The organism is Cryobacterium sp. TMT2-18-2 (assembly GCF_004402245.1).
Taxonomy (GTDB): Bacteria; Actinomycetota; Actinomycetes; order Actinomycetales; family Microbacteriaceae; genus Cryobacterium; species Cryobacterium sandaracinum.
Map to the genome: position 1 here is coordinate 1 of NZ_SOFU01000004.1, position 56007 is coordinate 56007.

At 67.6% G+C, this 56007-nt stretch carries 56 protein-coding genes, 2 tRNA genes, 1 other RNA gene and 1 pseudogene (1 of these 60 only partly in view); 27 read left to right on the plus strand and 33 right to left on the minus strand.

What is annotated here, in order from left to right:
• Positions 1–514 (minus strand): annotated as a pseudogene (locus E3O22_RS00355) (hypothetical protein); the annotation flags it as partial.
• A gap of 305 nt (positions 515–819) precedes the next feature.
• Positions 820–895, minus strand: a tRNA-Lys gene (locus E3O22_RS00360).
• 123 nt (positions 896–1018) lie between these two features.
• On the opposite strand from E3O22_RS00360, the gene E3O22_RS00365 reads away from it, so the two are divergent.
• The 4 genes from E3O22_RS00365 (at position 1019) to E3O22_RS00380 (ending at position 4150) form a co-directional block, all read left to right on the plus strand.
• Positions 1019–1873 (plus strand): inositol monophosphatase family protein, encoded by an 855-nt coding sequence (locus tag E3O22_RS00365; RefSeq protein ID WP_104171599.1) that lies wholly within the window; start codon positions 1019–1021, stop codon positions 1871–1873.
• A 3-nt stretch (positions 1874–1876) separates the two neighbouring features.
• Entirely contained in the window at positions 1877–2428 is a 552-nt protein-coding gene (locus tag E3O22_RS00370; RefSeq protein ID WP_134394250.1) for a hypothetical protein, read from the plus strand.
• A 22-nt stretch (positions 2429–2450) separates the two neighbouring features.
• Complete coding sequence (locus E3O22_RS00375) at positions 2451–2915, plus strand: Rrf2 family transcriptional regulator (RefSeq protein WP_134394251.1); 465 nt, start codon at positions 2451–2453, stop codon at positions 2913–2915.
• A 71-nt stretch (positions 2916–2986) separates the two neighbouring features.
• Positions 2987–4150 (plus strand): globin domain-containing protein, encoded by a 1164-nt coding sequence (locus tag E3O22_RS00380; RefSeq protein WP_134394252.1) that lies wholly within the window; start codon positions 2987–2989, stop codon positions 4148–4150.
• Between the two features lie 24 nt (positions 4151–4174).
• Here E3O22_RS00380 and E3O22_RS00385 read toward each other — a convergent pair whose 3' ends face one another.
• The 6 genes from E3O22_RS00385 to prfB form a co-directional block, all read right to left on the minus strand.
• Positions 4175–5899 carry a SulP family inorganic anion transporter gene (locus E3O22_RS00385; protein WP_134394253.1) on the minus strand — a complete coding sequence of 575 codons (1725 nt, stop codon included), beginning with the start codon at positions 5897–5899 and terminating at the stop codon, positions 4175–4177.
• Between the two features lie 103 nt (positions 5900–6002).
• Positions 6003–6377: a transfer-messenger RNA gene (ssrA, locus tag E3O22_RS00390) on the minus strand.
• Positions 6378–6517: 140 nt separating this feature from the next.
• A complete protein-coding gene (gene smpB / locus E3O22_RS00395; protein ID WP_104193627.1) occupies positions 6518–6994 on the minus strand; it encodes an SsrA-binding protein SmpB in 477 nt (158 codons plus the stop codon).
• A gap of 90 nt (positions 6995–7084) precedes the next feature.
• Positions 7085–7999 (minus strand): permease-like cell division protein FtsX, encoded by a 915-nt coding sequence (gene ftsX, locus E3O22_RS00400; RefSeq protein ID WP_134394254.1) that lies wholly within the window; start codon positions 7997–7999, stop codon positions 7085–7087.
• Positions 7996–9210 (minus strand): cell division ATP-binding protein FtsE, encoded by a 1215-nt coding sequence (ftsE, locus tag E3O22_RS00405; RefSeq protein ID WP_134394255.1) that lies wholly within the window; start codon positions 9208–9210, stop codon positions 7996–7998. Before ftsE ends, ftsX begins: the two co-directional genes overlap by 4 nt.
• A gap of 80 nt (positions 9211–9290) precedes the next feature.
• Positions 9291–10400, minus strand: a complete 1110-nt coding sequence (gene prfB, locus E3O22_RS00410; protein WP_134394256.1) for a peptide chain release factor 2 — start codon at positions 10398–10400, stop codon at positions 9291–9293.
• Positions 10401–10710: 310 nt separating this feature from the next.
• Here prfB and E3O22_RS00415 point away from each other — a divergent pair, with 310 nt between their 5' ends.
• The 3 genes from E3O22_RS00415 to E3O22_RS00425 all read left to right on the plus strand — a co-directional run bounded on the left by E3O22_RS00415 (position 10711) and on the right by E3O22_RS00425 (position 13164).
• Positions 10711–11982 (plus strand): MFS transporter, encoded by a 1272-nt coding sequence (locus E3O22_RS00415; RefSeq protein WP_134394257.1) that lies wholly within the window; start codon positions 10711–10713, stop codon positions 11980–11982.
• Positions 11983–12049: 67 nt separating this feature from the next.
• Entirely contained in the window at positions 12050–12505 is a 456-nt protein-coding gene (locus E3O22_RS00420; protein WP_134394258.1) for a nitroreductase family deazaflavin-dependent oxidoreductase, read from the plus strand.
• Between the two features lie 2 nt (positions 12506–12507).
• Positions 12508–13164 carry a pentapeptide repeat-containing protein gene (locus E3O22_RS00425; protein ID WP_134394259.1) on the plus strand — a complete coding sequence of 219 codons (657 nt, stop codon included), beginning with the start codon at positions 12508–12510 and terminating at the stop codon, positions 13162–13164.
• A 191-nt stretch (positions 13165–13355) separates the two neighbouring features.
• On the opposite strand, the gene E3O22_RS00430 is transcribed toward E3O22_RS00425, so the two are convergent.
• The 8 genes from E3O22_RS00430 to E3O22_RS00465 form a co-directional block, all read right to left on the minus strand.
• A complete protein-coding gene (locus tag E3O22_RS00430) occupies positions 13356–14240 on the minus strand; it encodes a DMT family transporter (protein WP_241973475.1) in 885 nt (294 codons plus the stop codon).
• A gap of 42 nt (positions 14241–14282) precedes the next feature.
• Positions 14283–14822: a pilus assembly protein TadG-related protein gene (locus E3O22_RS00435; protein ID WP_134394261.1), complete on the minus strand. Its 540-nt coding sequence runs from the start codon at positions 14820–14822 to the stop codon at positions 14283–14285.
• Complete coding sequence (locus tag E3O22_RS00440) at positions 14819–15262, minus strand: hypothetical protein (protein WP_134394262.1); 444 nt, start codon at positions 15260–15262, stop codon at positions 14819–14821. The genes E3O22_RS00435 and E3O22_RS00440 overlap by 4 nt, the downstream gene beginning before the upstream one ends.
• Positions 15263–15287: 25 nt before the next feature.
• The gene (locus tag E3O22_RS00445; protein ID WP_233191293.1) at positions 15288–15698 is read right to left on the minus strand and encodes a TadE family protein; all 411 of its coding nucleotides are present in this window, start codon (positions 15696–15698) and stop codon (positions 15288–15290) included.
• Between the two features lie 6 nt (positions 15699–15704).
• Positions 15705–15893 carry a hypothetical protein gene (locus E3O22_RS00450; protein WP_104100207.1) on the minus strand — a complete coding sequence of 63 codons (189 nt, stop codon included), beginning with the start codon at positions 15891–15893 and terminating at the stop codon, positions 15705–15707.
• An 84-nt stretch (positions 15894–15977) separates the two neighbouring features.
• The gene (locus tag E3O22_RS00455) at positions 15978–16916 is read right to left on the minus strand and encodes a type II secretion system F family protein (protein WP_134394295.1); all 939 of its coding nucleotides are present in this window, start codon (positions 16914–16916) and stop codon (positions 15978–15980) included.
• Positions 16913–17770 carry a type II secretion system F family protein gene (locus E3O22_RS00460; protein WP_134394263.1) on the minus strand — a complete coding sequence of 286 codons (858 nt, stop codon included), beginning with the start codon at positions 17768–17770 and terminating at the stop codon, positions 16913–16915. The genes E3O22_RS00455 and E3O22_RS00460 overlap by 4 nt, the downstream gene beginning before the upstream one ends.
• Complete coding sequence (locus tag E3O22_RS00465) at positions 17767–18999, minus strand: CpaF family protein (protein WP_134394264.1); 1233 nt, start codon at positions 18997–18999, stop codon at positions 17767–17769. Before E3O22_RS00465 ends, E3O22_RS00460 begins: the two co-directional genes overlap by 4 nt.
• 185 nt (positions 19000–19184) lie before the next feature.
• Here E3O22_RS00465 and E3O22_RS00470 point away from each other — a divergent pair.
• The 3 genes from E3O22_RS00470 to E3O22_RS00480 all read left to right on the plus strand — a co-directional run bounded on the left by E3O22_RS00470 (position 19185) and on the right by E3O22_RS00480 (position 20837).
• A tRNA-Leu gene (locus E3O22_RS00470) sits at positions 19185–19266 on the plus strand.
• 1 nt (position 19267) lies between these two features.
• Positions 19268–19948 carry a DedA family protein gene (locus E3O22_RS00475; RefSeq protein ID WP_134394265.1) on the plus strand — a complete coding sequence of 227 codons (681 nt, stop codon included), beginning with the start codon at positions 19268–19270 and terminating at the stop codon, positions 19946–19948.
• A gap of 124 nt (positions 19949–20072) precedes the next feature.
• Positions 20073–20837: a DedA family protein gene (locus E3O22_RS00480; RefSeq protein ID WP_134394296.1), complete on the plus strand. Its 765-nt coding sequence runs from the start codon at positions 20073–20075 to the stop codon at positions 20835–20837.
• A gap of 78 nt (positions 20838–20915) precedes the next feature.
• On the opposite strand, the gene E3O22_RS00485 is transcribed toward E3O22_RS00480, so the two are convergent.
• The 4 genes from E3O22_RS00485 to murI form a co-directional block, all read right to left on the minus strand.
• Complete coding sequence (locus tag E3O22_RS00485; RefSeq protein ID WP_134394266.1) at positions 20916–21827, minus strand: cation diffusion facilitator family transporter; 912 nt, start codon at positions 21825–21827, stop codon at positions 20916–20918.
• A gap of 92 nt (positions 21828–21919) precedes the next feature.
• A complete protein-coding gene (gene rdgB / locus E3O22_RS00490) occupies positions 21920–22510 on the minus strand; it encodes an RdgB/HAM1 family non-canonical purine NTP pyrophosphatase (RefSeq protein ID WP_134394267.1) in 591 nt (196 codons plus the stop codon).
• 4 nt (positions 22511–22514) lie between these two features.
• Entirely contained in the window at positions 22515–23249 is a 735-nt protein-coding gene (gene rph / locus E3O22_RS00495; RefSeq protein WP_134394268.1) for a ribonuclease PH, read from the minus strand.
• Complete coding sequence (gene murI / locus E3O22_RS00500) at positions 23246–24109, minus strand: glutamate racemase (RefSeq protein WP_134394269.1); 864 nt, start codon at positions 24107–24109, stop codon at positions 23246–23248. Before murI ends, rph begins: the two co-directional genes overlap by 4 nt.
• 243 nt (positions 24110–24352) lie before the next feature.
• Here murI and E3O22_RS00505 point away from each other — a divergent pair, with 243 nt between their 5' ends.
• Together E3O22_RS00505 and E3O22_RS00510 are read left to right on the plus strand one after the other, a co-directional pair.
• The gene (locus tag E3O22_RS00505) at positions 24353–25585 is read left to right on the plus strand and encodes a beta-ketoacyl synthase (RefSeq protein WP_198410542.1); all 1233 of its coding nucleotides are present in this window, start codon (positions 24353–24355) and stop codon (positions 25583–25585) included.
• A 62-nt stretch (positions 25586–25647) separates the two neighbouring features.
• On the plus strand, positions 25648–26970 hold the full coding sequence (locus E3O22_RS00510) for a nicotinate phosphoribosyltransferase (protein WP_134394271.1): 1323 nt from the start codon (positions 25648–25650) through the stop codon (positions 26968–26970).
• A 15-nt stretch (positions 26971–26985) separates the two neighbouring features.
• Here the strand turns inward: E3O22_RS00510 and E3O22_RS00515 are convergent, their stop codons facing one another.
• From E3O22_RS00515 to E3O22_RS16205, 3 genes are all read right to left on the minus strand, one after another.
• Positions 26986–27276: a DUF3039 domain-containing protein gene (locus E3O22_RS00515; protein WP_104171578.1), complete on the minus strand. Its 291-nt coding sequence runs from the start codon at positions 27274–27276 to the stop codon at positions 26986–26988.
• A gap of 170 nt (positions 27277–27446) precedes the next feature.
• Positions 27447–29021, minus strand: a complete 1575-nt coding sequence (locus tag E3O22_RS00520; RefSeq protein WP_241976454.1) for a PAM68 family protein — start codon at positions 29019–29021, stop codon at positions 27447–27449.
• Positions 28997–30163 carry an ABC transporter ATP-binding protein gene (locus tag E3O22_RS16205; protein ID WP_241976455.1) on the minus strand — a complete coding sequence of 389 codons (1167 nt, stop codon included), beginning with the start codon at positions 30161–30163 and terminating at the stop codon, positions 28997–28999. The genes E3O22_RS00520 and E3O22_RS16205 overlap by 25 nt, the downstream gene beginning before the upstream one ends.
• A gap of 789 nt (positions 30164–30952) precedes the next feature.
• On the opposite strand from E3O22_RS16205, the gene E3O22_RS00530 reads away from it, so the two are divergent.
• The 3 genes from E3O22_RS00530 to E3O22_RS00540 are packed head-to-tail and all read left to right on the plus strand — an operon-like array spanning position 30953 to position 33240.
• A complete protein-coding gene (locus E3O22_RS00530) occupies positions 30953–31645 on the plus strand; it encodes an NTP transferase domain-containing protein (protein WP_134394272.1) in 693 nt (230 codons plus the stop codon).
• A 48-nt stretch (positions 31646–31693) separates the two neighbouring features.
• Positions 31694–32494, plus strand: a complete 801-nt coding sequence (locus E3O22_RS00535) for an ABC transporter permease (RefSeq protein ID WP_241976456.1) — start codon at positions 31694–31696, stop codon at positions 32492–32494.
• Positions 32494–33240 (plus strand): ABC transporter ATP-binding protein, encoded by a 747-nt coding sequence (locus tag E3O22_RS00540; RefSeq protein ID WP_134394273.1) that lies wholly within the window; start codon positions 32494–32496, stop codon positions 33238–33240. Before E3O22_RS00535 ends, E3O22_RS00540 begins: the two co-directional genes overlap by 1 nt.
• Here the strand turns inward: E3O22_RS00540 and E3O22_RS00545 are convergent.
• On the minus strand, positions 33237–33530 hold the full coding sequence (locus E3O22_RS00545; protein WP_134394274.1) for a helix-turn-helix domain-containing protein: 294 nt from the start codon (positions 33528–33530) through the stop codon (positions 33237–33239). The genes E3O22_RS00540 and E3O22_RS00545 overlap by 4 nt on opposite strands.
• A gap of 90 nt (positions 33531–33620) precedes the next feature.
• Between E3O22_RS00545 and E3O22_RS00550 the strand changes: the two genes are divergently transcribed.
• On the plus strand, positions 33621–34508 hold the full coding sequence (locus E3O22_RS00550; protein WP_174722027.1) for a hypothetical protein: 888 nt from the start codon (positions 33621–33623) through the stop codon (positions 34506–34508).
• On the opposite strand, the gene E3O22_RS00555 is transcribed toward E3O22_RS00550, so the two are convergent.
• The 7 genes from E3O22_RS00555 to E3O22_RS00585 all read right to left on the minus strand — a co-directional run bounded on the left by E3O22_RS00555 (position 34505) and on the right by E3O22_RS00585 (position 41870).
• Complete coding sequence (locus tag E3O22_RS00555; protein WP_134394275.1) at positions 34505–35806, minus strand: hypothetical protein; 1302 nt, start codon at positions 35804–35806, stop codon at positions 34505–34507. The two genes, E3O22_RS00550 and E3O22_RS00555, sit on opposite strands and share 4 nt — an antisense overlap.
• A gap of 73 nt (positions 35807–35879) precedes the next feature.
• Positions 35880–36779: a glycosyltransferase family 2 protein gene (locus tag E3O22_RS00560; RefSeq protein ID WP_134394276.1), complete on the minus strand. Its 900-nt coding sequence runs from the start codon at positions 36777–36779 to the stop codon at positions 35880–35882.
• Positions 36766–37578, minus strand: a complete 813-nt coding sequence (locus E3O22_RS00565; RefSeq protein ID WP_134394277.1) for a CDP-alcohol phosphatidyltransferase family protein — start codon at positions 37576–37578, stop codon at positions 36766–36768. The genes E3O22_RS00560 and E3O22_RS00565 overlap by 14 nt, the downstream gene beginning before the upstream one ends.
• Positions 37575–38636 carry a glycosyltransferase family 2 protein gene (locus E3O22_RS00570; RefSeq protein ID WP_241976457.1) on the minus strand — a complete coding sequence of 354 codons (1062 nt, stop codon included), beginning with the start codon at positions 38634–38636 and terminating at the stop codon, positions 37575–37577. Before E3O22_RS00570 ends, E3O22_RS00565 begins: the two co-directional genes overlap by 4 nt.
• Positions 38637–38770: 134 nt before the next feature.
• Positions 38771–40336, minus strand: a complete 1566-nt coding sequence (locus E3O22_RS00575; RefSeq protein ID WP_134394278.1) for a S1C family serine protease — start codon at positions 40334–40336, stop codon at positions 38771–38773.
• A gap of 119 nt (positions 40337–40455) precedes the next feature.
• The gene (locus E3O22_RS00580) at positions 40456–41157 is read right to left on the minus strand and encodes a hypothetical protein (protein WP_134394279.1); all 702 of its coding nucleotides are present in this window, start codon (positions 41155–41157) and stop codon (positions 40456–40458) included.
• 131 nt (positions 41158–41288) lie between these two features.
• Entirely contained in the window at positions 41289–41870 is a 582-nt protein-coding gene (locus E3O22_RS00585) for a hypothetical protein (protein WP_134394280.1), read from the minus strand.
• Positions 41871–41948: 78 nt separating this feature from the next.
• Between E3O22_RS00585 and E3O22_RS00590 the strand changes: the two genes are divergently transcribed.
• A complete protein-coding gene (locus E3O22_RS00590; RefSeq protein ID WP_134394281.1) occupies positions 41949–43148 on the plus strand; it encodes an aminotransferase class I/II-fold pyridoxal phosphate-dependent enzyme in 1200 nt (399 codons plus the stop codon).
• A 41-nt stretch (positions 43149–43189) separates the two neighbouring features.
• Here the strand turns inward: E3O22_RS00590 and E3O22_RS00595 are convergent, their stop codons facing one another.
• Positions 43190–44263 carry an alkene reductase gene (locus E3O22_RS00595; protein ID WP_134394282.1) on the minus strand — a complete coding sequence of 358 codons (1074 nt, stop codon included), beginning with the start codon at positions 44261–44263 and terminating at the stop codon, positions 43190–43192.
• A gap of 163 nt (positions 44264–44426) precedes the next feature.
• Between E3O22_RS00595 and E3O22_RS00600 the strand changes: the two genes are divergently transcribed.
• Positions 44427–45473, plus strand: a complete 1047-nt coding sequence (locus tag E3O22_RS00600) for an alpha/beta fold hydrolase (RefSeq protein ID WP_134394283.1) — start codon at positions 44427–44429, stop codon at positions 45471–45473.
• A 148-nt stretch (positions 45474–45621) separates the two neighbouring features.
• A complete protein-coding gene (locus tag E3O22_RS00605; RefSeq protein ID WP_233191304.1) occupies positions 45622–46026 on the plus strand; it encodes an ATP-dependent DNA ligase in 405 nt (134 codons plus the stop codon).
• A 13-nt stretch (positions 46027–46039) separates the two neighbouring features.
• Here E3O22_RS00605 and E3O22_RS00610 read toward each other — a convergent pair whose 3' ends face one another.
• The gene (locus E3O22_RS00610; RefSeq protein ID WP_134394284.1) at positions 46040–46894 is read right to left on the minus strand and encodes a carbon-nitrogen hydrolase family protein; all 855 of its coding nucleotides are present in this window, start codon (positions 46892–46894) and stop codon (positions 46040–46042) included.
• A 111-nt stretch (positions 46895–47005) separates the two neighbouring features.
• On the opposite strand from E3O22_RS00610, the gene E3O22_RS00615 reads away from it, so the two are divergent.
• The 8 genes from E3O22_RS00615 to adhE all read left to right on the plus strand — a co-directional run.
• Positions 47006–48541 carry a glycosyltransferase family 39 protein gene (locus E3O22_RS00615; protein WP_134394285.1) on the plus strand — a complete coding sequence of 512 codons (1536 nt, stop codon included), beginning with the start codon at positions 47006–47008 and terminating at the stop codon, positions 48539–48541.
• A gap of 4 nt (positions 48542–48545) precedes the next feature.
• Entirely contained in the window at positions 48546–49301 is a 756-nt protein-coding gene (locus E3O22_RS00620; RefSeq protein WP_134394286.1) for a polyprenol monophosphomannose synthase, read from the plus strand.
• 115 nt (positions 49302–49416) lie between these two features.
• Complete coding sequence (locus tag E3O22_RS00625; protein WP_134394287.1) at positions 49417–50109, plus strand: NUDIX domain-containing protein; 693 nt, start codon at positions 49417–49419, stop codon at positions 50107–50109.
• An 82-nt stretch (positions 50110–50191) separates the two neighbouring features.
• Positions 50192–51502 (plus strand): quinolinate synthase NadA, encoded by a 1311-nt coding sequence (gene nadA / locus E3O22_RS00630; protein WP_134394288.1) that lies wholly within the window; start codon positions 50192–50194, stop codon positions 51500–51502.
• A gap of 2 nt (positions 51503–51504) precedes the next feature.
• Complete coding sequence (nadB, locus tag E3O22_RS00635) at positions 51505–53145, plus strand: L-aspartate oxidase (RefSeq protein WP_134394289.1); 1641 nt, start codon at positions 51505–51507, stop codon at positions 53143–53145.
• Positions 53139–53999, plus strand: coding sequence for a carboxylating nicotinate-nucleotide diphosphorylase (gene nadC / locus E3O22_RS00640; RefSeq protein ID WP_134394290.1), 861 nt, complete (start codon positions 53139–53141; stop codon positions 53997–53999). The genes nadB and nadC overlap by 7 nt, the downstream gene beginning before the upstream one ends.
• Before the next feature lie 11 nt (positions 54000–54010).
• On the plus strand, positions 54011–55156 hold the full coding sequence (locus E3O22_RS00645; RefSeq protein ID WP_134394291.1) for a cysteine desulfurase family protein: 1146 nt from the start codon (positions 54011–54013) through the stop codon (positions 55154–55156).
• 264 nt (positions 55157–55420) lie between these two features.
• Positions 55421–56007, plus strand: partial view of a bifunctional acetaldehyde-CoA/alcohol dehydrogenase gene (gene adhE / locus E3O22_RS00650; protein WP_134394292.1) — the beginning only. 2137 nt of this gene lie beyond the right edge of the window; only the first 587 of its 2724 coding nucleotides appear in the window; it begins with the start codon at positions 55421–55423; its stop codon lies beyond the right edge, outside the window.

The following is a 56007-nucleotide window of genomic DNA, read 5'->3' on the forward strand; positions in this document are numbered from 1 at the left end:
ATTCACCGTTGACGCCTCGGTGAGGAGCGCCGCGAGGGCCGCCGCGAGCTTCTCCGCGGTGACCGAGGCGTCGATCTGGCCGAGTCCGGCCCGGATCGACTCGGCCGCGCCGGCGGTCACGGCCCGGGCGATCGGCGTCGGGCGTCGAGAGCGTCGAGAGCGCCTCGTCGACCAGCTTGTCGGCCGCCTCGGTGTCGGCCATCATCGTGCCGACCGCGACGAGCTTGTACGCATCGCCCTTCGAGGAGCCGGTCCAGTTCTGGATGAGGGCCTCCGGAGACAGGAACCCCTGCTGCGCGGCCAGCCCCGAGTGGCCGAGCTCCGGGCGGGACCGGCGGGCGATGGTTGCGGCCATCAACGCGGCGCGGGTGTCAAGCAGCCTGCGGGCCGCTGCGATCTTCTTCTGACCGGCCAGCACGGCGGCGTCGGGCAGGGCCTCATAGTCGGCGCTCGAGGAGCCCAGCAGGGCCACGGCATCGGCCGCCTGCCAGAGGTCTTCCGCGAGGTTCCTCATGNTCCTCGTTGGGTACATATAGTTGAGACTTATTCACTTAGTGCTGTAATCTTTTCAGATCTTTGTTCTAGTACCTTAGCGCGGAGGTCGCGCTGGCATGCCGCCATGGTCTGGGGTCGCGGCGCAGGTTATGGACCGTGGCGGACGTTCTAACGTGCGCCTGCTTCCGCGCCGTGCGCCGGGAGAGGGGAGGTCAGACGGGAGCCTTCAGGGATCACCTGACCGGGTCTCGACGGGCTCGAGCACCTGGGGAGGGCACAAAAAAGCCCCTTCCATTCGGTAAAAACCTGATGAAAGGGGCCTGGTGGTGCACCCCCCCGGACTTGAACCGGGAACCCACTGATTAAGAGTCAGTTGCTCTGCCAATTGAGCTAGAGGTGCGTGTTTCTCTACTCTCCGACCCAGGGTGACCCGAACCGACTCTAGATACTAACAGCACGATTGCCTTCGGCGCCAATCGAGGTAGAAACGGGAGAGTCGCGCCAAAATTACTAGTCTTGGTCTGTGACCCAGCCCCAGAAGTACTCCCTCGACGACGACCTCCAGCTCGCGACCGAACTCGCAGATCTGGCCGACGCGATCTCGCGCGACCGGTTCACCGCGATGGACCTCGTCGTGACGACCAAACCCGACCGCACCCCGGTGACGGATGCCGACCAGGCCGTGGAGCGCGCGATCCGGACCGCCCTGGCCGAGCGGCGCCCGGCCGACGGCATCCTCGGTGAGGAATTCGGCACCGAGGGCACCAGCGTGCGGCAATGGATCATCGATCCGATCGACGGCACGGCCGGTTTCCTGCGCGGCATCCCGATCTGGGGCACCCTGATCGCTCTCGCCGTCGATGGCGATCCGGTGGTGGGGATGGCGAGCTCCCCAGCCCTCGGCAAGCGTTGGTGGGCGCGCACCGGCGGCGGCGCCTGGATGACCGACGAGCGCACGCCCGGCGCCGACCCCGTGCGCCTGGCCGTGTCCGGCGTGGCCGAGCTCGCCGACGCCTCGCTCAGCTACAACAGCATCCAGCAGTGGGACCAGACCGGGCACCTCGACGAGCTGATCACACTGTCCCGCCAGGTCTGGCGCACCCGCGCCTACGGCGACATGTGGTCGTACATGCTCCTCGCCGAGGGTCTGCTCGACATCGTCGCGGAATACGACCTGCAGCCTTACGATCTCGCGGCCCTGGCCCCGATCGTGCAGGAGGCCGGCGGCCGGTTCTCCTCCGCCGACGGCCGGCCCGGCCCCTGGCACGGCAGCGCTCTGGCCACCAACGGGCTGCTGCACGAGCCGGCTCTGCGGGCCCTCGGCACCGCGACCACCACCACGGATGCCCCCGCGTCCCCGAGCGCGCCGACCCGCTAACCGATGATCCCGCCCCGCACGCACCCCGGCACCCTGACCCTGCTGATTGCGGCGGCCAGCGTCCTGACCGGCAGCCTCACGGGCTGCAGCGTGATCGGCGACATGCTGCCGACGCCGGTCCGCAGCGTGGCTGCCGTGCCGGCATCCGCTCTCGGAGAGGTCACCGCTGTGGCGGACCTTCTCGTCGGAGACTGCCTGCGTGAGGTTTCGGAGGGACTGGACGTGAACGCAACGACCGTTCCGCGGGTTTCATGCGACGAGAGCCACGAGTTCGAGGTATTCGCCCGGTTCCCGGTGCCGGGCGACGCCTTCCCCGGCGACAACGCCGTGACCGCAGGGGCGGAAACCGGCTGCGGTTCCCTGTTCGAGGACTTCGTGCTGCTCGAGTACCGGGCATCGAGTCTGGATTTCGCCTACCTCACCCCCACGGCGCAGAGCTGGGCCGTCGCCGACGTCCTGGCCAGCCCGAACGATCCGGGCAGCCGCGCTGTGTCGTGCCTGATCACCGACCCGGCCGGCGCCGTGACCGGCACTCTGGCCGGCGCATCGCGCTGACCCGCGGCCATACTGTTGACCCATGAGGATCAATGCCTTCTCGGATGTCTCCCTGCGAGCGCTCATGTTCCTGGCGACGCTCCCCGACGGCGAGCTTCAGACCTCGCGGGTCATCGCCGAGGCGGTGGCCACCCCGTACAGCCATGTCAGCAAGGCCGTCATGCGACTCCGCGAGCTGGGACTCGTGGAGTCACTGCGCGGCCGTACCGGCGGAGTGCGGATCAGCCCGGTCGGGCGCACGGCCACTGTGGGCTGGCTGCTGCGTCAACTCGACGCCCGCGACGATGTCGCCGACTGCGAGACGCCCCACGGTGACTGTCCGCTCAGTGGCGGCTGTGGACTCCGCGGTGGGCTCCGACGAGCACGGGAGGCGTTCTACGCCGAACTCGACGACCTTGTGATCGCGGCGCTCCCCCATATCGGCTTCCCTGCTCCCGTTGTCCTCACGCTGGCACCCCCGCCACCGCGCCGCGCCGATCAGGGGTAATGGGATACACCCAGTTATTAAGCATTTGAAATGATACTTTTGGGTACGTCCCTCAATTGCTTGGAGTTTGCATGCTATCCACCCAGTCACTGCCCCTCATCAAAGCGACTCTGCCCCTGGTGGGCGAGCGCATGCCCGAGATCGCGAAGAACTTCTACGGCCGGATGCTGACCGCTCACCCCGATCTCTTCGACGGCCTCTTCAGCCGCTCCAACCAGCAAAACGGCTCGCAGCAGCAGGCCCTGGCCGGAAGTATCGCCGTCTTCGCGACCTACCTGGTGCAGAACCCCGACACCACGCCGGAGGCCATGCTCTCCCGCATCGCCCACAAGCACATCTCCCTCGCCATTGAGCCCGAGCAGTACGACATCGTCTACAAGTACCTCTTCGAGGCCATCGCCGAAGAACTCAGCGACGTCATCACGGCCGAGATCGCCGGCGCCTGGACCGAGGTCTACTGGCTGATGGCCCACGCCCTGATCAAGATGGAGAAGGGCCTTTACGCCGGTCTCGCTAGCGACAAGCCGCTCGCCCCCTGGATCGTGGTGAAGAAGGAAGCGGCCGGCACCGATGCCGTCACATTCACCCTGGAGCCGGCCGACGACACGCCTGTGACGCCTGCCCTGCCGGGCCAGTACGTCAGCGTCACGGCCACCATGCCCGACGGCATCCGGCAGGTGCGCCAGTACTCGCTGTCGGCCGGTACGTCCACGACCCGCGTCTTCACCACCAAGCTCGACGCGGACGGCGAGGTCTCCCCCGTGCTACACCGTGATGTGCAGGTCGGCGACACGCTCATCCTCTCCGTGCCGTGCGGCGACATCACCCTCGATCAGGGCACCGGCCCGCTGATCCTGGCCTCGGCCGGAATCGGCTGCACGCCTAGCGCATCGATCCTGCGCTCCCTGGTGGACACCGGCTCGAAGCGCGAAGTGCTCGTGCTGCACGCCGAGAGCAACCTCGAACGCTGGGCGCTGCGCGACCAGATGAGCGAAGACATCGCACTGCTAGAAGCAGCCGAGCTGGAACTCTGGCTCGAGATCCCGAGCGAGGGCCACCACGAGGGCTTCATGTCCCTGGAGAACGTGACGATCCCGACGGATGCCTCGGTTTACCTGTGCGGTCCGCTCCCCTTCATGCGCAGCCTGCGCTCACAGGCACTGGAGTCCGGTGTGCCGGCCGACCGCATCCACTACGAGATCTTCGGCCCTGACCTCTGGCTTGCCGGCGTCTGATTCGCGCAGAATCTCAGCGCAGCCTCAGTGCTCGTCGCCCCATTCGGTGCCCTCGAGGTCGCCGCGCAATGTGCCGGTGACCTCGTCGACCGCCTCGCCCACGGTGCCCGCGAACCGCTCCGGTGGGAACCGTCGACTGAGACCGTAGTCGCGCAGGTGGTCCTTCACCGGACCCTTCATCTCGGCGAAGATCAGCGTGATCCCGCGTGAGGCGAGGAAATCGTCGAGTTCCAGAAGTTCTTCCACGGCGGTCGTGTCGATGTCTGTGATCGGCTCGGCCGCCAGGATGACCGTGCGCACATCACTCCCGGCCTCGGTGACGACGCGACGCACGAAGTCGTCGAAAATGCCGCCGTTGGCGAAGAACAGCGGCGCGTCGAAGCGCACGATGACGATGCCGGGCATCCGCTCGCCCTCCGGATGACGGGACAGGTCGTGGTACCCGCGCAGCCCACGGATGAGCCCGAGCTCAGCCCGGTAGGGTCGCCAGGCGTGGCTCACGAATGCGCCGAGCGACAGCACGATCGCCACGCCGATGCCCTCGATCACGCCCACGACCACAACACCGAGGAACGACGCGATGGACAGCCCGGCATCCACTTTGTTCATCCGCACGAGGGCGAGGAACCCCTTCACGTCGATCAGACCGGCGGCGGCGACGATCACGACGGCAGCGATGGTCGCCGAGGGCAGGTAGTCGGTGAGTCCGGGCGCCAACAACATGAACACCACGATGAGTGCGGCGCCGACCACGCCCGTGAGCTGGGTTTGTGCGCCCGCGCCCTCGGCAACGGGGGTGCGCGAGGACGACGCCGAAATGGGGAAGCCGCCGAGCAGACCACCCGCGATGTTCGAGGCGCCGATCGCCGCCATCTCCTGACTCCCGTCGACACTCTCGCCTCGGCGCGCGGCAAACGTGCGCGACAGCACGGCCGTATCGGCGAAGGCGATCAGGGCGACGCCGAGGGCGGGAAGGGCGAGCGCGGCGACATCCGCCCAGACCAGACCGCCGAGCGCCGGAGCGGGCAGGCCCTGCGGCATCGCCCCGACGACGGGTATGGTGCTGTGTAGCCCGAGTACGGCAGTCAGCAGTGTCGCCAGTACGACGGCCACGAGCACGCCGGGGATCCGAGATCTGCCCCAGGACAGACCCACGATGGTGAGCAGCGACCCGAGTCCGAAGAGCAACGCGGTGAGGTGGACTTCGCCCCCGGCAACACCCGCTCCGATTGCGATCACGTCGGCAATCGGCGGACCCGACTCGATCGCAAGCCCCAGCAGCGCCGGCAGTTGGGAGATGATCACCAGGAGGCCGAGGGCATTCAGGTAGCCGACCCGGATGGGCTTGGAGAGCAGGTCGGTCACGAATCCGAGGCGGATCAGTCCGCCCAGCAGGAGGATCAGGCCGACCATGATCGCGAGTAGTCCCGCCAGGGCCACCGCTCGGTCGTCGTCGCCGAGGGCAAGCGGCAGGATCACGGCCGCGATGATCGGCGCCAGGGCCGAGTCGGGGCCGAGCACCAGCACGCGAGAGGGGCCGAACAAGGCATATGCCGCCAACGGTATGATCGTGGCGTACAGGCCGGTCTCTGGCGGCAGGCCGGCCACCTCGGCGTAGCCGATGCCCACCGGAATCAGCAGGGCGGTGAGCACAAGCCCCGCCCTCAGGTCGGGGAGCAGCCAGGCGCGCCGGTAGGTGAGCGCGGTATCGACACCCGGCACCCACTTCTTCACCCACGCAGCCGCCATTGAGTTCCTCCCGGCCCATCTTCCCCCATAATCACGACGCAAAAAGGCCCGAACCCCATAAGGGGTCGGGCCTTTCGGCTTAACGACGTGTGACAGCAACCGGTGGTGGAGATGGGGGGAATTGAACCCCCGTCCACTGCTGTGGTCATATGCCTTCTACGGGTGTATCCAGTGAAATCGTTCTACTCGGCTCCGGAATTTGCCGCTGGCATCTAATCCGACGAGCCCAGCCCTCGTTTAAGTCCCCCTACACCCCGCGGCTCAGAGTAGGAGCAATCTCTCTAAATGACGTCAGGGTCCGGGTAGAGAGCATTCCCGGCCTGGCGGACTTCTTAGTGCGCTCGCTTAGGCAGCGAGGGCGAAGTCAGTGCGGTTTGATTTGGCACTTATTGTTTTGCAGAGATCGTTTACGAGATAACCCTGCATCCTCGACCCGCTTCTCATAATTGCGCAGGCAATGTCGAAACCGATCATCCCCCTGTGCACTCATTGCCACCATGGCGGCATTCGAGTGGGTCACCATCACACGCTGTTGAGTTTTCAATCTGCTGAGTGTCAATCCGCACGGCCCGAATGGATCGTGCAGCCCCTCAGCTTACAATACGACGAGGTGGAAGGCTAGTCGCCGAGGTTCTTTCGGGCGGAGATGGCCCGGTCGGACTCGCGCTTGTCCTGGCGCTCGCGCAGTGTCTGGCGCTTGTCGTACTCTTTCTTGCCCTTGGCGACCGCGATCTCGACCTTGGCCTTGCCGTTCTTGAAGTAGAGCCGCAGCGGGACGAGCGTGTAGCCGCCCTCCTTGGTTTTGTGGCTGATCTTGATGATCTCCTGCTTGTGCATCAGGAGTTTGCGCTTGCGCCGCGGCGGGTGGTTGGTCCACGTGCCGGCGACGTACTCCTGGATGTGCACGGCGTCCAGCCAGATCTCGCCATTCTCGATGAAGGCGTAGCCGTCGACGAGCGAGGCCCGACCGGCCCTGAGAGACTTGACCTCCGTGCCGCTGAGCACCATTCCGGCCTCGTAGGTCTCCTCAATGAGGTAATCGTGGCGTGCCTTGCGATTGGTCGAGACGACCTTCTCGCCTATTTCCCTGGGCACGGCATACTCCTCGAATCGGTGGGTGTGTTCGGGCGCGATGCCGACCAGCCCACTAGTCTAGCGCTCTGGGGGCGGGTCGCGCGGAGTAGGTCAGACCTTCAGATAGCGCGTGATGGCGAATTGCGCGGAGAAGGCCGCCAGCACCGCGCCGACCACCAACAGGATCGGCACCACCACGAGGGCGTCTTGCATGCCGACGAGGGAGAAGTTGGTCAGACGTTCGCCCAGATAGCCCTGCACGAACCAGTACACGAGACCGAGTACGGCACCTCCCGCCAGCAGCGATCCCAGCAGAGCCGCGAACACACCCTCCAGGATGAAGGGCGTTTGAATGAACCGGTTGGATGCCCCGACCAGCCTCATGATGCCCAGCTCGCGCCGCCTGGAGAACGCGGAGAGACGGATGGTGGTGGCGATCAGCAGGGCCGCCGCCACAAGCATCAGCGCGGCGATGCCGATCGCGGTGTAACTGGCGACGTTCAGCACGGAGAAGATCTGGTCCAGGTACTTTCGTTGGTCCGCGACGTTCTCAACACCGGCGACGCCGGACAGCGCCTCTACGAGCACATCCGATTGCGAGGGATCGCCGAGGTTGACCCAGAAGGTTTCGTTCAGCTGGTCAGCGGTGACGTAGTCGACCACCGGATTGTCGGCGAACTGCTTCTTGAAGTTCTCGAAGGCCTGGTCGTGAGTCTCGAAGTAGTACTTGTCGATGAACGGTGACAGGGTAGGCGATTCGAGCTGCGCCTTGACCGTGTCGATCTGTTCGGGCGTGGCCCCCCCGGCCGTGCACGTCTCACCCGACGAAATGGCGGTGCACATATAGATGCCCACCTGGGCGCGGTCGTACCAGAAGTTCTTCATCTGGCCGATCTGCATCTGCATCAGGATCGCGGCACCGACGAAGGTCAGCGAGATGAAGGTCACGAGCACCACGGAAACGACCATGGAGGCGTTGCGGCGCAGGCCGTTGGCTGCTTCGGAGAGCACGAGTCCGAGTCTCATCGGGTGGGCCCTACATTCTGTTCGCCGGTCTGGTCCGGTTTTTCGCCCGGCGCGCGCAGCCCGAGCTTCTCGGCCAGAGTCAACTGCTCCGGCACGTCGTGCTGGGTGATCGGAAGAACCGGCCGGGTCATGGCCCGGCTCAGGTCGGTCATCGCAGCGTCGGCGTCTGCTTCTGCTTCTGCGTCCGTTTCTGTTTCTGTTTCTGTTTCAACTTCTGCTTCTGCTTCTGCTTCTGCTTCCACTTCTGCGTCCTTGGACGATCCGTCGTCGAGGGGCGCCGGATCGGCCGGACCCTTCGCGACTGAGAACGGGGCCGCGGCAGGCTCGGCGACCGGCGCCGGCACGGGAACCGGTGGAAAGGTGAGGGGAGGGTGCGACGCAGGCACGACCTCGTCAGTGGGCACGGCGGCGGCGGCGGGCGCGAACATGGATGACGGTGCCGCAGCCGCAGGTGCCACACCCGACGAGCCGCTGGGAACCTCTCGGGCGGAACGGCGCCCGGTGCCGGCGGTGGTGGTGGGGATGGCTGCAGTGGCGTAGCCACCCTGGCGCTCGTCGCGCACGATGCGTCCGCCGACGAGTTCGATCACGCGGCGCTGCATCTGGTCGACGATGCCGGCCTCATGGGTGGCCATGATCACGGTCGTGCCGGCGGCGTTGATACGTTCGAGCAGGGCCATGATGCCGGCGCTGGTGGTGGGGTCGAGGTTTCCGGTGGGCTCGTCGGCCAGCAGGATCTGCGGCTTGTTCACGATGGCGCGCGCGATGGCAACACGCTGCTGCTCACCACCGGAGAGTTCGTGGGGCAGGCGCAGCGCCTTTTCGGCCAGTCCGACCATCTCGAGGGTGTCGGGCACGGCTTCCTGGATGAAGCCGCGCGACTTGCCGATCACCTGCAGACTGAACGCCACGTTGTCGAAAACGCTCTTGTTCGGCAGCAGGCGGAAGTCCTGGAAGACGACGCCCATGTTGCGGCGGAAATAGGGCACCTTGCGGTTGGAGATCGACCGCAGGTCCTGTCCGAGCACGTGAATGCTGCCGCTGGTGGGCCGGTCTTCCTTCAGCACAAGGCGGAGGCAGGTCGATTTCCCCGAACCGGAAGCACCGACGAGAAAGACGAACTCTCCGCGCAGCACCTCGACGCTGATGGCGTCTAGTGCCGGTCGGTTCGTTCCCGGATACTTCTTGGTGATGGTGTCAAAACGAATCATGGCCCCTTGAGCCTAGGCAGGCATCCTGATAATTCCTACTCCGACATACCTAACCGGTGACAGACCCGCAGATCGAGGCTCTAACCCTCCGGCGCCTGCTTGCGCCAACGGATGCCTGCGGCGATGAAACCGTCAAGGTCGCCGTCGAACACCTGGCTGGGATTGTTGACCTCGTAGTTGGTGCGCAGGTCCTTGACCATTTGATACGGCGCGAGCACGTAGCTGCGCATCTGGTCGCCCCAGCTGGCCGTGATCACCCCGGCCAGCTCCTTCTTGGTGGCGGCTTCCTGCTCGCGCTGCAGCACCAGCAGCCGGGACTGAAGCACGCGCATGGCGGCGGCCCGGTTCTGGATCTGGCTCTTCTCGTTCTGGCAGCTCACCACCGTGCCCGTGGGCAGGTGGGTGATGCGCACGGCGGAGTCGGTGGTGTTCACGGACTGGCCGCCGGGGCCGCTGGAGCGGAAGACGTCGACCCGGATGTCGTTCTCGGGCACCTCGATCGACTCGGTCTGCTCGATCAGCGGCACCACCTCCACAGCGGCGAAGGAGGTCTGGCGTTTACCGGCGGAGTTGAACGGGCTCATCCGCACGAGACGGTGCGTGCCGGCTTCGACGCTCAGCGTGCCGAAGGCGTAGGGCGCATCCACCTGGATGGTTGCGCTCTTGATGCCGGCCTCCTCGGCGTAGCCCACGTCGAGCACCTGCACGGGGTAGTTGTGCTGCTCGGCCCAGCGCAGGTACATACGCAGCAGCATCTCGGCGAAGTCGGCCGCGTCGACGCCGCCGGCGCCGGAACGGATGGTGATGACCGCCGGACGCACGTCGAATTCGCCGTTGAGCAGCGTGTGCACCTCGAGATCGCCGAGCACCTTCGTGATGCTCGCGAGTTCCGCGGTGGCCTCGTCAGCCGATTCCTGGTCACCCTCGGCGTTGGCGAGTTCCACCAGCACCTCAAGGTCGTCGAGGCGCGACTCGATGCTCACAATGCGGGCCAGCTCCGACTGGCGATGGCTCAGCTGGCTGGTCACCTTCTGCGCTCGCACGGAATCGTCCCACAGGTCGGGCGCACCGGCCTGTTCATTCAGGTCGGCGATATCGGTGCGGAGTCGATCGATATCGACCACCGACCGGATGTCGTCGAACGTGGCCCGCAGTGCGGCGATCTGCTCCGAGAATTCCAGCTCAATCATGTCGGACCCCAGCCTACCGGGCCACCCGGTCACGGCATCCGCTCGTGGAGTCCGCTTTCAGCGCCGGAGACGGCTGGTCCGAACCCTGGAAAGGTCCATGCTGACCATTCCGTGTGGCCGCGGTTCGTGCACGGCGGAATGCCCTGCCCGGCGTCAACCAATTCGACGGAAATTCTCGTGTGAAAGCGCTCTTTCGGCCCGCTCAGTGCTGATCTAGGCAGAATCTCCGTCGAATTCGTTCGGGTCGAAGCTGCCGCAAGGGCGCGGACTCGAAACACCAACACCCGCCCGGGGATAACATCGAGAGGCCATGAGTAACGCCGATCGCCCCTTCCAGATGCGTTCCGTCGCACTCGCCGCGTTCCTGCCGACCCTCCTGTTCTCCATCGGCGAGGGCGCGATCATCCCGCTGATCCCGATAGTGGCCAAGGACCTGGGTGCCACACTCGCGATCGCCGGGTTCATCGCCGCCATGATCATGGTGGGTGAACTGGCCGGGGACATCCCGAGCGGCTGGGTGGTCTCCCTTATCGGGGAGCGCAACGCCATGATCTGGGCATCCTTGCTCGCGATCATCGCCGTGCTGATCTGCATCGTCGCTCCCAACCCGCTCGTGCTGGGCATCGGCATTTTCTTGATCGGCCTGGCCACCGCGGTGTTCGCCCTGGCTCGCCACGCGTTCATGACCAGCTACGTGCCTCTGGCCTACCGGGCCCGGGCGCTGTCGACTCTCGGCGGCATCTTCCGCGCTGGCTGGTTCATCGGCCCGTTCATCGCCGCCGCCCTGCTCAGCCTCACCGACAGCACCGAGTCGGTGTTCTGGGTGTTCGTGGTCTGTTGCCTCGGCGCGGCCGCGATGCTGCTCCTGCTGCCCGATCCCGAGAGCACCTTCGGTGGCCCGCAACTGGTGAAGGCGCCCGACGGATCTGTCGTGCCGGCCGGGCGGGAGCTCGCGGCCGAGGAATCCCAGGGGCTGTTCCGCACCATCTGGAGCTACCGAGCGGTGCTCCTGCGCCTTGGCACGGGCGCGGGCCTGATCGGGGCGATGCGCGCCTCCCGCACGGTGCTGCTCCCGCTTTGGGCGGTCAGCATCGGCATCAGCGTCCCCGACATCGCCCTGATCATCGGCATCGCCGGCGCGGTCGACTTCGCCCTCTTCTACGCCAGCGGCCAGATCATGGACCGCTTCGGTCGCCTGTGGACCGCCATCCCGTCGATGATCGGTCTGGGTACCGGGCACCTCATCCTCGCGTTCACGCACGACCTGCCCACCAACGTGGAGTGGTTCATCGCCGTGGCCATGATCCTGTCGCTTGCCAACGGCATCGGCAGCGGTCTGCTGATGACCCTCGGCGCCGACCTGGCGCCGAAGAACACCAGTCCGGCGCCGTTCCTGGGCGCGTGGCGTTTCACCGCCGACCTGGGCGGCGCGGTCGCCCCCCTGGCCGTGGCCGGCCTGACCGCGGTCGCCACCATCTCGATCGCCAGCGGGGTGATGGGAGTGTTCGGACTGTTCGGCGCCGTGATTCTGGGCCGTTACATCCCCCGCTACGCGCCTCGCCGGCCGCGCATGCGTCCCTGACGCTACCTCGGCCCGACCGCGCTGAACCCGGGGAATAGGAGTCCGACCGTGGGCGTTTAGTGGTCGTATGCCCCTCATCGGAGAATACGAGCCCGGCACCCAGCAGTGGGTGCGCGACCAGGTCGACCTGTACGAAAGCTCCGGAGGCACGGAGGGCACCACCCTGCGCGGGATGCCCGTCATCGTGCTCACCACCCTCGGGGCCAAGTCGGGCAAGCTGCGCAAGACCCCGCTGATGCGCGTGGAGCACGACGGTGCCTACGCCGCCATCGCCTCCCTCGGCGGCAGCCCGAAGAACCCCGTCTGGTACGGCAATGTGGTGGCCCACCCGCTTGTGGAACTGCAGGATGGCCCCAGCCGTCAGGACATGCTGGCCCGCGAGGTCACCGGCACCGAACGCGCTGCGTGGTGGGAGCGGGCCGTGGCCGCGTTCCCCGACTACGCCGACTACGAAAAAAAGACCGACCGGGTCATCCCGGTGTTCGTGCTGGAGGCCGTGCCTGCCGCCACCCCTGATTCCTAGCGGTGGCACGCGCGAAAACCCGCGGCCCGCAGCTCGACCGCATCGTACTCACCGGTCTGACGGATGCCGACGGCAGCGACCTCCGCGCCGGTGACAGCCGGGAAGCCGAGCGTTTCGTCGGCTGCGACCTGTCAAGCCGGGACCTGACCGGCATCGGCTTCCAGGAGTGCGAGCTGCGGGGAGTGTCTCTCAGCGATACCCAGCTGCGCGGGGCATCCGTCGCCGACTGCGTGGCCGGCGAGCTGCACGCGTCGGTCTTCTCGGCGCCGCGCTCGAGCTGGCGGGACGTTTCGATCGAGCACTCCCGGCTCGGGTCGGTCGAGCTCTACGAGGCCACCTTGCGTTCGGTGCACATCGACGGATCCAAGCTCGATTTCGTGAACCTGCGCGGCGCCACGCTCACCGACGTGCTGCTCTCCAATTGCATCATCGAAGAGCTCGACCTGGGCGGCGCCACCGTGCACCGCATGGAGCTGCGCTCCTGCCGCATCGGCACCCTCGACGTAACCCGTTCCACCCTCAAGGACGCCGACCTGCGCTCCAGTGATTTCAGCGCCATCCACGGCCTCGAGGGTCTGCGCGGCGCCACCATCGACGACGCCCAGCTCAGCCTGCTCGCGCCCGTTCTCGCCGCACACCTCGGCATCATCGTCACCTAGCCGAGTCAGTCCCCTAACCCTGGGCGCTGCGCAGATAGCCCGTCCCTAACGAATTCGACGGAGATTTTGCCGAAATCAGCCCCAGACCCGCTGAAAACAGGCCTTTGAGACAATATCTCCGTCGAATTGGTTCAACGCCGGGCAGCCGGCGACGGATACCCGCACGCGCCCGATCGGAGAATCGCGCCCGATCAGGGCGTCGCGCCCGCGATGATCTCGAGTTCGGATTTCGGCGTTTCACGCTGGCTGGCGATGGCCGCGCCGGCCGCCACGCACACCACAAGGATGGCGATCTGCTGCTGCACCAGGAAGGTCTCCCCCAGCACCAGCGCGCCGAACAGCGCCGCGATCACGGGGCCGAAGCTGGTGATGATTGCGTAGAGGCGCGGGGTGATGCGGCGCAGGATGAAGGTGTCCAGCGTGTACGGGAACGCCGACGAGAGCACGCCGATGGCGAGCAGCAGCCCGATCACGCCCCAATTGAGGCTCGACCAGTCGACCGTGAGCAGCGCGAACGGCACCAGCAAGGTCAGGCTCACGACGCTGGCCACGGAAATGCCCTCAAGTCCGGGGAAGGTCACGGCCACCTTGCGGGTCAGCAGAATGTAGGCCGCCCATGACGCCGCCGCGGTCAGGGCGAAGAGGATGCCGACCAGATTGAGTGCCCCGTCAGACCAGGTGAGCAGGAACACCCCGCCCGCCGCAGCGGTGGCATAGACGAAGTCGAGCAGGCGTCGCGACGAGGCCAGCGCGAGTGCGAACGGGCCGAGGAACTCGATTGTGGCGGCGATGCCGAGTCCGAGCAGGTCGACGGCCTCGTAGAAGGTGAGGTTCATCACCGCGAGCACGACGCCGAGCGCCAGCGCGGGCCACAGCCGCCGCCAGGTCAGGCCGGCGAGCTTGGGCCGGTAGAACGGCAGCACCGTGGCGGCCATCACCAGCTGGCGCACTGCGACGACGACGGGTGAGCCGACGAGCGGAATGGCCAGACCGGCGAGGGACGACCCGAAGTTGATGCTCACCTCGGTCACGACCTGGGCGCCGGCACCGGTCAGGCGGTCGCGCTCGGCCGTCACGATGCTCCTCCCCTGCGCCGGGGCAGGCGCGTTTTGCTAACGCTAGCGGAACACCGAGCGCGCCACCGCCGTGACCTCCAGCGGCACCCCGGCCGGCAGCAGCACGGCCAGCACCGGCGGACGCCAATAGGCACTCAGTGAAACCGTGGCGCTTTGCCCGTCGACGGATGCCGCACCGCTCACCCTCAGCCCCTCCATTCGGCCATTCGGGGTGGCTGCGAGAAACTCTTCCGCGGCCGTCCGCACTTCAGCAGACGACAGAGAGGGTCGCAGCTCCGCGCCCGAGCCGTCGACCGTGACGGCCATCGCGCCCAAGTCGAACGCTTCGGCCCCGGCGAGCGCAGCGCCGTCCGCGAGGGTCAGCAGGCGTTTGCGCTCCAGGTACAGAGAGGTTGCGGCCACGACGACGAGGATCAGCAGCAGGGCGAGGAAGCCGTAGAAGATCGTGAGGATGAGCGTCGATCCCTTCTCGCCTCCGGGCCGGATCGGCAGCCGGCGCCGCCACCCCACTGCCCGAGATCCCGATGGCGTGCCGGCGAGAGCGGCCACGCAGGCGACCGCCGAGCCTCCGCCGCCGCTCATCCGGCCCGCCAGAAGCGGGACACCGTCTGCGTGGCCTGGGCCTCCAGGGGAACACTGGCCGATTCGCGCAGTGAGAGGAGGTCCGGCAGCAGCGGCAAGGCCACCCGGATGCGCACGGTGACCGTGACCGTGCTCTGCCGGGTCAGGCATCCGTTCACACCGGCCTCGCAGGCCACGTTGACCTCGGCACCCGCGGGGTCGATGCCGTAGTCCGTCAGCCCGAACTGCACGGCCCGCTCGGCACGGGCGTTCGCCGCGGCCTCATCGGGCGCCTGGACGTAGACGCGTGCTGCCTGGCGGGCTGCTCCCTCCACGGCGAGGGCGCCGGCCTGCAGCGCCGCCATCGCCAGCACCAGGTAGACCAGCGGCACCAGCAGGATCAGGCCGGCCGTGATGAACTCCAGCGAGGCCGAACCCTGCTCTCCGTTCGCCGACCACACACGCCAACGGCTGGCTCGGCCCCCACTACCGCAGGGTCTCGACCGCCGCATGTCCGACCACCTCCAGCCCGCGATCGACGCCGAACAGGGCCAGCAGCGGCAGCGGCGCCACGACACGCACCTGCACGCTCGGGAACCCGCCGTAGTCGCCATAGCTGGCCTCCACATCGGTCGCATACGCGGGCCCGATCGATGTCGTGATCAGCTCGCGGGTGCGTGCCGCACCTTCACCCAGCCCGCTGTCGGCGAGCGCGGCGTACCGGGCTCCCTCGGCGGCGGCGTCAAGTACGGTGTTGCGCACGAGCAGGGTCAGCCCCAGCTGCATGACGCCGAGCGTCAGCGCGGTCAGCAGTGCCCCGACCATCACGAATTCGGCGGCCGCCGAACCCTCCTCACCACCGAGCGATCGGGTTCGGTTCCCCCGCGTGCGCGTCACGGCCGGTCACATTCCGCTGACCCGGTCGATCGCCTGTTGGAACACGCCGCTCAACGCCGGACCGGCCAGACCCCAGATGATCATGACCAGCCCGGCCGTCATCAGGGTGATGAGCACCCATCCCGGAACGTCGCCTCGTTCGTCCCCGCCGGCGTCGCTCCACCGGTCGCGCACACGTCGCTGCAGTGTCTTCATGATTGACTCACTTTCTCTCGTGGGGACAGTGGTTCTCTCGTGCGGCAGTGGCTCAGTGGTTCAGTGGTTCAGTGGCTCAGTGGTTCAGAACCCGCTCTGCAGGATGAACAGGCCGGGGAAGATCGCGAACAGGATCGTCATGGGCAGAATCAGGAAAACCAGCGGCACGAGCATGGCAACCTCTTTCTTTCCGGCCACCTCGATCAGACCGCGTTTGGCCTCTTCCCGGGCATCCTGCGCCTGGGCGCGCAACACCTCCGCGAGCGGGGTTCCCCGGTCGAGCGCACCCGTGACCTGATCGACCAGCCGGGTCACCGCAGGCAGCGCGATCCGGCGTGACAACGCGTGCAGGGCGCTGGCGAGCGGAACCCCGGTGCGCACATCCGCCACCACCCCCGCCAGCTCCCGCGACAATTCGCCCGTGCTCGTGCGCGAGACCCGGGCGAGCGCATCCAGGATGCCCTCCCCCGCCGACAGCGACAGCGTCATGAACTCGAGGACGGTCGGAAACTCGCTCTGCATGCGCGCGAGGCGGGCGGTGGCGGCGCGGCCGAGCATCCAATCGCGGGCCAGCGCGCCGCCCGCCGCGGCGACCACCGGCAGAACGACCTGCACCAGCACCGGCATCGACCGAAACGCCGGTAGGGCAACCACCGCACCTGCCCCGACGAAGAGTCCAGCGAGCGCCCACACCACCTGCTCCGATCGGAACTCGTCGGCGCCGCGGACCGACCCCGACTGACTGAGCCGTCGGGCGATCGTCTCCGAGCCGCCGAGAACGGCGCCGAACGCTCGTTTGAGGGCACCGAACACGGGCGCGAACAGGGTGCCGAGCACCGGCAACGGATGCACCGTCGTACGCCCCACGAATAGCCGCGCCTCCGCCGACACGTCGAGGATGTACGGCGCCAGCCTCTGCGCGAGGCGCGGCCGACTCAGCCGAGGCACCAAGCTGGCGAGCGACCAGAGCCCCACACCCAACGCGGTGCCACAGAACAGCGCCCAGGCCTGCGCGGCGCTCATTTGAACCACCGGCGTTCCTCGGGCAGCCGTCCCAGCGCCACCATCAGGCGGTAGGCAACCACGGAGACGCCGAGGCCGCCGACGATCACGACGACACCGGCGGAGGTGTTGTAGGCAACCGCAGCCTCCGGCCGGGAGGCAAGGAGCAGCAGCACGATCCAGGGCGCGGCCACGCCCAGCCGCGCCGCGTTGACGATCCAGGACTGGCGCGCCTCGACCTCCGAGCGGATGGCGGCATCCTGCCGGAGCCAGGCCGCGAGGCTGCGCAGCACGACCGTGAGATCGCTGCCGCCTACCTCCCGGGCCATGCGCAGCGTCTCCAGGATGCGGTCGGCCACCGGGTCGGCCAGGGAGATCTTGAGCCCGTCGACGGCGGAACCGAAGTTGCCGGTCGCCTGGTACTCCCGGGCGAACTCGGCGAAGGCGGGCCGCGTCGACACCGGGCCGGCCCCTGCCAGGCTGCCGACGCTGTCCGGCAGTGCCAGGCCTGACCGGACCGCTGACACCAGGTGGTCAACGACGTCGGGCCAGACGGCGCGGTTCGCCCGGCGCCGGGCGCGCACCCGCCAGACGACCATCAGCGTCGGCAGCGACAGCCCGGCGAGCGCGGTGACGATCGACAGGGCAGCGATGCCCAGGAGAGCCTGGCTCAGTGCCGACACCGCCAGCCCCAGCACCACAGAGAGGGCGACGAAGGCCGGCAGCGGCAGGCTGCCTAGTCCGGCCTGGGAGAGGTTCGCCCGCAGCCGTCCCTGCGTGCGGGACCGGGCCTTGCCCTTGGTTCGCGGCCAGAGGAACGGCGTGGCGACCAGGAGCAGCCCGGTGCCGAGCAGAGCCCCGAGTGCGAGCGTCATACGGCCCCGGCCCGCAGCACGATGGCCGGGTCGAGTCCGGCCGCGTGGAACTTGGCCAGCTTTGTCGGATACCCCCCGGTCGGCTCGAGGGCGCCCCGCTGGGCCAGGAAGATCGGGCTGGCCTCGATCATCGCCCCTGACAGTTGGCCGCTCGGCGCAAGGATCTCCGTCACCCGGCGCCGTCCGTGCCGGTCGATCTCGCAGTGCACGACGATGTCGATGCAGCCGGCCACGGTCGGCAGCACGAACGAGGAGTCGATGTTGCGGCCCGCCAGAAGCGGCAGCGTGGACAGTTTGCCGAGGGCATCCCGGGCACTGTTGGCGTGGATCGAACACATGCCCGGTAGCCCGCTGTTCAGGGCGATGAGCAGGTCGAGGCTCTCGGCTTCGCGCACCTCGCCGACGATCAGCCGATCGGGGCGCATCCGCAGCGACTCCTTGATCAAGCGGCGCAGGGTGATCTCCCCGGTTCCCTCGAGGCTCGGCTGGCGGCACTGCATCGCTACGACGTCGCGCGCGGCCAGGTCGAGTTCGAACGTCTCCTCCACCGTCACGATGCGCTCGTTCTTGCGCGTGGCCGAGAGCAGTGCGTTGAGCATGGTGGTCTTGCCGGTCTGGGTGGCACCGGAGACGAGGATGTTCTGCCCGGCCAGCACGCACATGCGCAGAAACTCGGACGACTGCTGCGTAAGCGACCCGAGCCCGACCAGCTGGTTCAGGTCGCGAATGCGCCGGGTAAACTTGCGAATATTGACCGCCCAGTGCTGGCGGGTGATATCCGGGATGACCACGTGTAACCGCGACCCGTCGGGCAGAGAGGCATCGACGAACGGGGAGGAGAGGTCGACGCGGCGGCCGGAGGCCTGCAGCATCCGCTCGACCAGGTCGCGTACCTCCCGCGCGGTGAGCACCATGGTGGTCAGCTCGGGCACCCCATCGCGGGCCACGAACACCCGGCTGGGCGCGTTTATCCAGATTTCCTCGATGCCGGGATCATCGAGGAACGGTTGCAGCGACCCGAACCCGGTCAGTGAGGCCACGACTTCGCGCGCCGCCTGGCGCTCGTCGGCGATCAGCGGCAGGGAGTTGCCGAGCGCCCGCTCGGCGTAGCGCTGCACCTCGTCGCGCACGTACTGTTCGGCGAGCCCGGAGTTCGACGCCAGGTCAACGCCATCGCGACGCACGCGAGTGCGAACCTGCTCGGTGATGATGCGCACGGCTTCGCTCATTCCTGCATGATCGCCCATCCCGCGCCGACCACGCCCGACTTATCCACAGCCACGAGCCCGGAGACGTGCCGATCTGGCCGACCCTGGCGGCGATGAGGCAGCGCGGTGACCCGGTGTCCGGTCCACGGAGGTGGCCAACGCTCACGGGCAGGGCACTCCCGCGAAGTACACTGGAAGCGCACTTCGCGGGAGTGGTGAAATTGGCAGACACGCAGGATTTAGGTTCCTGTGCTTTCGAGCGTGGGGGTTCAAGTCCCCTCTCCCGCACATGAGTCACATCTCGGCCCTGGACGGCCAATTGAACGAACTGCTGGAGAGTACCGGCGTCGTACTTTTCTATCTGCTCGTGTGGGCCTTGGTCTTCGCCGGAACGGCGGTGTTCCTCGGGATCTTCATCCCGTTCATCACCGGCGACTCCCTGCTTTTCGGCTCCGGCCTGGTGGCTGCATCCACGCCGAGCCTGAGCATCGCTGTTCTGGCCGTCGGAACCGGCATCGCCGCGTTCCTGGGTGACCAGGTCGGTTTCCTACTCGGTCGCCACTTCGGCCGCTCCTACCTGGACCGCCACGGCGGCCGCCACACCCGCACGGCCATCGCCAAGACGGAGACCTTCTACCACAAGTACGGCTGGTGGTCAGTGGTCGTCGCCCGGTTCATGCCATGGGGCCGCGTCTTCGTGCCAGTGATCGCCGGCGTCGGCCGCATGAATTACTACACGTTCCTGACCAGCAATCTGGTCGGAGCCCTGGCCTGGGGCGTGGGTCTCACCCTCACCGGCTACTACGCGGCCGCCATCCCCGGCGTGACGAGCGCCGCCTATGTCATCGCCGGGGTCTTCATCACGGCCTCAATCGTCTTCGGCATGCGCACCCAGCTGATGGATCGCGCCCAGAACCGGCTCGATGCCCGCAGTGCGCTCGACGACCCGACAGTGGTCCAGGCCCCGTGACCCCCTGCGAGCCCACGGCGCACTGTCGGCAAACCGCGTTAGCCTGTAACAGAGCACACAGTGATCCCGCCGCCCGGCCGATCTGACCGACGCCCACAGGAGTTTCTTAGTGATTCATACGGCCCTGCTTCCCACGGCAGTTATCCCCTGGCTCGACCCGGAAGTCCTGATCAACGGGTTCGGGCCCTGGGCCCTCCTGGGCGTCTGCGCGATCGTCTTCGCCGAGACCGGCCTGCTGGTGGGGTTTCTGCTTCCCGGCGACACCCTGCTGGTCATCACCGGCCTGCTGACCTTTGCCGGGGTCATCCAGATCGACATCTGGTGGGTGGCCCTGGCCATCGGATTCTCGGCCTTTTTCGGCGGAGAAGTCGGCTACCTGATCGGGCACAAGTTCGGGCCCAGGGTCTTCGAGCGCAAAGAATCCGGTTTGTTCAGCATTAAGAACGTCGAGCGCACGAACGCGTTCTTTGTTCGCTTCGGCGGCGTGGCCGTCATCGTGGCCCGCTTCGTGCCGATCGTGCGCACCTTCGCCCCGGTCGCGGCCGGCGTCGGCCACATGGACTACCGCAAGTACTCGCTGTACAACCTGATCGGCGCCCTCCTCTGGGGCACCGGCCTCACCTACTTCGGTTTCTTCCTCGGCTACATCCCACCAGTCGCAGATTTCGTTCAGAACTACATCGACATCATCCTGCTGGCCGCGGTCTTCATCACGCTCATCCCCACCGTCTTCCACTACCTACAGTCCGCGTCCAGAGCCCGCCGTGACGCGCGCGCCGGACGGACCATCCAGACCGGAAGCCTCGTCCTCGACGCCGACGCCTTCGCGGATCCCCACCAGCACACGCATGACGAGCACAAACACGACGAGCACAAACACGAGCTCTGAGCTCTGAGCTCTGAGCTCTGAGCTCTGAGCTCTGAACTCTGAGCTCTGCACAGTCCGGGCTGCCCCCGGCGGGTCACGCTACCGGTGCGGGTTCTCCTCGTGCGCCGCGTGCTCGGCCGGCTCGAGCTGGAACGTCGAGTGGTCCACATCGAAATGGTCGGCCAGACACGCGGAGAGCTCGTCGAGAAGTGCGCCGGAGCCACCCGAGCCGAGCACCACAGGTTCGACCACGACGTGGGCGCTGAAGACGTGGGCCCCGGAGGTGATCATCCACACGTGCACATCGTGTACCGCCACCACGCCGTTCGTTTCCAGCAGGTGCCGCCGGATCTCTGCGACATCCGTGTCGGCCGGCACCGATTCGCTCAGCACCCGCACCACGTCGCGCAGCAGCACGAGGGCTCGGGGCGCGATCATGCCGGCGATGATCAGCGACGCGATCGCATCGGCCTGCACAAAGCCCGTCAATAGGATGACCCCGGCCGCGGCGATGACCGCCACCGAGCCCAGGGTGTCCCCGAGCACCTCGAGGTAAGCGCCGCGCATATTGATCGACGACCCGGCCGCCGGGCGCAGCAGGAGCAGGGCCGCGACGTTGGCCAGGAGGCCGATCACGGCCACGACCAGCATGGGAGTCGCCCGCACCTCGCTGCCGCCGGCGTCGACCAGTCGGCCGACGGCGCCGATCACGACGGCGATGGCAACCCCCAGCAGGATGAGCCCGTTCAGCAGGGCGCCGAACACCTCGGCCCGTTGGTAACCAAACGTCTGCCGGTCGGTAGCCGGCCGCGCGGCCACCACGGTGGCCGTCAGAGCGATGATCAGACCCGCGAGGTCGGAGAACATGTGGCCGGCATCCGCCAGCAGGGCCAGGGAACCGGTCAGCCAGGCGCCGACGACCTCCACCACGAGCACCGCGGCGACAATCCCGATCGCCACCGACAGACGCGCCCGGTTCGTCTGCGAGGTGTGCGCGTGATCATGGCCCATGCCTCCACGCTAGGGCCGCGGGCATTCGGCCGCCAGTTCAGCCGTCAGTTGGGAATGAGTGCCGTTCTCAGCAGTCGAGACGGATACGCCGGTCAGGCTTCCAGCAGCGTCTCCAGCACCGGAATCAGCTTGCCGAAGGCCCTCGCCCGGTGGCTGTGCTCGTTCTTCACGTTCGGGGTCAGCTCGGCGGCGGAAATCGCATAGCCGTCGGGCAGGAAAATCGGGTCGTAGCCGAAGCCGCCGGCGCCGCTCGGCTCGGTCAGGATCCGCCCGGGCCATTCCCCGGTCACGTGCCACTCCGTGCCGTCGGGCATGGCCAGCGCGGCGACGCAGGTGAAGTGTCCGCCGCGGTGCTCCGCGGCCACATCGCCCAACTGCCAGAGCAGCAGCTGCAGGTTCTGGTCGGAGTCCCGGGCGGGCCCGGCCCAGCGGGCCGAGAAGATGCCGGGCGAACCGCCGAGGAGGTCCACGCAGATGCCGGAGTCGTCGGCGATGGCCGGCAGACCGGTGTGCGCGGCGGCGGCGCGCGCCTTGATCAGAGCGTTCTCGGCGAAGGTGACGCCGTCTTCGACCGGCTCGGGGCCGTCGTAGGCCAGCACGTCGAGGTCGGGGAGCCGGGGGGCGAGGATGCGCCGCAGCTCCTCGACCTTGTGCTGATTGTGGGTGGCGAGAACGACCTGCATGGCCCTAGCGCCCCAGCGCCGTCGTCTGGAACTCGGTCAGGGAGATCGTCCCGGCCAGCGCCAGATCGAGCAGAGAATTGAGTTCGGTGCGGTCGAACGGCGCGGCCTCGGCCGTGCCCTGCACCTCCACGAAGAGGCCGCGTCCGGTTACGACCACGTTCATGTCGGTTTCGGCCCGGGAGTCTTCGGTGTAGGCAAGGTCAAGCATGGGCTCACCGCCGACGATACCCACGGAGATGGCCGCGACGCTGTCGATCAGAGGCTGGGCCTTCTGGCTGAGGAACTTCTTCTCCTTGCCCCACTCGAGGGCGTCGGCGAGGGCCACGTAGGCTCCCGTGATTGCCGCGGTGCGGGTGCCCCCATCAGCCTGGAGCACGTCGCAGTCCAACACGATGGTGTTCTCGCCAAGCGCCTTCATGTCGACCACGGCGCGCAGGCTGCGTCCGACCAGACGGCTGATCTCGTGGGTACGCCCGCCGATGCGGCCCTTGACCGATTCGCGGTCCATCCGAGAGTCGGTGGAGCGCGGCAGCATGGAGTACTCGGCCGTGACCCAGCCCTTACCCTTGCCGGCCATCCAGCGCGGTACGCCGTTGGTGAACGAGGCCGTGCAGAGCACCTTGGTGCGCCCGAACGAGATCAGGGCCGACCCTTCGGCCTGGTCGCTCCAACCGCGCTCGATCGTGACGGGGCGCAGCTGGTCGTTCGTTCGTCCGTCTACGCGCACGGTGTCGGTCACGTGGTCTCCTTGGGGTTGGGATGCGATGCGGCGAACTCGGCAAGCTCGCTCAAACTGAAGGACCCGGTCTCGACCAGGTCTACGCGACCGATTTCCGGCCCGATCAGCCGGTGAGCCAGGTGCAGAAAATCGTCGGCGCTGTCGCCGGTGGCCTCGTACCGGTAGCTGGGCGGCGCCTGCTCGGTGCGTTCCAGGCCCTGGCTCACCAACAGCCGGTACACGTCGTTGGCCGTCTCGGTGTCGCTGGAGACGAGGGTTACGGTGTCCCCCATCACGTAGGAGATGGCACCACGCAGGAAGGGGTAGTGCGTGCATCCGAGAACGAGCGTGTCGACATCCGCGGTCCGCAGCGGGGCGAGATAGCCTTCGGCGACCGACAGTAGTTCGTCGCCCGTGGTGATTCCCGCCTCGACGAATTCGACGAACCGTGGGCACGCCTGCGTCAGGAGGTGGATGTCGGTGGCCGCGGCGAACGCGTCGTCGTAGGCGCGCGATTTGACTGTGCCCAGAGTGCCGATCACGCCGACCCGCTTGTTGCGGGTGGTGCGCACGGCACGGCGCACGGCCGGTTGGATGACCTCTACCACCGGCACGCTGTAGCGCTCTCGGGCATCTCGGAGCATCGCGGCCGAAGCGGTGTTGCAGGCGATGACCAGCATTTTCACATCTTGGGCAATCAGGTCGTCGAGAACGTCAAGGGCGAAACCGCGCACATCCGCGATCCTCTTCGGGCCATACGGAGAATGCGCAGTGTCTCCGATGTAGAGGATCGATTCATTGGGCAGTTGATCCTTGATCGCCCGGGCGACAGTCAGGCCGCCCACTCCGGAATCAAAGATTCCAATCGGTGCATCCGTCACGACATTCGAGCCTAGTCGGAATCCTCGACCCCCACCGGCGCACGCGCGGCACCCGGTCCGGCGCGGCCGGGGATCACCCCCCGAACAGGGAGATTGACGGCACATTCCCAGTCTCGCCCCGGTGGCGTCAGCACGTTCCATTCGGGGAATATGGCCGTAACTACACTCGGAATATGGCTCCCGCCAACCGACGGACGCCCCACCAGAATGACGTCACATTCGTTGTTTGAGGAGATGATCACCGTGAATGATCGAGTTGTAATCACCGGGCTGGGCGCCTTGACGCCCCTGGGCAACAATTGGCGCGACACGTGGTCGGGCCTCACCGGCGGCCGCAGCGGCGTAGCCCGGATCACCCAATTCGATCCCGCCGGTCTGCCGACGCAGATCGCCGGCGAGGTGAAGAACTTCATTCCGGCCGAGCGGATGACCGTGAAGCAGGTCAAGCGCGCATCGCGGGCCTCGCAGCTCGCGATCGCCGCAGCCCGCGAGGCGGTGGCTGACGCCGGTTTCGGCGCATCCATGGAAGGCATCGACACGGCGGTCGTCGTCAACAGCGCCGTGAGCGGCTTCGCGGAGATCCAGGAAGCCACCGAGCTCGTCAACTCCGGCGACTCCCGGCGCATCCCGCCGCGCTTCGTGCCCTCCGCTCTGCTGAACATGGCCGCCTGCGAGATCGCGATCGACCTCGGCGTCCACGGACCGGTCAACGCGAGTGCCCTGGCCTGCGCCAGCGGGGCCTACGCACTCCTCGAGGCACGCACCATGCTCGTCATGGGTGACGCCGACGTCGTCATCGCCGGCGGGGTCGAGGCTGCGATCACGCCCGTCATGTTCGCGGGCCTGAACGCCATGCACGCGGCCTCCAAGAATAACGATTCCCCGGCCGAGGCCTCACGGCCGTTCGACGCTGACCGCAATGGGCTCGTCTTCGGTGAGGGAGCGGTCGTCTTCGTGATGGAGCTGCTCTCCCACGCCCGAGCCCGCGGCGCCCAGATCTACGCGGAGGTGCTGGGCGGCGCCCTCACCAGCGACGGCCACAGCATCGTCGCGCCCGAACCCACCGGCAAGTTCGCGAGCCTGGCCATGACCCGCGCCCTCATCAAGTCGAAGTTGAACCCGAGCGACATCGACATGATCTGCGCCCACGGCACGTCCACTCAGGCCAACGACCGGGCCGAGACCTCGGCGATTCGCCAAGCACTCGGGCACGCTGCCGACTCCATCGCCGTCACCGCCCCCAAGTCGATGACCGGCCACATGATCGGCGCCGCGGGTGCCCTCTCCGGCCTGCTCTGCGCCCTGTCGGTCCGCACCGGCATCATCCCGCCCACCATCAACTACACGACCCCCGACCCGGATTGCACGCTCGACTACGTGCCGCGAATCGCTCGGGAGAAGCCGGTGAAGTTCGCCCTGGCGAATGCGTTCGGCTTCGGGGGGCAGAACTGCATCGTCGCCTTCGGGGCGCTGTAGGCCCTCTACTCCGACAAGAACACGTACCGGGCCGGGCGGGGCGGGGCGGATAAGCTTTCCGGGTGACCGAATCCTCAGCATTCCGCACCGACCGTTACGAACTCACCATGGTGGACGCCGCGATCCAAAGCGGAACCGCCGGACGAGAGTGCCAGTTCGAGGCCTTCGCCCGGCACCTCCCCTCCGGCCGCCGCTACGGCATCGTGGCCGGCACCGGGCGGCTGCTCGATCTCATTCGGGCCTTCCGGTTCACGGATGCCGAACTCACCTGGCTGAGAGACAACAGTGTGGTGCGCGAGCCCACCATCGACTGGCTCGCCGACTACGCCTTCCGCGGCACCATCTGGGGCTACCAGGAAGGCGAGGTCTACTTCCCGGGCTCTCCCCTGATCACGGTGGACGGCACCTTCGCCGAATGCGTCATTCTCGAAACCCTGATTCTCAGCGTGCTCAACTACGACAGCTCCGTCGCCAGCGCCGCCGCACGGATGGTCTCGGTCAGCCTGGGCCGCCCCCTCGCCGAAATGGGTTCGCGCCGCACGGGCGAGTACTCCGGGGTCGCCGCCGCCCGGGCCGCCTACATCGCCGGTTTCGCCTCGACCAGTAACCTGGAGGCCGGCCGCAGCTGGGGCGTGCCCACCATGGGCACCGCCGCCCACTCCTTCACTCTCCTGCACGACAGCGAGGAGGACGCCTTCCGTGCCCAGGTCGCGGCCTTCGGACCGGCCACCACCCTGCTCGTGGACACCTTCGACGTCGCCGCGGGCATCGAACTGGCCGTCAGGGTGGCCGGACCTGCGCTCGGGTCGATCCGGATCGACTCCGGCGACCTGCCGACCAGGGTGGCCGAGGCCCGCAGCCAACTGGACTCGCTCGGTGCCGTCAACACGCACATCACCGTCACCAGCGACCTCGACGAGTTCTCCATCGCCGCTCTGTCCGCGTCGCCCGTGGACGCCTTCGGCGTGGGTACATCGGTGGTGACCGGTTCGGGCTCCCCCGCCGCAGGGATGGTCTACAAACTCGTCGCGCACCGCGACGACGCCGGCGACTGGGTGCCCGTCGCCAAGACCTCGCCCGCGAAGAGCTCGGTCGGCGGCCGAAAGCGGGCCGTGCGACGGCTCGACTCCGCCGGGATCGCGCGCGCCGAGGTCGTCCTGATCGGCGAGGATCCGGCCGGCTCCACTCCGCCCGCGGAGCCTTCCGCCCGGGACCGCGTGCTGCTGGTGCCTCTGATCACCGACGGCGTGATCGACAAAAGCTACCTCGGGGCGGCCGGCACGACCCGCGCCCGCGCGCACCACGCAGCCGTCATGCAGGAACTGCCGATCGAGGCCTTCCGCCTCGGGCGCGGCGACCCGGTCATCCCGACCCTGTACCTATAGCGCTCAACCGACAGGTCAGGCCTTCATCTTCTCGTAGATGGCCTTGCAGGCCGGGCAGACCGGGAACTTCTCCGGGTCGCGTCCGGGCAACCACTTCTTGCCGCAGAGGGCGCGCACCGGCTTGCCGGAAATGGCCGATTCGAGAATCTTGTCTTTGGGCACGTAATGCGAGAAACGCTCGTGGTCGCCCGGCTCGATGTGCTCCTGGTTGAGGAGTTGCTCGAGCTCACGGTCGAGCGTCGAGGTGCCGCCACCGGTGCCGGGGTTTCCGGGTTCTGCGATGCTCGCGCGAAAGTGATCAGTCATGCACTCAGTCTAAACAACCCGCGGGCGCACCGGCAGGCCTGCCTGATCCTGCCCGCGAGCCGGAGCCGGGCGGATACCGCGAGCGAGTCGCGCGGGAGCTGCGCCCCTCCGCGCGTGGCGTGCCACCGGCGCAGCGGCGCAGCACGCGCGCCACGCGAACGTCAGGACGCCTAGGCCCGCACGGCGGAGGCGATCATCTCCGGCCCGCGCCGTTCGAACGCGAGCGAACCCAGAAAGACCCCGCCCACGAGCGTGATCAGACCGATGGCGACACCCAGCACGAGCGCCGGGATGTTCCAGACCGGGTCGACGAAGACGCCGAGCAGCGCGCACGCGAGAGCCGGGAGCGAAAGCAGGATCGACCCCGCGAACGTGAACGACTGGATCAGCGCGGCCGCCGTGTCCGACGCCTGAGGCTGAGCGAAAGGGCTGTCTCCCGGCTTGGTCGCCGGATAGGGGAAGCGCGCCGATGAATAACTCGAGAGCCCGAGCCCGGTCAGCAGGATACTGGTGCTCACCCCCAGGATGGACGGCATCACCGCCCAGTCGCCGTAGACCGACACACTGATCGCCGACCCCGCCGCGATCATCGGGATTCCCACGAAGAGTGCGGGAACCAACCGCCCCATCCGGTCCTCGAATCCGCGGGTGCCGGAGGCCACGTGCAGCCAGACCGCGGTGTGGTCCAGGGCGACGTCGTTGTGCAGGGTCCAGCCCAGGAACACACTCATCAACGGCACCGGCAGAAGAGCGAGGTAGGAGATCGGCAACCCCGCGAATGACAGCGGCAAGATGACGATCAGAGGGATGACCGGGATGACGATCACCGACATCCAGTACCGGGAGTCGCGGCGCCAGTAGGTGAGGCTACGGGCCGCAATCGCACCCATCGGAGTGTGCGGCATGCTGTCGAACCACCCGAGCCCGCCGTACTGGCGGACCTGAGCCTCACGGCCGGGCGTGACGAGCATCCGTGCCACCAGGCCCTGCCAGGTCAGCCACAGCAGGTACGTCGTTGCCGCGGCCATCAACAGTTTGAGCACGGCCGCACCCCAGAGCCCGGTGGAGGCATCTCCGGGAACGGCCCAGGCCGCACCGAGGGGCGTCCAGCCGAGGATGCCCGCCAGCCCGCCGATCAGGTCGAGGCCGTAGCGACCCCAATCGAAGTTGAGCGCCAGAAGCACGACGGGGGCGATCATCACCAGAAGCAGCACTCCGATGATTCCGGTGAATTCCCGGGATCGACGCGTGGCCAGCAAGAACGCCCCCAACGACGTGCTCACCCGGGACCCGAGCATGCAGGTGGCCAGCAGCAGGATGGCGGATACGAGGGCGAGCACCGTCTCCAAGAGGCCGCGGGACCAGGTCACGACCGTGCCGAGCAGCACGACCGCGAGCACGAACGCGGGCACCCCGACCAGAGAGGACAGCGCCAGACCGAGCGACAGCCTCCGGGTCGGGATGCCCATGGTCGCGAATTTGCGCGGGTCCATGGTGTCGTCGATTCCGAAGACCAGCGGGAACAGCAGGAAGCCGAGCACGACGAGTGATCCAGCGACGACCAGGCCGTCGCGAATGGCGACGGGATCTCCCGTGAAGCGCAGCCCGACGAGCACTACGAAGAGGCCGACGGCCAGGGCGAGGCCGTAGAGCAGGCCGATCACGATGCCGACGACCTGCCAGGGGCTGCGCCGGAACAGATTGGCGAGTAGGTGGACTTTCAGTCCGAGAAACTGTGCAACCACTCCATGCCCTCCGCCACCTTTCGTCCGCCGGCCAGCTCGATGAACCGTTCCTCGAGCGTTTTTTCGCCGCGAACCTCGTCGATGGTGCCGGAGGCCAGCACCGCGCCCTCCACGATGATGGCGACATGATCGCAAACGCGCTGGATCAGATCCATTCCGTGGCTCGACAGCACGACCGTTCCACCACTGGCGACGTATTTCTGCAGGATCTCCGTGACGTTGACGGCGGAGACCGGGTCGACGGACTCGAACGGCTCATCGAGCACAAGCAGCCGCGGCGAATGGATCATCGCGCAGGCGAGTGCGATCTTCTTCGTCATGCCGGCCGAGTAGTCGGCGACGAGGCGATTAAGCGCGTCTTCGAGACCGAAGGCGGTTGCCAGGTCGGCCGCGCGCTGCCGCACGGTGACGTCGTCGAGACCCCGGAGCACCCCGGAGTAATAGAGCAGCTGGGCTCCGGTCAGGCGGTCGAACAGGCGCAGTCGATCAGGCAGAACGCCGATGATGCGCTTGGCGGCCATCGGGCTCCCCCAGACGTCGATGCCGTTCACCGTGACGGTGCCCGCATCCGGCCGGAGCAGCCCGGTGACCATGGAGAGCGTCGTTGTCTTGCCGGCGCCGTTGGGTCCGACGATCCCGAAGAACGACCCGGCGCGAACCTCGAGGTCGATGCCCGATACCGCCACGGTTCGGCCGAAGCTCTTGTGCAGACCGCTGACCGCCAGCACAACCGGCGGGGCGAGAGCGAGCGCAGTCGGCGCAATCACCCGGGCGCGCTTGCGGGAGGCCTGTTTCACGACGGGCGGTTTCGTGGCAGCGGGGGCGGGGACAGGCAGCAGCTCCGTTTCGGCGGACCCGGGCAGCAGCTCCGTTTCGGGCATGAGTTCGATGCTTGCCGAAACGGATGCGTCGGCACCGGATGCGTCGGCAGCGAATGGCTGGGGCACGGACAGCGCGGCGACCAGGACCGGCTCGGCCTCCTCGCCCGGCGACGGGATGAACTCCGGAAGAACCTGCGTGGCAGGCTCCGCGTCAGGTTCGGCGACGGCGGCCGCGGCCGCGGCCAAGGTCGCCGCCCGGATGGCCGCAGCCCGCGCTGCGCTGGCCTTGGCCGCGCTGGACCGGGCCACACCGGTTTTCACGACGGACTCAGATTTGGCCGCTGCCGTGCGCGCGGCCGTGGCCCGTGCTGGCGTCGTGCGAGCCGCTGCCGTGCGCGCGGCCGTGGCCCGTGCTGGCGTCGTGCGAGCCGACGTCGTGCGAGCCGCGGTCCTGGCAGCCGCGGTAATGGGAGGAGTGGCGAGTGTCGGGGCGTCGGCCGCCGGCGAGATGCCGTCAGAGTCAGACTCCGGCGCTGCGACGGGTCTTTTCGGGGCCGGTCTCGGTGTGGGCTTTGGGGTCGTCCTGGCCGCGGGTTTCTTCGGAAGGGGCGCCCCGGGGGCGTCCTCCCTCGCCTCTGCAGCCGCTTTTGCGCGGGCCGTACTCGGTCGCCCGGCGGCTACACGGGGGGTAGCCTTCGTGCGCGGCGGCGCCTTGGGAACAGGGGCCTTGCGCACCGGGACCGTGCGCACAACAGCCGGCGTCGTGGCCTGTATTTCAGCAGAATCTGGTGCAGAAGAGGGCACCTTCTGCTCGTTGGGCTCGGATGTCGGGGGCGCTGGAGTCACCTCGCTAACCTACCAAGGACCGTCTGACAACGCAGGTTTCGGGGGTCACTCGGAAACACAGTCAGGCCCTGTCCAGCCACGGGCGCCCGTGTCACGAAAGCAACACGGAAAGGAGCCCGCCCTTCCCCCCGACCGAGGGCATAGGGTACTCTCGAGTTGGCATAACGGTGTGTCTATACGTGAACTTACAAGTGAACCCTAGACAAACTCGATCTAAATCTGAGGGAGTCTCGGTCACTCGAATTCTTTTTTGAGGAGACAATCGTGACCACCCAGGTAGTCATTTTGGCAGCAGGTATGGGAAGCAGACTCGGTCGTTCGCTTCCGAAGCCGCTCACGGAACTCAACGACGGTCGAACGATCATGCAGCAGCAGTTCGACAACATCGCGCACGCCTTCGGCAAGAAGGCGAAGGTCACCATCGTGGTCGGTTACAAGCTCGAGCACATCATCGAGGCCTTCCCGCAGGCATCCTTCGTCTACAACGAAGAGTATGACCAGACCAACACCTCGAAGAGCCTGATGCGCGCTCTCCAGGCGTCCACCACCGGCGGTGTGCTCTGGATGAACGGCGACGTCGTCTTCGACCCGGCCATTCTGGACCGCGCTGCCGCGATGGTCGCTCGAGACCAGTCCTTCGTCACCGTCAACACCTCCAAGGTGTCCGACGAGGAGGTCAAGTACACGACCAGCGCCGAGGGCTACATCAAAGAACTCTCCAAGACCCTCACTGGCGGGTTGGGCGAGGCCGTGGGCATCAACTACATCTCCAGCGCGTACAAGGCCGTACTGCTCCATCACCTGACGAAGGTCGCCGACCAGGACTACTTCGAGCGCGGCATCGAACTCGCGATCGAGAAGAACAACCTGTTGGTCGAGCCTCTCGACATCTCCGATTTCTACGCGGTCGAGGTCGACTTCGCCGAGGATCTCGAACGGGCGAACCTCTTCGTGTAGCGGCGCCGTTCGCGTAGGGGCGCGCGTCGCGCCCCTACGATAGAGCGCGTGAGTAGTTACGCCGAAGTGCGCCCCGAGCAGCGCACGTCTTTCGCCAGGTACCGTCATTCCCTCTGGTTGCTCACACAGCGGGACCTGCGGGTGCGCTACTCGACGTCGCTGCTCGGTTACTTCTGGTCGATTCTCGACCCTCTGGTCATGGCCGGAATCTACTGGTTCGTCTTCACCCAGGTATTCCAGCGCACGGTGGGCAACGAACCGTACATCGTCTTCCTGCTGTCGGCGCTACTGCCGTGGATGTGGTTCAACGGCACCGTGTCCGACTGCACCCGCGCGTTCCTGCGCGAGGCGAAGTTGATTCGATCCACCCGAATCCCCCGCACGATCTGGGTGAACCGGCTCGTGCTGTCCAAGGGCATCGAGTTTGTGGCGTCCATCCCGGTGCTTCTGCTGTTCGCACTCGTCGCCGGGGCGGAACTCAGCGCGGGTGCGGCCCTTTTTCCCCTCGCGATCCTGCTGCAGACGATCCTGACCGCAGGGATCGGGCTGATCGTCGCTCCCCTCGTGGTCTTTTTCCGCGACCTCGAACGGGCCGTCAAGCTCATCCTCCGCTTCCTGTTCTATGCATCGCCGATCATCTACGGAACCGCGGACCTGCCCACGGAACTGCAGTTCTGGGCCGGCTTCAATCCGCTCAGCGGCCTGTTCAGCCTGTACCGGGCCGCGTTCTTCCCCGAACAGCTTGATTGGTTTCTCGTGCTGATCAGCGCGCTGATGTCGGTCCTCTTCCTTGTCGTCGGCCTGGTTGTCTTCACGCGCACCGAGCGCGCCGTCCTGAAGGAGATCTAGTGTCGGCACCGGTGATCACCCTCAGGGGTGTCGGCATCCGTTTCCGCCGCAATCGACGCGGTCGGCGCTCGTTCAAGGACCTGTTCGCCGCCCGGAGGCGGCGCATCCGCCCGAACGAGTTCTGGGCGCTGCGGAACGTGTCGTTCACGGTGCGGCGCGGCGAGGCGATCGGCGTGGTCGGTCGCAATGGGCAGGGTAAGTCGACCCTGTTGAAGCTGGTCACCGGGGTCGTGCTGCCCGACGAGGGCTCGGTGCGTGTGACCGAGGGTGTGGCCCCGCTGATCGAGATCACCGGTGGCTTTGTCGACGACCTCACGGTGCGCGAGAACGTCTACCTGACCGCGGGCCTGCACGGGATGACGAAGAAGCAGATCGCGGCGCGCTTCGACGAGATCATCGCCTTCGCCGAGATCGCCGACTTCGTCGACACGCCCTACAAGCACCTGTCCAGTGGGATGAAGGTGCGCATCGCGTTCGCCGTGATTTCGCGGCTCGAGGAACCCATCCTGCTCGTGGACGAGGTGCTCGCCGTCGGCGACAAGGCGTTCCGGGAGAAGTGCTACCGGCGGATCGAGGAACTGCTCGCCGGTGGGCGAACTCTGTTCTTCGTGTCCCACAACGAGCGGGACCTCAAGCGCTTCTGCACCCGAGGCCTCTACCTAGACAAGGGTGCGCTGGTTCTGGATGCCCCCATCACCGAGGTGCTGGCGCTCTACAACTCGCAATACGGCATCAAGCCGGCCTAATGGGCCGAGGCGATCACGGCATCCGGATCTTCCAGGCCGTCCCGGGAGGGCGGCAGGTGAGCGGAATTGAACCCGGTCATCAGATCGCCCGGCTCAATGCCGAGCACTGTGGCGAGCCGGATCAGGGTGTGGAAGGTGGGGTTGCCATGTCCCCGGTCTATCCGCGCGTAGTTGGACACGTTGAGGCCGGCCAGGTGGGCGACGGCCTCCTGATTGAGGGACAGTTGCCGCCTCCGCCGACGCAGGCGGACTCCGAGGATTCGGGATGCTTCTGACTTCGGCTCAGGCATTCTCCTTGTATAGGCGCGCACCGAGTTTTCCGCCAGTGGCACCCAGCCGGGGCACGTAAACTCATCGGGACACTGAGGGAGGGCACTCTGATGGCCAGAAAAACCAAGCCGATTATTTCCGAGACGGGCGGCCTGCCGAGGGGCGGCCAGCTCCCCACCGGGATCGTCACGGGCTTCGACCGCGTGATGGCGATCCACCGTCCTGCCGTGCTCGCGCACATCCGTTCCGTGCGCCGCCGTTCCCCACAGGCGTCGCCCGTGGAGATCATCCAGATCCTGGAGCGGCGCTACCTCGCCGCCGTCACCGCCGGGGGTGCCGCGGTCGGCGCGACGGCGGTCATCCCGGGGGTCGGCACCGCCGTCACCCTGGCCATCTCCGGCGTGGAGACGGCCGGGTTCCTCGAGGCCACCGCCCTGTTCACGCAGTCGGTGAGCGAGGTGCACGGCATCACGGTCGAGGACCCCGAGCGGGCACGCGCTCTGGTGATGACTATGATGCTCGGCCGCGAAGGCTCAGACCTGGTGCGCCAGCTGGCCGGCCAGGTCTCCGGCTCCGGCGTCCCGCGCACCGCTTACTGGGGCGAACTCGTCACGACCAGCATTCCCCGGGCCATCATGGGACCGCTGACCGACCGGCTGAAGAGCAGCTTCATTCGGCAATTCGCCGCCAAGGGCGGCGCCAGCTTCATCGGCAAGGCCCTGCCGTTCGGCGTGGGCGCCATCATCGGGGGTGCCGGCAACCACATCCTGGGCTCGCGGGTCGTTCACTCGTCGCGGCTCGCATTCGGCCAGCCGCCGGTCGGTTTCCGTGAGGAACTGGACCCCCGGGTGCGGATCGTCGTTCGGGAATCGCCTGTCCGCCGCATCCCCGGGATCACTCGGCCGTCGCTGACCGGCCTGTCCGGCCGGCTGTCCCCCCGGCGACGGATGCCCGGCGCACCCGACCCGACCACGCCGACACCGCCCCGTGCAGACTAGAGCTTATCGACGTCGCTGACCTCGTCCGTCGGCGCGTCGATGGCCGGTTCGGCCACGTCCAGGCTCACGGCCTGCGGGTGGGAGACGTCAAAGCGCTCCCACTCGTCCATCAGGTGTGCCACGGCGGCGTGCAACCGCTCCGTGGCGACTCCGGGACCGGTATCGCCGAAGTAGCGCTCGACCCAGATCTTGAGCCGGTCATGGGCCTCGCTGTCATGGGTGAGATCGTCGAGAACGCCGAGGATACTCCCCGCATCGTCGACGCTCAGCCACTCGCAGTCGGAGAGATAGCCGCTCGAGTCGATCTGAGCGGAGGGGTCTACCGGGCGGGTCACCATCAGGGCCTTGCCCGAGGCCAGCCGGTCGTAGACCATCGCCGAGATGTCGACGATGGCGACATCCGCTGCCGACAATTGCCAACCCAGGTCGGGGCTCGCGTCGTAGATGTGCCGGGCCGAAGCATCCCGTGCATTCGCCGTCGCGATGGCCGCAATGATGGTCTTGTTCGCCGCGCCGTACTCGCTGCTCACCACACCGCTGCGGGGGTGCGGGCGGTAGATCACGCGGTGCCGGCCCGAGGCCAGCAGTGCCGTCACCAGGGCAACGCCGTGGGACGCGATCGAGCCGTAGGCGGCGGCGGGCCGGTCGCCTTCCCAGGTCGGAGCGTAGAGGATGACCTGGCGCTCATCCGGGGCGAACGGCGTCGCCCCGGAGTAGAAGTCAGCCTGGGGGCGGCCGATCTTCAGGGCGCGCTTGTCGAAGTCGTAGTCCCAGAGCACCTTGTCGAGACGGGCGATCGCGGCGTCGCCGGCGACGAAGGCGTAGTCGTAGGCCTTGATCTGGTTCGTGACCATGTACATTTTGTCGCTCTCACCGTGGTTGATGAAAACGTGCCAGCGGCCCCCGTAGCGCATCATCTGGAAGTTGCGGGTGTTCTGGTTCACGTAGAACACGATCCGGATGTCCTGCTGCGCCAGCACCCGCTCGAGGTCGACGACCCGGCGAACGTAGGCAACCGGGAGCGGAGACTCATCGATCAGCGGCAGGGCACCTGCCCCGCTGCGGCTCAGCACCAGGACGGGCCAGGTCTCGGCGAGCTTCGCGAGCGGCTTGTACCACTGCCGCATCTGGTACAGATTGACGTCGCCGTCGGCGAAGTAGACCGCGATCTTGAAGTGATTCAGGGGCAGCGGCTCACGCGTGGACAGCCGCCCGTTCAGCAGCCGCTGTGCTTTGCGGGACGCCGTGACGTCCCTGACCAGCTTGAGCCCAAGCCTGACGTCTCGTTGAATACCCACCCATCAAGAGTACCGACGATGCCACTCGACCGAGAGCCGCTGGCCCCCCAAAGGGGACGTGACGACGGAATCGTTAGACGATAGGCGGCCGGCCGGCCAGCGTCATCCGCCATACCGTGCGCGCCCTGAGGGGACGCCGCTCCCCTGGGTCGGTGGTCCACCCCTCGCGGAAACCGGCGAGCCAGGCGCGTAGCGCGCCCGGATTTCGGGCCCAGCGCAGCACCTGGATCAGAAGCCAGGACCCGGTGTAGACGGGCACGAGCAGGACCGGGAGGTTGCGGCGGGCCAGCCAGACCCGGTTGCGCGCGTTCAGTCGGTAGTAGTCGGCGTGCCGGGTGGGCTCGATCACGGGATGATTCGCTTCCAGCTCGCCGGCGTACCAGGCGCGCAGGCCCAGGTCCCAGACACGCCAGGCCAGCTCGATGCCCTCATGGGCGTAGAAGAAAGGCTCGGCCCAGCCCCCGGTGGCGTCGAAGGCGGCCCGGGGTAGTAGCACGGCACCCTCCCAGACCGAGAAGACGTTGCTGGAGTGGGTGGCCGCGCCCTTGCGGATGCGCGGAATCCAGCGTCTCGGCGACGCGATCCCGGCCGGGTCGACCACCCGGGGCTGCAGGAGGCCGATGGTCGAATCCGCCCGCAGCATGTCGATGGCATCTCGCAGAAAGTGCGGGTCCGGGATGCTGGCGTCGTCGTCGAGAAAGAAGAGAAACTCGCCCGCGATGCGGGAGACCCCGCGGTTGCGGCCGGCCGGAATGCCCAGATTCTCGGGCAGGCCGAGCGTCTTCACCTGGTCCGGCAGCCCGGTCGGCTGCCAGCCATTGCCCACGCACACGATGTCCAGGAGAACGTCCTGCTGGGCCAGCAGACTTCGGATGCCGCGGGCAAGGTCGTCGGGACGGGTGCCCTGGGTGAGCAGCACGACCCCCACGGTCGGCAGGGCGGGCCCGACCGGTGACGCGTTAGGACCGGACACGCGTGGACGCCATGATGGCCACGAAGTGACCCACCAGTGAGAGGAAGGCCAGCGGGACGAGCACGACCAGCACGAACCGGTCGACCGTCGGCTCGCCGAGGAAGCTGCCGACGACCGCGGCGACGAAGATCAGCATGGTCAGTTCGACAGAATGGTACAGCCGGTGGAATGGGAGGAACCGGGCCAAGCGGCGGGCGCGGGCGATGAGGCTCGACGTCGGGGTCTGCTCGTGCTTGCGATCGGCGAGTCTGGTGAGGCCGGCGTTCGCTCGGGCCACGTGCACCATGTCGTTGAGTGCCTTGTTCAGCACGATGATCAGGGCGAGCAGCAGTGCGAGCGTGGTCCACAGGAAGTCGGCGGGGGCCTCGAACGGGTAGAAGGCGCAACGGATCCCGAACGCGATCGGGATGAGGGCCTCTGTCGTGTAGTGCCCGACCTTGTCGAGGAACACACCGGCCGGGGAGGACTGCCGGCGCCAGCGGGCGACCTCCCCGTCGGAGCAGTCGACCAACATCTGTAGCTGCCCAAGAAGGAGGGCGAGCATCGCGCCCCAGACGCCGGGAATGAGCAGCGCGGTCGCCGTGGCCCAGCCGACCAGGATCATCAGGCCGGTGACGCCGTTCGCCGAGATGGAGGTCTTCAACAGCAGCCAGGTCAGATACGGGGAGATGTCGCGCAGGTAGAGCGACGCCGTCCAGTGCTCGGCGTTGGACCGCAGCCGAACTTCCGGCGGTTGGGCCACCCGGCGCAGCTCGCCGATTGAGGAGGGTCGAGTCGCCGCGGGATTCGCTGACGTCATTGGTGCCTTCCGGTATGGGCCGTGATGTTGGTGGTGAGTTTCAGATACCCGAGCAGGAAGCCGATTCCCCAGCAGAAGTGGATGCAGGGCAAGACTACGAGAAACCACAGCCCGGCACGAAACCCGTCCGGCCGGGTCACCAGGGCAGCGGCCACGGCGACGAGCCCCAGGTAGGCGGCGGGAATCAGAAGACCGAGCAGCAACCACGGGTTCGCCCCGGTGAGGAGCTGAACCAGGCCGGCCAGGCCTGCCAGAGTGCCGACAGTGACACCCAGGACCATGACGGGTGGGGCGAAGTAACGGATGCCGTTGTCCTCGGGATAGCGGCGGGCGAGTTCCCCTCGCCAGAGGCCGGTGGACACCATCTGCCGGGCCAGCCGGGCCAGACTCGGCCGGGGCCGATAGACGACCCGGAGCCGGGGTGTGAACCAGACGATGCCGCCCTGGTCGCGCAGGCGGCGGTTGAGTTCCCAGTCCTGGCCGCGCTTGATGCCCTCGTCGAAGAGGCCGACGCGCACGATGCTGTCCATCCGGAAACAGCCCAGGTAGACGGTTTCCGCGGGGCCCTCCGGGCCTCCGATGTGCAGGGGCGTGCCGCCGAGACCAATCTTCGTGCCGTAAGCGCAGGCGACGGCCTTCTGGAACGGACTCTCGCCCTGGGCGTCCATGACGCCGCCGACATTGTCGGCGCCGGTACGCTCTAGCGTCTCCACGGCGATGCGGGCGTAGTCCGGCGGCAGCACCGAATGGGCGTCGACGCGAATGACGAACGCGTACTGCGAGGCGCGGATAGCCGTATTGAGGCCTGCCGGGGTGGAGCCGATCTCGTTCGCCACGATGCGGATGCGCGGATCAACCGCGGCCATCTCCTCAACCAGTTCGGTTGTGCCGTCGATGCTCGGGCCGAGGGCCAGGGTGACCTCGAAGGGCCCCGAGTAGTCCTGGCGGAGCAGACTGGTCACGGCGGCGCGCACATGGGTCACGTCATTCAGCACCGGCATCACATAGGAAACCCCGAGCAGGGATGCGGCTCCGGATGAGGGATCCTGGCTGGTCATAGTTCCATTCTTCTGGAGGGATGTTAGAGCCTACCAGCCGGGTGTTTCCTGCCTGCATCGGGGCCGCAAACGACAGCTGCGCCGCCGGTGATCCACCGGCGGCGCAGCTGTCGTTCTCTGGAAGGAGCGAGTGGTCAGCTGGAGAGTTCGCCGACCGTGACGGATACCGTGGACGACTTTCCATCGCGCACAAAGGTGAGGTCGGCCGTCTCGCCGGCAGCGAGAGCGCGCACCTGAGCGGTGAGGTCGTTCGCGTCGGTGATGGGTAGGTCGTTGAGGTTGGTGACGATGTCACCCTTTCGCAGTCCGGCCTTCTCCGCTGCACCGCCCGCCGAGACCTCGCTGATCAGGGCGCCGACGGTGGCGCTCTCCGGGCTGCCGGCGGCACTGGTGACACTGGCGCCGAGCAGACCGTGGGTGGCCGTGCCCGTGGCGATCAGTTCGTCGGAGATACGCTTGGCCAGGTTCGACGGGATGGAGAAGCCCACGCCGATGCTTCCGGCGGCCGCCGAGTCGCCGCCCGCGCTGGCGATGGCGACGTTGATGCCGATCAGCTCGCCCTTGGCGTTGAGTAGGGCTCCGCCGGAGTTGCCGGGGTTGATCGCTGCATCCGTCTGGATGACCGAGAGTGAGATGCTGCCGGTGGAGGGAGCCGGGGCCGGGCCGCCGTTCTGGTCGGGAAGGTCGAAGAAGAACGGGCTCTGCTCTTCGTCGGGTGCGGAGTTCTCGGGTGTCGACGGGGCAGCCGAGGAGGCGATGGAGATGCTGCGGTTCAGTGCGCTGACGATGCCGTCGGTGACGCTGCCGGAGAGGCCGAGCGGTGCGCCGATCGCGATGGCGCTGTCACCGACGTTGAGCTTGCCGGAATCGGCCCATTTGATCGGCGTCAGGCCGCTCGCCCCGTCCAGCTTGATCACGGCGAGGTCGGACACCGGGTCGGTGCCGACAATGGTGGCGGCGTAGAGCTTGCCGTCACTGGCGGTGACCTGAATGCTGGCTTCGGCGGCGGCGCCGTCGAGGGTGACGACGTGCGTGTTCGTGAGAATGTAGCCGTCTTCGGACAGGATGACGCCGGAACCGGTTCCGCCGGAGCTGCCGTCGGAGGCGGCGATGGTGACGACACTGGGCGTGGCCTTGGCGGCGACCGCCGTGATCTGGTTGACGCTGTCGGTGTTGTTGACCACGACCGTGCTGGGACCGTCGGCCTGGCTGGTCGGGATTCCGGCGGTCTGGTTAGTGACCATGAAGGCCGTGACGCCGGCGCCGGATGCTCCTCCGACGAGAGCGCCGATGGCGAGCGCCGCGATCAGGGCGATATTACCCGAGCGGCGGGGCTGCATGCGCGGGCCGCCGGGCCGGTCGGCGGTGTACCCGGTCTGATGGGCGTGGGACTGCGGCTGGGTGTTCGGCGCGTAGGGATTCGAGGTGGTGCTTTCCTCGACCGGACGACCGAAAGCATCCGTGGCGTAGGCGCGCGTGGGCTGGGCCGAGGTGGCGGTGGGCTGGGCCGGCGACTGCTCAGAAGCAGAAACTGTGTCGGGGATGACCTCGGTCGGCTTCTCGTCGTCGGGGGTGCCACCGGAGGAGTGATCCGCAGAGGGCTGGGCCGTGACGGAAGCCTCGCCGGCCGCATTGACTTCGAATGGGACTGCGTCGTCGGGATCGGGAGTGGTGCCGGGTGCCTGCGGATTGTCGGTCATGGTGTGCTCCTTCCAAGCGTTTCCACCTTGACTCCTGAACCTGAACGAATGATCTGTGCAGCCTGGGAGCATTCAATGACGACGCCGTGACTTGAGCGGTGCCGGGTCGATCCCCACAGTTAGCAACCCGGACCGGCCGGATTTGTCGTGCACTCGAGGTTGACGAGCACCGTCTGGGCATCCCCCACGATCACGCCGATCGGACTGGCCGAAGTCGACAACGTACCCTGCACCGGCCGCCAGGCAAGGCCCGCGAAGCGATACTCGGCCGAGTACACCACCGCGACGACGACGGCATAGCTTCCTGGCCGGGCGAACGCGTGGCTGGTGGCGGTATCGGAGAATTCCGGCAGGCCCAGTGCCGCCCAGGTCGCGCCGCCCGAGTTCGTGCTTGCCTGGGCACCGTCGCCGTAGGTCCAGCGGTAGCCGACCGGGGTGAAACGAACCTCCGCCGGATAGCCCAGCAAGGCGCCGGTACGGGAGTGCTCGGATGCCGACGCGATGAAGTTCGCGGGCAAGCCCGCCACGCTCCAGCCGCGCGGTTCCATCGTCTGGGACGGCGCCGCGGGCTGGAAGTTGACCAGATCGCTAACCCTCACCACGAGGTTCGGGTCGCACGGCGACCCCGGAATGCAGTTGACCGTGAAGTCGTCACGCACGAACGCCAGCGGATCGACGACGGGTGCTGCACCGACTTGGCCGCCACCGGCGTTGCCGTTGCCGCTGCCGGAACCGGACCCACTCGCCCCGGATTCTCCGCCACCGGCATCACTCCCGGACCCCTGTCCCCCGCCGGTCTCGTACCCCGCAGAAAGGTCCACCCCGCCGTTGTTGATGGCCCCGTTAGCCTCCGGGCATAAACCTGAGACCAACAGTTTGGGAAGACAGCTATCCCCTGCAGCGGCAGCCGAGATCGACGAAGGAGCTACGAGCAGCATGACGATCGCTGCGACTAACAGAAATCTGATCCGGACCATACCTGCGACTCCGTCATCTGAAAATGGTCAATTTGTTGGTCAGTTCCGACGAAGGCAACTTCCAATGGCATCCTCAGCGGGCGGTCGGGCTGAGAGACCGAAACGCCTGAAGAATCCACGATGTCGCTTTTCGATACATCGAGACATACATAGACCCTTATCTCCCAGTTCTTCTCTGCGTTAATTTCGACGGACTGGATAGCCATTGAGTCAAAAGAGGTAGAGCCGATCTGCTTCCACCCGCGCTCATCAAAGGACGTCGCAACGGAAAGTTCCTCCTCATGGGCTCTTCCGGAGCTGAGGCTCAAGAAGAGATCTCGCGACGGCGTACCGGCCTCCCCCGCTGCATCACTGGTAGCCAGATACGCCGCATAGGCTTCGGTAGCCGCAGCCAGAGCTTCCTCATCGGACGCGAAGACGGGGGAATCCGTCGGCGCGCTCGTCTCAGACGCCTGGGGCGCTGGGGGCGCCGGTTCGGGCGTGCAACCGGTCAGCGCGAGTGTGCCGAGCAGCAGCAGCGAGCTCAGAACGAAGAGGTCGCGCTGCACGGTCCGCATGCGGCCAACCTAGGGCATCCGGCGCAGCCCCGCTCGAACTTTCCACATGTCGTAGTTTGGAGCCATGCTGGTGACATCATGACAATCTCCGGGGCCTGGCGCCGCACGGCCCGTGGGGCCGGCCTGCTCGCCGCGGACGGCACCGTCGCCGCGAGCATTTTCGCGGAGATGAGTGCCCTCGCCCTGCGCACCGGCGCCATCAACCTGGGCCAGGGATTCCCCGACGAGAACGGCCCTGCCGAGGTTCTCGAAGCCGCACGCCAGGCGATCTCCGACGGTGCGAACCAGTACCCGCCGGGGCGCGGCTTGCCCGTGCTCCGAGGCGCCATCGCTCGGCATCAGCACCGGTTCTACGGCCTGTCCGTCGATCCGGATACCGAGGTCCTGGTGACGGCGGGTGCCACCGAGGCGCTGGCGGCGACTATTCTCGCACTGCTCGAACCCGGCGACGAGGTCGTCACGCTGGAGCCGTTCTACGACGCTTACGGCGGCCTGATCGCGCTGGGCGGGGGCATCCATCGCACGGTGCGCCTGCGGGCACCCGATTTCCAGCCGGACCCCGACGAACTACGCGCCGCCATCACGGACCGCACCCGACTGATTATCGTGAACAATCCGCACAACCCCACCGGTGCCGTGCTGCCGCGCGAGACCCTGGAACTCATCGTGTCCCTCGCACACCGTCACGACGCGCTCATCGTGACCGACGAGGTCTACGAGCACCTCACCTTCGGAGTCGCCCACGTGCCCGTCGCAACGATTCCGGGCGCGAGCGAGCGCACCATCACGATCTCCTCCGCTGGGAAGACGTTCAACACCACCGGCTGGAAGATCGGCTGGCTCACCGCCCCGTCCGCTCTTGTCACCGCAATCCTGGCCGTGAAGCAGTTCCTCACCTATGTGAACGGCGCGCCCTTCCAGCCGGCGATCGCGCGGGGCCTCGACCTGCCGGACACCTTCTTCACCGGTGTCGCCGCCGACCTGCGGGCCAAGCGTGACGTTCTCGAGAGCGGCCTGATCGAAGCGGGGTTCACGGTCAGTCGACCTCAGGGGTCGTATTTCATCGTGGCGGATGCCGCGCCGCTCGGCTACCCTGACGGCGCCGAGTTCTGCCGGGTGCTGCCCGATCTCGCCGGGGTGGTCGCGGTTCCGATCGGCGCGTTCTGCTCCGCCGCGCACCGGTCCGAGTATGCCTCGCTGGTGCGATTCGCCTACTGCAAAAAGGTGGACGTGCTCGAGCGCGCCGCCGCCCAGCTGGCCGGCATCATCGCCCGTTAGCCGCCCGGCAGCCGCCGCTTTGGAGCGGTCGGAGGGGAATTCTAGTGCGCCAGTGCGGGGTAGTCCGTGTAGCCCTCGGCTCCGGCACCGTAGAAGGTAAGCGGGTCGGGAGCGTTCAGCGGCAGGTCTTTGAGCCAGCGCGACACGAGGTCGGGGTTGGCGATCACGGCACGGCCCACGACGACCGCATCCGCCAGTTCGTCGGCGATGATGGCCATCGCCTCGTCCCGGTCGGTGACCTCGCCGAAGCCGCTGTTCACCAGGAGCGGCCCCTCGAAACGGACACGCAGCTGCTGCACCAGTTCGCCGGCCGGCTCGCGGTGCAGGATGCTCAGGTAGGCAAGGTCCAGCGGAGCGAGTGCGTCGGCGAGCGCGCCGTAGGTGGCCAGAAGGTCGGCGGCATCCGTTTCGAGGGCATCCTGGATGTTGTGCTCGGGCGAAACCCGGATGCCGACGCGGCCGGCGCCGATCGCCTCGGCCACCGCGGTGACGACCTCGACGACGAAACGGGCCCGGTTCTGCGGGGAGCCGCCGTAGATGTCGTCACGCTGGTTGGAGTCCGGCGAGAGGAACTCGTGCAGGAGGTAACCGTTCGCGGAGTGAATCTCGACGCCGTCGAGTCCCGCGGCGATGGCATTACGGGAGGCCTGGACGAAGTCCGCGATCACGCCGGGGAGTTCGTCGAGTGTGAGGGCGTGCGGTACCGGGTAGGCAGCCTTTCCTGCGTAGGTGTGGGTTTCGCCCTGGATGGCGATGGCGCTGGGAGCCACGACCTCGCGGCCGCCGTTGGTGCCCTCGTGGGTGACGCGGCCCGCGTGCATGACCTGGGCGACCAGGCGCCCGCCGGCGGAGTGCACGGCGTCGGCGACGTTGGTCCAGCCGGCGATCTGCTCGGGAGTGACCAGCCCCGGCTGGCCGGGGAAGCCCTGACCGGCGTGGCTGGGGTAGGTGCCCTCGGTCACGATCAAGCCGAGCGAGGCACGCTGCTTGTAGTGCTCGACGACAAGGGGGCCGGGAACGCCCTCGATTCCGGACCGAACCCGGGTCAGCGGCGCCATGACGAGTCGGTTGGGCAGTTCCAGGTCGCCGAGGGACAACGGGGAGAAAAGATTCACGAATAGCTCTTTCTGTGGGTCAGGGTTTCGCCGAATGGCGCGTGCGCCGTCTCGGACAGGGGGAAGCATCTTCCGCTGAGGCCAACGGCCCTGCTCTCCCGCGCATTCCCCTCACCCGTCACGGTCGGGCAATCCACAGGAGCCGACGCACCGAACCAGCACTATGAGCACCATTGCCAGGACCCGGCCGACGACGTCGCCACGGAGCTTCACGACCCCGGGTGCACCGACCCCGGAGGCACCGACCCGGAGGGACCCGGACCGCACCGGATACTGCCCGTTCCCTCTGTCGTCCGACGCCCGGGCCTTCGGACTGACCACGAGCTCCATGCGGCTGCGCCGGGCAACGGTTTCGGTGCGGCACGGCCGCCGTACCGGGAGCGACACCGCGACCATCCTGCTGCACGGCGCCGCGGGATCCTGGACGACCTGGACGCCGCTGCTGGCCGCGGCCGACGCCTCCGGTCTCGGCCTGACCGACCTGATCATCCCCGACCTGCCCGGCTGGGGGGACTCGCCGCTTCCGGCGGCGGGACCCTCTCGTTCCATCGAGGCAACCGCTGCGGTAGTGGCCGAGATCGCCTGTGCACTCGGCTACCGCTCCTGGACCGTGATCGGCCACTCCCTCGGCGGCTTCGTGGCACTCGAACTTGCCGCAAGCGAGACCCGGTCGACCGCGTTCGTCGGCCTCGTCTCGGCCACGACGTTCTCGGTGATCGACACCGTGCGGCACCCGGTCGCCCGGTTCGCCGCGCTGCCGGGGTACAGCGCCCTGCTGCCGGTGCTGCGGGCCATCGCCCGGGCCGGGCGCGCCGGCCACGGTCTGATCCGCCTGCTCCACCGCACCGGGCTGCTGCGCACGCTGGCGGCGCCGCTGTTCCGCCGACCGGAGCTGCTGCACGAGAGCGTCATTGGGGCCCTTGCGACCGAGCTTCGCCCGCAGGCGTTCGCTGTGGCATCCGACCTCGCCGGAACCTACGACCCCAACCGCTGGGCCCGGATCGAGTGCGCCGTGCACGCAACCCAGGGTGACGCCGACATTTTCGTGGCGGCGACGGATGCGGCCAGGCTCCGCGCGGTCATCCGCGGCTTCGATCTGGTCACGGTTCCGGGCACCGGGCACTTCGCGCATGTGGAGAAACCATATGAGACGCTGCTCCACCTGTTGCCGAACGGATGCCTGTCCCGGTCAGGCGTGTTCCCGCAGTAGGAGTCGCTGTGTCCTGGACGATCCCGCGCCACGGCTGTTTCCCTTGTCAAGCGGGTTCAGAGCGACCAAACTGAGGATCAGTCCTGAGATCTGGTCACCCTGTGTGGCCGGCCTCTGAACAGCCCCCACCGATTGAAAGCGGCTCCCCATGGGTTCGTTGACGTATGACAGGGTCACGGTTGAATTCGACGACCGGATATTGGCGCATCTCCAGATCGTGATCGTACAGAAACTCCGCCGGGGCGAAAGCTTCCTGCTCTCGTGGCGCAACGCCGCCGAAGCCGGAAACGGTCGCAGTTCCGCGTGGCTGCACCCGGCCATTCCCCTGTATTTCAAGTTCTCCGGCGGTCAGCCGCCGAGCATCAACCCGCTGTGGCTCGCCCAGCTCACCCGTTCCGCTAACAGTTCCCAGGGGCTGGTGGCCACCGGCGAGGAGCGGGCGATGGGTGAACCCGAACATCCGGAGCGCACCGACCGCGGTCATCGCCCGGATCAGAAGTTCACGGTGCGCGCGGCGCCCGCCTCGCAGGACACCATCGCCACCGAACTCTGAGCTGGCTTCACGCTCAGCGGGGCACGACCGCGAAGCGGCGCAGGGCCAGCGAGGGATTGCGGGCGCGCACGGCTGTGAGGCGCTCCGACAGCACCCAGGCGACGGCGACATCCGTTGTCTCGCCGATGGTGACCAGTTCCACGCCCATCGGGTCGACCACCATGCTGTTGCCGACGCCCACCGGCGGGGCGTGGTCGGCGGCCGCCACGTAGACCGTGTTCTCCAGGGCACGCGCTGTCAGCAGCGTGCGCCAGTGCTGTTCCTTCAACGGTCCCCGCACCCACTCGGCGGGCACCAGCACCAGTTCGGCCCCCGCGTCGACCAGGCGGCGCGTCACCTCCGGGAAACGGATGTCGTAGCAGGTCTGCAGTCCCACCCGCAGTCCCACCACCTCGAACGTCTCGGGTTCCTCCACGGCTCCGGGCCGCACCCAGTCCGATTCACGGTCACCGAAAGCGTCGTAGAGATGCAGCTTGCGGTACTTCGCAACGAGTTCGCCGGCCGGACCCACCGCAACGAGGGTGTTGAAGAAGCGGCTCGGGTCATCCGCGGCCTCCAGCATGCCGGCCACGATATGAACGCCGAGTTCTGCCGCGAGCGCGGCGAGGGCGGCCACGAAGGGGCCGTCCACGGGTTCGGCCGCGGCGACGAAGGAGGGCCCCAGGACCGGTTCGAAGAAAGAGGAGTACTCGGGGAAGACGACCAGCCGGGCCCCGCGGCCGACGGCCGTCTCGGCGAGGGTACGCATGGCGGCAAGATTCACGGCCGGCTCGCGGCCGGGGGCGAACTGCGCCACCGCAACCCCCAGGGCAGCCGCAGCGCCGGAGGCAGCGGGAGCAGGATCGCACGTCTCGAAGGGATCGATCATGGCGTCAGCCTAGCCGCCGGTAACGCCTCGGCCGGGGTTGCGACATCCGTTCCCCTCGGTCCGCACCGGACCTGGGTTCCAGGGTTCAGCGGGGTGGCCTAACGTATATGCGTGTCTTCCCCTCCGCTGGTCTCGCGCCTGGTTCGCCCCGAGGCGCTGACCCTGCCCCTGCGCCGAACCGAAGGACTGGCAGCGCTCCTCGGACTGCTCGGCTTCCTCGTCTCGGTGGCCGGATCGTGGCGCCCCTCGTATTGGGGTGACGAGGCGGCCAGCGTGATGTCGGCGGAACGTTCCCTGCCGGAGCTCTTTCGACTTCTGGACAACGTCGACGCGGTGCACGGCGCCTATTATCTGCTGCTGCACGTCTGGATCGGGCTCTTCGGCTCTTCCGAGCTGGCGACTCGCGGGCTGAGCGCCCTCTTTGTCGGCGTCGCGACGGCAGGCACCTTCGTGCTGGCACGCACCCTGTTCTCCCACCGGGTCGGCGTGCTCGCGGCCATCGTTTTCGCGGTTCTCCCCCGGGTCACCTACATGGGCGCCGAAGCCCGTTCGGCCGCCGTCGCCACGGCAGTTGTGGTGTGGCTGACCGTTCTGCTGGTGCACCTGCTACGGAGCCGCTCTCAGGATCGCGCCACCCGCTTCGCGCTCTGGGCGGCTTACACCGCGTTGCTGGCCCTGGGAATCTATTTCTTCCTCTTTGTGCTGCTGCTGATCCCGGTGCTCGGCCTCGCCGTGCTGCTGATATCGCCGGAGGGCGACAGGTGGGCGGCCATTCGCGCCTGGACCCTGGCCACGGCCTCCGGGCTCGCCCTGGCTGCCCCCGTGATGGCGGCCAGCCTCCAGCAGCGCGATCAGATCGCCTTCATCGGGCGCCGCCCGCCGATCGCCGTGCTCACCGCCGCAGTGCACCAGTGGTTCGGCAACGTACCGCTGGCCGTTCTGGCGTGGGGTCTGATCCTGCTGGCGGTCGTGATGGTCTTCGCCGTGCGCGGGCGGCGGGCCGCACCAACAGCGACCAGGGCCTCTCTGGCGGTCATGCTTGCCTGGCTGATCGTGCCGAGCGCAGCGCTCCTGATCGGCACGCACCTCGTCACGCCGATGTACTCGCTGCGGTACCTGTCGGTGGGCACGCCGGCGGCGGCGATCGCCATCGCCATGGGGATCGCCTGCCTCCGGCCGCTCTGGCCGCGGGCCGCCGCGCTGGGCCTGATCACGGCTCTCATGCTGCCCACCTATCTCGACCAGCGCGGCGAGTTCGGCAAGAACTACGGCAGTGACCTGCGCCAGGCGTCCGAGGTCGTGCGGGCCGGCGCGCAGCCCGGAGACGCGGTCGTTTTCGACGAGAGCGTGCGGCCCTCCCGCAAGCCCCGCCTCGCCCTGCGGCTCTACCCGGCCGCGTTCGAGGGCCTGCGGGACGTCACCCTCGCGGTGCCATTCGACGCCACCAACGATCTGTGGGACGTGGCTGTGCCGCTGGAGCAGGTGACCGACCGCCTCACCGACACGAACCGGGTCTGGGTGCTGCAGAACCAGGCCAGCGGTGAGAATAGGCGGGGGGACAACATCCGCACCCTGCAACAACTCGGGTTCACGGTCGCCGAGTCGACCATGCTGAACCGCACGCAGATCATCGAAATGACAAGGTAGCCCCATGGCTCGGACTCTGATCATCATCCCGACCTACAACGAGCAGGGCAACATCGCGTCGATCGTGGCCCGGGTGCGCGCGAGCGTGCCGGCGGCCGACGTTCTGGTCGTCGATGATTCCTCTCCGGACGGCACGGGGCGGTTGGCTGACGCGCTGGCCGCCACCGATTCCCAGGTGCACGCCCTGCACCGCTCCCGGAAGAGCGGCCTCGGAGCCGCCTATCTCGAGGCCTTCGCCTGGGGGCTCTCCCGCGGCTACGACCGACTGGTGCAGCTCGACGCCGACGGATCGCACCTGCCAGAGCAACTGACGACCCTGCTCGAGGCAGCGGAGACGGCGGATGTGGTGCTGGGCTCCCGCTGGGTCCCGGGCGGAATGGTGCGGAACTGGCCGTGGCACCGGCGCCTGCTGTCGCGGGGCGGATCGGTCTACTCGCGTGTACTGCTCCGGCTGCCCCAGCGAGACGTCACCGGCGGTTACCGCGTCTTCACGGCGCATGCCCTCCGGCGAATGGACCTCTCCGGCGTCGAGAGCCTGGGCTACTGCTTCCAGATCGACATGCTGCTGCATGCGGTTCGGGCCGGGCTCAGCGTCGTCGAGAAGCCGATCACGTTCGTGGAGCGCACCGTCGGTTCCTCGAAGATGAGTGCCGCGATCGTGGCCGAGGCGATGGCCCGTGTCACGATCTGGGGTCTCACCGGCAGGAACGCTCGCCGCGTTGCCGCGTCAACACCGACATCACTGCCGCGTGCCCGCTGACCGGACCCGCGCGCAGCACCACAGGGCGTGACTTCTGGTCAGAGTGACTATAAGATGAGTCCATTCAGTTAGAGTCACAATGACCTTTACTTGGTGAATGGCAGTGGATGCGCGAATGAACACCCAACTTGAGGCGGCCCTCGCCGTGTCGACGGTCATCTTCGCCCTGCGGCCGGATCCGGAATCCGGCCACTCGACCCTGTGGCTGCCGCTTGTGCGCCGCACCCGGGAACCCTACCTCGGCCAGTGGGCATTGCCCGGCGGCGGCCTGCCGGCCGATGAGCGCCTGGCCGGCGCAGCCGCGCGCGCCCTGCGCGAGACCACAGGCCTGACCCCCAAGTACCTCGAGCAGCTCTACACCTTCGGGGATCCGGGGCGTTCCCCCGGCGGCCGGGTCGTCTCGGTGGTCTACTGGGCGCTTGTCGAGTCCGGTGAGGCGGCGCTGGCCGTGGAGGACGAGAACGTGCGGTGGTTTCCGGCCGACCACCTGTCGCCGCTCGCCTTCGACCACAACCTCATCGTGGAATACGCACTCTGGCGCCTGCGCACCAAGGTGGAGTACTCCCGCATCGCGCACGCGTTCCTGGGCGAGACCTTCACGCTCGCGCAGCTGCGCGAGGTGCATGAGGCCGTGCTGCAGAAGGCCCTTGACCCGGCCAACTTCCGCCGCACGATCGAGGGGTCAGGCACCGTGGTTGACACCGGCCAGCGCGTGGCCGGCGTACCGCATCGGCCGCCCCGCCTCTACCGCTACAACGATTCCGTTCATGCCACCGCTCCGGGTGCACTCGAGCCGGCCATCGGCTGAGCATGACTCTTCCTCCCAGCACCCTCCTGCTGGCCACCGCTTGTCTGACTATCGCTTTGTGTGAATATCAAGGAGTAACCGCATGACCAACGCATCGGTCGACCAGACCATTCGGCTCATCAGCACGGGAGCGGCCGCCGGCAGCACGTGCAGCCCCGACCTGCTCACCGCTCCGTGGGAGTTTGATTCCGGCACGCCGGGCTACGGCCCGGGGTCGTCGATGGGCGATGTCATCCCCACCGGGTCACCGCGGCAGGGTGAGCTGCCCGAGGTCTACCGTCGCGCGTCGGCGGCGGAACTCGGCGATCGCATCCGTGCCGCCAAGGCCACGCTCGGCGACCGGGTCGTGATTCTCGGGCACTTCTACCAGCGCGACGAGGTCTTGCAGCACGCTGACTTCGTGGGCGACTCCTTCCAGCTGGCGCAGGCCACCAAAAGCCGCCTGGATGCCGAGGCGATCGTCTTCTGCGGCGTGCACTTCATGGCCGAAACCGCCGACTTGCTCTCCACGCCGGAGCAGGCGGTCATCCTGCCCAACCTCGCCGCCGGCTGCTCGATGGCCGATATGGCCGATATCGACTCCGTCACCGACTGCTGGGAGCAGCTCGAGGACATCTACGGCACCGAGCAGGGCGTCGACGGCCGCGTGCCCGTGATCCCGGTCACCTACATGAATTCCTCGGCCGCGCTGAAGGCGTTCTGCGGCGAGCACGGCGGCATCGTCTGCACCTCCTCCAACGCCGAGACCGTGCTCGAGTGGGCCTTCGCCCGCGGCCGCCGCGTTCTCTTCTTCCCCGACCAGCACCTCGGCCGCAACACCGCCAAGGCGATGGGGGTGCCCCTCGGGCGAATGCCGATGTGGAACCCGCGCAAGGCCCTCGGCGGCAACACGGCTGAGGAGCTCGAGACCGCCCAGGTCGTGCTCTGGCACGGGTTCTGCAGCGTGCATAAGCGCTTCACGGTGGACCAGATCACCGCGGCCCGCCAGTCGCACCCGGACGTGCGCGTCGTCGTGCACCCGGAGTGCCCGATGGGCGTCGTCGACGCCGCCGATTCCTCCGGCTCGACCGACTTCATTAAGAAGGCCATCGAGGCAGCCCCGGCCGGGTCCACGTTCGCCGTCGGCACCGAGATCAACCTGGTGCAGCGTCTCGCCGCACAGCACCCCGAGCACACCATCTTCTGCCTCGACCCGGTGGTCTGCCCCTGCTCCACCATGTACCGCATCCACTCGGGCTACCTGGCCTGGGTGCTCGAAGCTCTGGTCGGCACCGCGGACCGCGCGCCCGAGGTGCTCAATCGCATCCAGGTACCGGGCGAGGTTGCCGGCAACGCCCGCGTCGCCCTCGAACGGATGCTTTCCGCCAAGCCGCCCGTCTCCATCGGGGCCTGACCGTGACCCGCGTGCTCGTCGTCGGCAGTGGGCTGGCCGGACTCATCGCCGCGGTGCGTGCGACGGATGCCGGCCACCAGGTCACCCTCGTCACGAAAGCGGCCCTGCCCGACAGCAACACCCGCTGGGCCCAGGGCGGGATCGCCGCGGCCATGTTCCCCGACGACTCGGTCGAGTCACACGTGCAGGACACCCTGCGCGCCGGTGCCGGACTCTGCGACCCGGTCGCAGTGCGCGTGCTCTGTTCCGAGGGACCGGCTCGGGTGCGGGACCTGATCCGGTTCGGTGTGGACTTCGACCGCGACGAGTCCGGAGTGACCCGTGGACTGGAGGCTGCCCACTCCCGCTCGCGGGTGCTGCACTCCGGCGGTGATGCCACGGGCGCAGCCATCGAGGCTGCCCTCGTGGCGACGGTGCGTGAACGGGCCGCCCGCTCGCTGCGGGGCGTGGGCGCCCGCCTACGCGTGCAGGAACACACAATGCTGGTTGATCTGACCGTGCAGGACGGACGCGTGACCGGGGTTGTCCTCCTCGGGCCCGACGAAGCACTCCGCACGATCCCCGCCGACACGGTGATCCTGGCGACCGGCGGTGCCGGCGAGCTCTTCCCGCACACGACGAACCCGGCTCTGGCGACGGGCGACGGCGTGGCCGCCGCGTGGCGCGCGGGGGCATCCGTCGCCGACCTCGAGTTCTACCAGTTCCACCCCACCGCACTCGCGGTTCCCGGTACCCCGTTGGTCTCCGAGGCGGTGCGCGGGGAAGGCGCCGTGCTGCGGAATGCGTCGGGCCACCGCTTCATGCTCGACGTGCACCCCGATGCGGAACTCGCCCCGCGCGACATCGTGGCCAGAGGCATCGCCCGGGAAATGACCGGGCAGGGCGGCGAACCGGTGCGACTGGACGCCACCGGTCTCGGCCGTGAACTGCTCGAGCGACGCTTCCCGACCATCACCGCGGCCTGCCGCGCTGCCGGCCTGGACTGGGCCGTCGAATCGATCCCGGTCGCCCCGGCGGCGCACTACTGGATGGGCGGGGTGCTCACCGATATCTGGGGCCGCACCAGCCTGCCCGGCCTGTTCGCCGTGGGAGAAGTAGCCCGCACCGGCGCCCACGGGGCCAACCGGTTGGCCTCCAACTCTCTGCTCGAAGCGGCCGTGTTCGCCGACCGGGCCGTGCGCGCGCTGCGCCTGCCGGTTCGGGTCTCGGCGGGGGTTTCGGTCGTGACAGGCTCGACCACTGGGAGGTTACCTGCCGGCGTCGACCGTGACGCCGTGCAGCAGCTGATGTGGGAGTGCGCGGGAGTGCTGCGGAGCGGGGAGAAGCTCGCCGAGGCATCCGTCACCCTGACCGGCTGGGCCACCCGTCCGACGGGACCGGACGAAACAACGTCACTTGATATGCGGGTTCGGGCATATGAAGACGCCAACCTGCTCGACCTGGCTCGGGTCACCGTTGCTTCCGCCCTGGCTCGGGAGGAATCGCGCGGCGCACATCACCGCTCCGACTACCCCGACGGCCGGCCCGAGCTCGCCCGGACCGTCGCCTGGACCCGCGGCACAGCCCTGGACACAGCCGACGATATGCGGAGCACCCTGAATCTGGACCACCCCACTGAGGCCGAGGAGGCCATCGCATGCTGACCATGAACGCCATCGACACCGTCGTGCGCGCCGCGCTCGAGGAGGACGCCCCCTGGGGCGACCTCACCTCGCAGGTGCTGATCCCCGCCGACGCCGCCGCAACCGCGCAGCTGGTCGCCCGGGAATCCGGCGTCTTCAGCGGTGGTGCCGTGTTCGCGGCGGCCTTCCGACTGACCGACCCGCGAATCGTCGTTCGGATGCTCGTGGCCGACGGCACCGTCTTCGACGCCGGTGACACCCTGGCGGAAGTGTCGGGGTCCGCCCGCGGCATTCTGCAGGCCGAGCGCATCGGCTTGAACTTTGTGCAGCGCATGAGCGGGATCGCCACGCTGACAGCGCTCTACGTGGCCGAGACGGCCGGTACCCGCGCGCGCATCGTCGACACCCGCAAGACCACCCCGGGCCTGCGTGTGCTGGAACGTGCCGCGGTGCGCGACGGCGGCGGCCACAACCACCGGTTCAGCCTCTCCGACGCGGTCATGGCCAAGGACAACCACCTGGCCGTGCTCACCGCGGGCGGCCTGAACCTCGCCGAGGCGCTCCGGCAGGTGCGCGACCGCATCTCACACACCACGCACCTTGAGGTGGAGGTCGACCGAATCGACCAAATCGAGCTTGTGCTTGCCGCCGGTGTCGACACGATCATGCTCGACAATTTCAGCCCCGACGACCTGCGCGAGGGCGTACGCCTCACGGGCGGCCGAGCACGCGTGGAGGCCAGCGGCGGCGTCACTCTGCTGACCGTGCGCGGCATCGCCGAGACCGGTGTCGACATCATCTCGGTCGGGGCCATCACGCACAGCGTGCGCTCCCTCGACCTCGGCCTCGACGTCGTCATCCTCACCGAGGGCTGAGCGGTCCGGCCATGATCTATCTCGACAACGCCGCGACCACCCCGGTGCGACGGGAAGTTCTCGAGGTGCTCTGGCAGCAGCTCGCGGGCCGGTTCGGCAACCCGTCGAGCCACCACCGAGTGGGCGAGGCCGCGGCCGCCGCGCTCGCCGAGGCGCGGGCCATGGTCGCGGGCGTGCTCGGCTGCCGGTCGGCCGACGTGGTGTTCACGACCGGCGGCACCGAGTCCGACAACCTCGCGATCAAGGGCATCGCTCTGGGCGCCCCGCGCGGCCGACACCTCATCACGACGCCGATCGAGCACGAGGCGGTACTCGAATCCTGCGACTATCTGCGCCGCCTGCACGGCTTCGAAGTGACGCTCCTGGACCCGGATGCCTCCGGCCGGGTGGATCCGGAACAGCTCCGCACCGTGATCCGCCCGGACACCACCCTCGTCTCGGTGCAGTACGCCAACAACGAGGTCGGCACCGTTCAGCGGCTCGCGGAACTATCGGCCATCGCCCAGGACGCCCGCGTTCCGCTCCACACCGATGCCGTGCAGGCGGCCGGCTGGCTTTCGGTCGACGTGGGCGCTCTCGGTGTCGATGCCCTGAGCCTGTCGGGCCACAAACTCGGCGCACCTCCCGGCATCGGGGTGCTTTTCCTACGCCGCCGCATCGCGGTCGAACCGGTGCTGCACGGCGGCGGTCAGGAGCGCGGGCGCCGCAGCGGAACGGAGAACGTGCCCGGGGCACTGGCACTGGCGACCGCACTGCGCCTCGCCGAGGTGGAACGCGCGGAGGCAGCGCCCCGTATCACCGCGCTGCGGGATGCCTTCATCACCACGGTTCTGAGCGGAACACCGTCGGCCTGCCTCACCGGCCACCCGACGGAGCGTCTGCCGGGCACCGCCTCGTTCGTCTTCCCGGGCACGAGCGGCGAGGCGGTGTTGCTCGAACTGGAACAGCGCGGCATCGTCTGCTCGAGCGGTTCGGCCTGCGCGGCCGGCAGCGACGAGCCGTCCCATGTGCTGACCGCTCTGGGCATCCGGGCTGAGGTCGCCCAGACCGCCGTGCGGTTCACGCTGGCATCGACGACCACAGCTGCGGATGCATCTGAAGCGGCCGCATCCGTTCAAGCCGCCGTGGGCGCCGTCCGCGGTCTCGGCCGAGGCTGACCGGCAGCGGCTTCAGGCGCCGCTTCGCGCGCATGGCGCGCGCGTGCACGCGCGCGTAAGAACCGATCAGACTGCGAGTTGTCAGACAATTTCCAAAGGTTCCGTTTCTCGCAGCGAAGATGCTGCCGATCAGCCAATCTGCTGATGGCGACCGGCCCCTGGACCGCTGAGTGGGCGTCCCTTGACGTGCAGCCGTCTGGCCAGCGCCCTAAGGTTATAGGTAAGAGGCGATAAGCCCAAGGTGGGCCGCCAAAAAGGGACACAATGACAATAATCGACAAACCAGTCACCGAGTCACTTGCCACTCAAATTGACTCCCTGGTTAAAGCCGCTCAGGTCGCGCTTCTGGATTACGCGAACTTCACGCAGGAACAAATCGACCACATCGTTAAGAAAGCCTCGGTGGCTGCTCTCAGCAAACACGCCGAACTTGCCGTTCACGCCGTAGCCGAAACCGGCCGTGGCGTATTCGAAGACAAGGCCGTTAAAAATCTTTTCGCATGCGAGCACGTTACGAACTCGATGCAAAACCTTAAGACCGTCGGCGTTATCAGCCGAGACGACATTACTGGCATTACTGAAATCGCTGAGCCGGTCGGCGTGATTTGCGGTGTGACCCCCGTTACGAACCCCACCTCGACCGCGATCTTCAAGTCGCTCATCGCGCTGAAGACCCGCAACCCGATCGTTTTCGGTTTCCACCCGGGCGCTCAGCAGTCCTCCGTGGCCGCAGCGCGCGTCGTGCGCGACGCCGCCATCCTCGCCGGTGCACCGGCAAACTGCATCCAGTGGGTTGAAACGCCGTCCCTCGAGGCCACCAGCCTGCTGATGAACCACCCGGGCGTCGCAAC

What these genes read in the sequence shown, in the direction of transcription:
- E3O22_RS00385 (WP_134394253.1), bottom strand. Translation starts at nt 5,899, where the DNA reads ATGGCGGCTGCGTGGGTGAAGAAGTGGGTGCCGGGTGTCGATACCGCG.
- E3O22_RS00600 (WP_134394283.1), top strand. Translation starts at nt 44,427, where the DNA reads ATGAGCACCATTGCCAGGACCCGGCCGACGACGTCGCCACGGAGCTTC.
- E3O22_RS00460 (WP_134394263.1), bottom strand. Translation starts at nt 17,770, where the DNA reads ATGACGCTCGCACTCGGGGCTCTGCTCGGCACCGGGCTGCTCCTGGTC.
- E3O22_RS00550 (WP_174722027.1), top strand. Translation starts at nt 33,621, where the DNA reads ATGGCCAGAAAAACCAAGCCGATTATTTCCGAGACGGGCGGCCTGCCG.
- E3O22_RS00465 (WP_134394264.1), bottom strand. Translation starts at nt 18,999, where the DNA reads ATGAGCGAAGCCGTGCGCATCATCACCGAGCAGGTTCGCACTCGCGTG.
- E3O22_RS00485 (WP_134394266.1), bottom strand. Translation starts at nt 21,827, where the DNA reads ATGGGCCATGATCACGCGCACACCTCGCAGACGAACCGGGCGCGTCTG.
- E3O22_RS00565 (WP_134394277.1), bottom strand. Translation starts at nt 37,578, where the DNA reads ATGACGTCAGCGAATCCCGCGGCGACTCGACCCTCCTCAATCGGCGAG.
- E3O22_RS00645 (WP_134394291.1), top strand. Translation starts at nt 54,011, where the DNA reads ATGATCTATCTCGACAACGCCGCGACCACCCCGGTGCGACGGGAAGTT.
- E3O22_RS00450 (WP_104100207.1), bottom strand. Translation starts at nt 15,893, where the DNA reads ATGAAGACACTGCAGCGACGTGTGCGCGACCGGTGGAGCGACGCCGGC.
- E3O22_RS00515 (WP_104171578.1), bottom strand. Translation starts at nt 27,276, where the DNA reads ATGACTGATCACTTTCGCGCGAGCATCGCAGAACCCGGAAACCCCGGC.
- E3O22_RS00610 (WP_134394284.1), bottom strand. Translation starts at nt 46,894, where the DNA reads ATGATCGATCCCTTCGAGACGTGCGATCCTGCTCCCGCTGCCTCCGGC.
- rdgB (WP_134394267.1), bottom strand. Translation starts at nt 22,510, where the DNA reads ATGCAGGTCGTTCTCGCCACCCACAATCAGCACAAGGTCGAGGAGCTG.
- E3O22_RS00620 (WP_134394286.1), top strand. Translation starts at nt 48,546, where the DNA reads ATGGCTCGGACTCTGATCATCATCCCGACCTACAACGAGCAGGGCAAC.
- E3O22_RS00545 (WP_134394274.1), bottom strand. Translation starts at nt 33,530, where the DNA reads ATGCCTGAGCCGAAGTCAGAAGCATCCCGAATCCTCGGAGTCCGCCTG.
- E3O22_RS00380 (WP_134394252.1), top strand. Translation starts at nt 2,987, where the DNA reads ATGCTATCCACCCAGTCACTGCCCCTCATCAAAGCGACTCTGCCCCTG.
- E3O22_RS00575 (WP_134394278.1), bottom strand. Translation starts at nt 40,336, where the DNA reads ATGACCGACAATCCGCAGGCACCCGGCACCACTCCCGATCCCGACGAC.
- E3O22_RS00420 (WP_134394258.1), top strand. Translation starts at nt 12,050, where the DNA reads ATGCCCCTCATCGGAGAATACGAGCCCGGCACCCAGCAGTGGGTGCGC.
- E3O22_RS00475 (WP_134394265.1), top strand. Translation starts at nt 19,268, where the DNA reads ATGAGTCACATCTCGGCCCTGGACGGCCAATTGAACGAACTGCTGGAG.
- E3O22_RS00605 (WP_233191304.1), top strand. Translation starts at nt 45,622, where the DNA reads ATGGGTTCGTTGACGTATGACAGGGTCACGGTTGAATTCGACGACCGG.
- E3O22_RS00455 (WP_134394295.1), bottom strand. Translation starts at nt 16,916, where the DNA reads ATGAGCGCCGCGCAGGCCTGGGCGCTGTTCTGTGGCACCGCGTTGGGT.
- E3O22_RS00415 (WP_134394257.1), top strand. Translation starts at nt 10,711, where the DNA reads ATGAGTAACGCCGATCGCCCCTTCCAGATGCGTTCCGTCGCACTCGCC.
- E3O22_RS00375 (WP_134394251.1), top strand. Translation starts at nt 2,451, where the DNA reads ATGAGGATCAATGCCTTCTCGGATGTCTCCCTGCGAGCGCTCATGTTC.
- ftsX (WP_134394254.1), bottom strand. Translation starts at nt 7,999, where the DNA reads ATGAGACTCGGACTCGTGCTCTCCGAAGCAGCCAACGGCCTGCGCCGC.
- E3O22_RS00590 (WP_134394281.1), top strand. Translation starts at nt 41,949, where the DNA reads ATGACAATCTCCGGGGCCTGGCGCCGCACGGCCCGTGGGGCCGGCCTG.
- nadC (WP_134394290.1), top strand. Translation starts at nt 53,139, where the DNA reads ATGCTGACCATGAACGCCATCGACACCGTCGTGCGCGCCGCGCTCGAG.
- nadA (WP_134394288.1), top strand. Translation starts at nt 50,192, where the DNA reads ATGACCAACGCATCGGTCGACCAGACCATTCGGCTCATCAGCACGGGA.
- ftsE (WP_134394255.1), bottom strand. Translation starts at nt 9,210, where the DNA reads ATGATTCGTTTTGACACCATCACCAAGAAGTATCCGGGAACGAACCGA.
- E3O22_RS00625 (WP_134394287.1), top strand. Translation starts at nt 49,417, where the DNA reads ATGAACACCCAACTTGAGGCGGCCCTCGCCGTGTCGACGGTCATCTTC.
- E3O22_RS00435 (WP_134394261.1), bottom strand. Translation starts at nt 14,822, where the DNA reads ATGAGCGGCGGCGGAGGCTCGGCGGTCGCCTGCGTGGCCGCTCTCGCC.
- E3O22_RS00370 (WP_134394250.1), top strand. Translation starts at nt 1,877, where the DNA reads ATGATCCCGCCCCGCACGCACCCCGGCACCCTGACCCTGCTGATTGCG.
- E3O22_RS00585 (WP_134394280.1), bottom strand. Translation starts at nt 41,870, where the DNA reads ATGCGGACCGTGCAGCGCGACCTCTTCGTTCTGAGCTCGCTGCTGCTG.
- E3O22_RS00570 (WP_241976457.1), bottom strand. Translation starts at nt 38,636, where the DNA reads ATGACCAGCCAGGATCCCTCATCCGGAGCCGCATCCCTGCTCGGGGTT.
- prfB (WP_134394256.1), bottom strand. Translation starts at nt 10,400, where the DNA reads ATGATTGAGCTGGAATTCTCGGAGCAGATCGCCGCACTGCGGGCCACG.